General features: G+C 67.1%; 34 protein-coding genes, 1 other RNA gene and 1 pseudogene (1 of these 36 cut by a window edge). 17 read left to right on the top strand and 19 right to left on the bottom strand.

Annotation, left to right across the window (positions count from 1 at the left end):
- Positions 1-223, top strand: a pseudogene (locus DB354_RS22270) (IS4 family transposase); the annotation flags it as partial.
- 1,931 nt (positions 224-2,154) lie between these two features.
- Here DB354_RS22270 and DB354_RS08505 read toward each other — a convergent pair.
- Positions 2,155-2,799, bottom strand: a complete 645-nt coding sequence (locus tag DB354_RS08505; RefSeq protein ID WP_107835017.1) for an alpha/beta hydrolase — start codon at positions 2,797-2,799, stop codon at positions 2,155-2,157.
- A gap of 157 nt (positions 2,800-2,956) precedes the next feature.
- The gene (gene rpiB, locus DB354_RS08500; protein ID WP_107835016.1) at positions 2,957-3,397 is read right to left on the bottom strand and encodes a ribose 5-phosphate isomerase B; all 441 of its coding nucleotides are present in this window, start codon (positions 3,395-3,397) and stop codon (positions 2,957-2,959) included.
- 70 nt (positions 3,398-3,467) lie between these two features.
- Between rpiB and DB354_RS08495 the strand changes: the two genes are divergently transcribed.
- Positions 3,468-3,896: a hypothetical protein gene (locus tag DB354_RS08495; protein WP_107835015.1), complete on the top strand. Its 429-nt coding sequence runs from the start codon at positions 3,468-3,470 to the stop codon at positions 3,894-3,896.
- Between the two features lie 137 nt (positions 3,897-4,033).
- Here the strand turns inward: DB354_RS08495 and DB354_RS08490 are convergent, their stop codons facing one another.
- A complete protein-coding gene (locus DB354_RS08490) occupies positions 4,034-4,717 on the bottom strand; it encodes an HAD family hydrolase (protein ID WP_107835014.1) in 684 nt (227 codons plus the stop codon).
- Between the two features lie 184 nt (positions 4,718-4,901).
- On the opposite strand from DB354_RS08490, the gene DB354_RS08485 reads away from it, so the two are divergent.
- Positions 4,902-5,783 carry a DMT family transporter gene (locus DB354_RS08485; protein WP_107835013.1) on the top strand — a complete coding sequence of 294 codons (882 nt, stop codon included), beginning with the start codon at positions 4,902-4,904 and terminating at the stop codon, positions 5,781-5,783.
- Positions 5,784-6,562: 779 nt separating this feature from the next.
- Here DB354_RS08485 and lpdA read toward each other — a convergent pair.
- From lpdA to DB354_RS08470, 3 genes are all read right to left on the bottom strand, one after another.
- A complete protein-coding gene (gene lpdA, locus DB354_RS08480; protein ID WP_107835012.1) occupies positions 6,563-7,951 on the bottom strand; it encodes a dihydrolipoyl dehydrogenase in 1,389 nt (462 codons plus the stop codon).
- Between the two features lie 357 nt (positions 7,952-8,308).
- Positions 8,309-9,589 carry a 2-oxoglutarate dehydrogenase complex dihydrolipoyllysine-residue succinyltransferase gene (odhB, locus tag DB354_RS08475; protein ID WP_107835011.1) on the bottom strand — a complete coding sequence of 427 codons (1,281 nt, stop codon included), beginning with the start codon at positions 9,587-9,589 and terminating at the stop codon, positions 8,309-8,311.
- A gap of 42 nt (positions 9,590-9,631) precedes the next feature.
- Complete coding sequence (locus tag DB354_RS08470; protein WP_107835010.1) at positions 9,632-12,451, bottom strand: 2-oxoglutarate dehydrogenase E1 component; 2,820 nt, start codon at positions 12,449-12,451, stop codon at positions 9,632-9,634.
- A 206-nt stretch (positions 12,452-12,657) separates the two neighbouring features.
- Between DB354_RS08470 and DB354_RS08465 the strand changes: the two genes are divergently transcribed.
- The gene (locus DB354_RS08465) at positions 12,658-12,879 is read left to right on the top strand and encodes a hypothetical protein (protein ID WP_107835009.1); all 222 of its coding nucleotides are present in this window, start codon (positions 12,658-12,660) and stop codon (positions 12,877-12,879) included.
- 197 nt (positions 12,880-13,076) lie between these two features.
- On the top strand, positions 13,077-13,472 hold the full coding sequence (locus tag DB354_RS08460) for a translation initiation factor (protein ID WP_107835008.1): 396 nt from the start codon (positions 13,077-13,079) through the stop codon (positions 13,470-13,472).
- A gap of 69 nt (positions 13,473-13,541) precedes the next feature.
- Here the strand turns inward: DB354_RS08460 and metF are convergent, their stop codons facing one another.
- The gene (gene metF, locus DB354_RS08455) at positions 13,542-14,420 is read right to left on the bottom strand and encodes a methylenetetrahydrofolate reductase [NAD(P)H] (protein WP_107835007.1); all 879 of its coding nucleotides are present in this window, start codon (positions 14,418-14,420) and stop codon (positions 13,542-13,544) included.
- 263 nt (positions 14,421-14,683) lie between these two features.
- On the opposite strand from metF, the gene DB354_RS08450 reads away from it, so the two are divergent.
- The 3 genes from DB354_RS08450 to DB354_RS22265 all read left to right on the top strand — a co-directional run bounded on the left by DB354_RS08450 (position 14,684) and on the right by DB354_RS22265 (position 19,997).
- A complete protein-coding gene (locus tag DB354_RS08450; RefSeq protein ID WP_146180158.1) occupies positions 14,684-16,531 on the top strand; it encodes a methyl-accepting chemotaxis protein in 1,848 nt (615 codons plus the stop codon).
- A gap of 55 nt (positions 16,532-16,586) precedes the next feature.
- Positions 16,587-17,954 (top strand): alginate export family protein, encoded by a 1,368-nt coding sequence (locus DB354_RS08445; RefSeq protein WP_107835005.1) that lies wholly within the window; start codon positions 16,587-16,589, stop codon positions 17,952-17,954.
- A gap of 225 nt (positions 17,955-18,179) precedes the next feature.
- Positions 18,180-19,997, top strand: coding sequence for a methyl-accepting chemotaxis protein (locus DB354_RS22265; protein ID WP_158277441.1), 1,818 nt, complete (start codon positions 18,180-18,182; stop codon positions 19,995-19,997).
- A gap of 54 nt (positions 19,998-20,051) precedes the next feature.
- On the opposite strand, the gene DB354_RS08435 is transcribed toward DB354_RS22265, so the two are convergent.
- The 6 genes from DB354_RS08435 to leuA form a co-directional block, all read right to left on the bottom strand.
- A complete protein-coding gene (locus DB354_RS08435; protein ID WP_107835004.1) occupies positions 20,052-21,254 on the bottom strand; it encodes a DUF4340 domain-containing protein in 1,203 nt (400 codons plus the stop codon).
- 96 nt (positions 21,255-21,350) lie between these two features.
- Positions 21,351-23,237, bottom strand: a complete 1,887-nt coding sequence (locus DB354_RS08430) for a GldG family protein (protein WP_107835003.1) — start codon at positions 23,235-23,237, stop codon at positions 21,351-21,353.
- 15 nt (positions 23,238-23,252) lie between these two features.
- A complete protein-coding gene (locus DB354_RS08425) occupies positions 23,253-23,978 on the bottom strand; it encodes an ABC transporter permease (RefSeq protein ID WP_107835002.1) in 726 nt (241 codons plus the stop codon).
- 83 nt (positions 23,979-24,061) lie between these two features.
- The gene (locus DB354_RS08420) at positions 24,062-24,784 is read right to left on the bottom strand and encodes an ABC transporter ATP-binding protein (RefSeq protein ID WP_107835001.1); all 723 of its coding nucleotides are present in this window, start codon (positions 24,782-24,784) and stop codon (positions 24,062-24,064) included.
- A 164-nt stretch (positions 24,785-24,948) separates the two neighbouring features.
- Positions 24,949-26,067, bottom strand: a complete 1,119-nt coding sequence (rlmN, locus tag DB354_RS08415; protein ID WP_107835000.1) for a 23S rRNA (adenine(2503)-C(2))-methyltransferase RlmN — start codon at positions 26,065-26,067, stop codon at positions 24,949-24,951.
- Positions 26,068-26,239: 172 nt separating this feature from the next.
- On the bottom strand, positions 26,240-27,913 hold the full coding sequence (gene leuA, locus DB354_RS08410; protein ID WP_107834999.1) for a 2-isopropylmalate synthase: 1,674 nt from the start codon (positions 27,911-27,913) through the stop codon (positions 26,240-26,242).
- A gap of 378 nt (positions 27,914-28,291) precedes the next feature.
- On the opposite strand from leuA, the gene DB354_RS08405 reads away from it, so the two are divergent.
- The 6 genes from DB354_RS08405 to DB354_RS08380 all read left to right on the top strand — a co-directional run bounded on the left by DB354_RS08405 (position 28,292) and on the right by DB354_RS08380 (position 31,790).
- Positions 28,292-28,885: a sigma-70 family RNA polymerase sigma factor gene (locus DB354_RS08405; protein ID WP_107834998.1), complete on the top strand. Its 594-nt coding sequence runs from the start codon at positions 28,292-28,294 to the stop codon at positions 28,883-28,885.
- Positions 28,882-29,193, top strand: coding sequence for a hypothetical protein (locus DB354_RS08400; RefSeq protein WP_107834997.1), 312 nt, complete (start codon positions 28,882-28,884; stop codon positions 29,191-29,193). The genes DB354_RS08405 and DB354_RS08400 overlap by 4 nt, the downstream gene beginning before the upstream one ends.
- A gap of 1 nt (position 29,194) precedes the next feature.
- Positions 29,195-29,851: a hypothetical protein gene (locus DB354_RS08395; RefSeq protein WP_107834996.1), complete on the top strand. Its 657-nt coding sequence runs from the start codon at positions 29,195-29,197 to the stop codon at positions 29,849-29,851.
- Between the two features lie 59 nt (positions 29,852-29,910).
- An RNA gene (ffs, locus tag DB354_RS08390) (signal recognition particle sRNA small type) lies at positions 29,911-30,009 on the top strand.
- A 117-nt stretch (positions 30,010-30,126) separates the two neighbouring features.
- Entirely contained in the window at positions 30,127-31,278 is a 1,152-nt protein-coding gene (gene dnaX, locus DB354_RS08385) for a DNA polymerase III subunit gamma/tau (protein WP_107834995.1), read from the top strand.
- A 146-nt stretch (positions 31,279-31,424) separates the two neighbouring features.
- Positions 31,425-31,790 (top strand): hypothetical protein, encoded by a 366-nt coding sequence (locus DB354_RS08380; protein WP_146180157.1) that lies wholly within the window; start codon positions 31,425-31,427, stop codon positions 31,788-31,790.
- 27 nt (positions 31,791-31,817) lie between these two features.
- Here DB354_RS08380 and DB354_RS08375 read toward each other — a convergent pair whose 3' ends face one another.
- Genes DB354_RS08375 through DB354_RS08350 form a run of 6 tightly spaced genes read right to left on the bottom strand, consistent with a single transcriptional unit; the run spans position 31,818 to position 37,793 of the window.
- A complete protein-coding gene (locus DB354_RS08375; RefSeq protein ID WP_107834993.1) occupies positions 31,818-32,624 on the bottom strand; it encodes a hypothetical protein in 807 nt (268 codons plus the stop codon).
- An 8-nt stretch (positions 32,625-32,632) separates the two neighbouring features.
- Positions 32,633-33,346 (bottom strand): ABC transporter ATP-binding protein, encoded by a 714-nt coding sequence (locus tag DB354_RS08370; protein ID WP_107834992.1) that lies wholly within the window; start codon positions 33,344-33,346, stop codon positions 32,633-32,635.
- Positions 33,343-34,644, bottom strand: coding sequence for a NosD domain-containing protein (locus DB354_RS08365; protein ID WP_107835033.1), 1,302 nt, complete (start codon positions 34,642-34,644; stop codon positions 33,343-33,345). Before DB354_RS08365 ends, DB354_RS08370 begins: the two co-directional genes overlap by 4 nt.
- Entirely contained in the window at positions 34,641-35,330 is a 690-nt protein-coding gene (locus tag DB354_RS08360; RefSeq protein ID WP_233256591.1) for a hypothetical protein, read from the bottom strand. The genes DB354_RS08365 and DB354_RS08360 overlap by 4 nt, the downstream gene beginning before the upstream one ends.
- Entirely contained in the window at positions 35,327-37,234 is a 1,908-nt protein-coding gene (gene nosZ, locus DB354_RS08355; RefSeq protein WP_107834991.1) for a Sec-dependent nitrous-oxide reductase, read from the bottom strand. Before nosZ ends, DB354_RS08360 begins: the two co-directional genes overlap by 4 nt.
- 31 nt (positions 37,235-37,265) lie before the next feature.
- A complete protein-coding gene (locus DB354_RS08350; RefSeq protein ID WP_107834990.1) occupies positions 37,266-37,793 on the bottom strand; it encodes a plastocyanin/azurin family copper-binding protein in 528 nt (175 codons plus the stop codon).
- Positions 37,794-37,948: 155 nt separating this feature from the next.
- Between DB354_RS08350 and DB354_RS08345 the strand changes: the two genes are divergently transcribed.
- The 3 genes from DB354_RS08345 to DB354_RS08335 form a co-directional block, all read left to right on the top strand.
- A complete protein-coding gene (locus DB354_RS08345) occupies positions 37,949-38,806 on the top strand; it encodes an SCO family protein (protein ID WP_107834989.1) in 858 nt (285 codons plus the stop codon).
- Between the two features lie 132 nt (positions 38,807-38,938).
- Positions 38,939-39,454, top strand: coding sequence for a DUF2760 domain-containing protein (locus tag DB354_RS08340; RefSeq protein ID WP_107834988.1), 516 nt, complete (start codon positions 38,939-38,941; stop codon positions 39,452-39,454).
- A gap of 101 nt (positions 39,455-39,555) precedes the next feature.
- On the top strand, positions 39,556-40,554 hold the 5' portion of the coding sequence (locus DB354_RS08335) for an Hsp70 family protein (RefSeq protein ID WP_107834987.1). Its footprint extends 843 nt past the window's final position; the window shows 999 of its 1,842 coding nt (coding positions 1-999); it begins with the start codon at positions 39,556-39,558; the stop codon falls past the right edge of the window.

Below are 40,554 nucleotides of genomic sequence, written 5' to 3'. Positions count from 1 at the left end.
TCCGAACGGAGTGCGCGTCCAGATCTGGACGGCGTTGTGCGCCTACCTGCTGGTGGCGATCGCCAAGCGCGAAAACGCACTGCCTGGAACTCTCCATCAAGTTCTGCAAGTTATCTCGATCGCCGCCTTGGAGAAAGTGCCTCTCCCTGAGCTGTTTGCAAAACTTGATACAACGAACCCATCACTTGATATACCCATCCAACTGGAAATGAACGGGTTCTGATCAGACAGCCGTGGGGCTCATCCCTTACCCTTTACCTTCGGACAAGAGATGTTGATGAGAAGGCATCCAGCAGCTGCCCGATCGGCTGGTTGACCGGGCAACTTCGGATGGACTCGGCGATCGAACTCAGCGAACGTGTCGGCCTCGCGGCACCCCAACAGCACGACGCCCGACGTCGATCAATGAACTCCAAGGTAGAAGGTAAGGAATGATCCCCTTCGTATGCGTTATTCATCAAATCGAAGGTTCGTGGTGTCCTCCCTTTCGGCAGGCGGTCACGGCGGGCTAATCTTCCGCAGTGGCAAGAATGGCGATCATTCGACACGGCTAAATTGTGTCTTCGTCGATGTTGCCGCGATGGAAGTGCGATGCTGGTTCTCCGGCCTAGCTGTCGAGGAAACAGATCGACGGTATCTCTCCTGTTTCGCTAGTAGACCCGTTGAGATGCTCGAACCCGGAGTAAAAATATTCAGGGTATCAAGTCCCGGCGTATGGGAAGGCTACATTTTAGCCGCTGGATTTTTGATCTCTGAAGACGAAAAAGACGTTATGGAGCCAATGGATGTTCTGTGGCCGCCCGATCAAGATCAGCGCGTGCCGAGAAACAGTTAGCCGTAAGCGTAGCTTGGGGTGCCTCGTACGTACGAGACCTGCGATCAGGCGCGCTGCCAGCGAGAAGGCAGGAGCGGGAGCAAGTCATCGCCCGCGGTCATGGCCGGAAGCCGCTGGAGGACGTCGCTGAGCTAGGCGTGCGGATCGATCCCGCGGCGCTCGCAACGTAAGCGTTCAATTTGGACGGCTGATGTATATCCAACATGCTATATATCAATAGCATATATTAACTCGGATCGTATATTGCGCTAGGTAATGGCATCGTCTTGAAGACGGGCAGCGATTCGTCACGGTCGCGGCCGTGAACGCCGCCGCCACGACACCGATACCGAGCTCCGAGCAGGAGCTACGCGTGCGTGTGGATCAGCTCACGGCCGAGAACCGGGGTAAGCGTCCGGCGGGACTTTCAATTACCCACATTTTCGTCACGGAGAGAGAAGCCGGCGGTCATATCGGAGAGTCTCGCAAGGCCCCGCCACATAACGATGTTCCCGGGTGGTGGGTCGTTCGCGCGGGAGAGATACCACTGCAGCTTCTCGACCGCATCCTTCGCGGACTTCACCGGCAGATCGGTGAGAAGCTGCTACTGACTGATCTGCGCGCGATCGGATGGCGTGTTGGCGGCGTTGCTAGTGGAGCGGGGCGCCGAGGGCGGCATCGTTGACGATGTCGGCGGACCGGCGCGGTGAGCGTCACGGGAGCCCATCGGCGGAGGTCGAATTCGGCGGGAGCAGCGCGTCGTCCATGTGCTCCAGACCGACTTGGCGGTTCTGCGCCGCTGGGCTGGCGGGTGATGGGACCGCGGGAACGCGGCGCGGAGGCGGAATGAGGGGGCGCGGTTGAGCCCTGCTCGTCAGGACGGCGGGAGCTAGGAGGGGCCCGAGTCCTCAGGAGGGCGCACGCGCCGCCGGGGGCCAATTTGAGATAACTCGCCAAATCTGGCGAGTTACGGGCGATAACACGCCAGATTTGGCGTGTTATCTCTCGCGGGGCGAACCTCGGGCCGAGGCGCCGCGACCCGGTTGACGAGGCATCCTTGCCGGGCGTCGTTCCCGGCATGAGAGGCGGGTTCACGGCCATCATCGAAGAAGCTTCGGATGGCGGCTATTGAGCTATCTACCCGGGAGTTCCGGCGCGAATGGACAGGGCGAGACCGCGGCTGAAGCGAAGCGAAGTCTGCGTGAGGCCATTCGGCTCATCTTCAAAGACCGAGTGACGGATGCGCGGCGCGGCCTTTCTAGAGGAGCGATCCAGACCGTGGTTGTGGCCTAGGTGCCCAGGTCGGCGGCGCGCGGGGGTTGCGCGCTGGCCGGGGAGGCTCAACGGGACACCGAGACGCGGGTGCGTTCGGGGACGAGCCATTCGCGGGCGGCGTCGACGTCGCCGGGGACCAGGGCGTGGCTGGCGGCGAAGGTGCGCGAGGTGACCTCGGCGTCGCCGGCCCGGAACAGCGCGGCGAGGCGTTCGTGGTGGTCGGCGGGCACAAGAGGATCGGTCGAGCCGTGCGTCAGCAGGAGGCGCTTGCCGACAAGCGATTGCGGCGCGGCGGGCAGGTCGAGCACGAGCATCGGGCGGATCAGGATCGCGGCGGCGAGGACCTCGGGACGCAGCAGCAGCAGGCAACCGGCGATGTTGGCGCCGTTGGACAGCCCTACGGCGACCAAGCGGCCGGGATCGAGGTCGTAGTGCTTGGCGGCGGGGACGATGAAGTCGGCAAGCGCCTGCGTGCGGCGCGAGACTTCCTGCGGATCGAAGACGCCTTCCGCGATTCGGCCAAAGAAGCGCCACGCGCCCATCTCGTTGACCGGCCCACGCGGGCTCAGCAGCGCTGAACCGGGCGAGATCATCCGCCCGAGGCGCAACACGTCCTGCTCATTGCCCCCGGTGCCATGCAGGAGGAGGAGCGGAGGGGCCTCGGGATCGGTCCCGGGCTCAAAGACGTGCTGGTAGGTAAATTTCGGCATGCAAACCCCGGCTCAAGTCAGGTGCTGGCACTGAAAGTTCCCCAGGACAACGGCCGCGGCGCGGCCGTTGTCCTAAGTTGAGGTGGGGGGGCGGCCGCGGAGCGGCCGGGCTTAGCCCATTGTTCAGCAGACGGGCGGACGAAGTCCGGCCGTCTGCTTACGGGTCGATCTTCTTGATCCGGGCGAGGTGGCGGCCGCCTTCGAATTCGGTGGCCAGCCAGGTGCGGACGATCTTCAGGGCCTCGGCTTCGGTAACGGTCCGCTGGCCGAGGGAGAGCACGTTGCCGTCGTTGTGCGACCGGTTCCAGATGGCGAGCTGCTCGTTCCAGCAGAGCCCGCAACGCACGCCGCGCACGCGGTTGGCGACGATCGCCTCCCCGTTGCCGGAGCCGCCGAGCACGATGCCGCGCTCGAACTCACCGCGCGCCACTGCCTCGGCGACCGGCCGGATGAAATCCGGGTAATCGCAGGCGGCATCGGAGTGGGTGCCGAAATCCCTGACCGTGTGTCCGGCCTCCAGAAGCATGGCCTTGATGGCTTCCTTATAGGCGAAGCCGGCGTGATCGGAGCCGATGGCGATGGTGAACGTGCGAGACATGAAAGTGAAACGCGGGGGCAGGTTGGAGGTCCTACCCGGCAACCTTCGCGTCGCAACCCAAATTCCTGCCATGAAAACCCGCGTGCTGTTCCTCTCCGTTCTCACCGCTGTGCTGCTCCTCGTTGGTTGTTCGACGGTTGAGTCGCGCATCGGGGGACACCAGGCGGCGTTCGCCAGTTGGCCGCCCCAGGTGCAGCAACGGGTGCGCGCCGGGCAGATCGACGTCGGTTTCACCATGGAACAGGTGCAGGTGGCGCTCGGGTCACCCGACTACACCTTCGCCCGGACCGCGCAGACCGGGAGCTTCCAGGTGTGGAGCTATCGCGACCGGGGCCCGCGCTTCAGCCTTGGCGTGGGCATGGGATCGTACGGACGCGGGGGCGGCTTCAGCACGGGCGTCGGCGTCGACACGGGGCGCACCTATCCCGACGAGAAGCTGCGCGTGATCTTTGATGCGAGCGGCCGCGTGACGCAGATCGAGGAAGTCCGGACGCGCTGACGTCGACCGTCGGGCGACGCTGTGAGGGCGGCTGGTTGTCCGACGCGCGCGGCGCGAGGTCGCGCGCTCTCCAGGCGGGCGGCATCGGCCGCGCGATGTGGCGTCGGTCGCGGGAAGGGGCGCGGGCCGCGAGCACCTCAGCCGGCGAGTAACTTCAGGACGGCGGCGGTGTCGGCGAGGTTCTCGAGGACGACGGTCGGCTCGTGCTGGCGCAACTGGTCGAGCGTGTGGCCGCCGGTGGCGACGGCGAGGGTCCGGGCGCCGATGACCTTGCCGCAGGCAATGTCGTGCTGGGTGTCGCCGATGATCCAGACATTGGCCGGCGCGAACTGGGCGCGATGGTGCTCCTGGGCGCGGCGGACGGCCCACGGGCCGAGCTCATCGCGCAACTCGCTGTCGTCGGCGAAGGCGCCGAACGGGAAATGCTGCCAGAGCCCGTAATGGACGAGCTTGAGCTCGGCGCCGCGCTTCAGGTTGCCCGTGAGGAGGCCCTGCGCGATGTGCCCGTGGGCGGCGGCCGCCTGCAGAATCTCGTGGACGCCGGGCAAGACGCGGCCCTCGCGGTTCTGCGCGAGCATGGCGGGCAGCAGTTCGACGTAGCGGGCGAAGGTCTTCTGGATGTTCTCCTCGGTGACCGGGATGTCGAAGTGCCGGAACACCTCGCGGAGGATCCAGCGGTCGGTGCGGCCCGCGAACGGGATCGCGTCGAGCGTGCCCGTGATGCCGAACACCTCCTGCAACGTGGCGTGCAGGGCGCGCATCCCGGAGCGGCCGGACGTGATCAAGGTGCCGTCGATGTCCCAAAGGAGAAGTATCTTCACGGGCAAAACCCCGAGCGAACCGGACGCGCCCGGTCGGGGCGAGGCAAAGTTTGGGGTGGGCGCGCGGGGGGCAACGCGAAGGTGCGATCGCTCCGGCCGACGTTTTTGAGGCACGCTGTGCTCCCGGACGGGCTGTTTTTGTCCTGCGTTCCCGGCCCAGGCTGGCTCAGGCTGTCGTGCTGCGATGAGCGATCCGGTCAGCTTTTCCTTCACGCGGGGCCAGCATGCGCGCGGCCTCGCCCTGATGCTGTTCTCCACGGCGTGTTTCACCACGAACGTGCTGCTGATCCGTGCGCTCGGCGAGCTGCAGTCGGTCAACGTGTGGCTGGTGAGCTGTGCCCGCTTCCTGGTGGGCATCCTCGTGCTGGCGACGGTGTACCGGCGCGAGGTGCAGTTCGCACGCGTGTTCACGCGGGCGAAGCTGGCGGGGCGGGGCGTCGTGGGCGGGCTGGGCGTGGGCGTTTTCTACCTGACGGTGGTGCACATCGGCGCGGGGCGGGCGACGTTCATCAACAACACGTACATCATCTTTGGCGCGCTGCTGGCGGTGTGGATCCTGCACGAGCCGTTCCGGCGTCCGCTGGCCATCGGCAGCGTGGGCGCGCTGCTGGGGTTGGCGCTGTTGACAAACTCCTTTGCGCGCGGCGCGACGATCGGGGTGTTCGACGTGGTGGCGATCGGCGGCGCGATTGCGAGCGCCTACGTGATCGTCACCATCCGGCTGCTGCACGCCGAGGGGGAGCACACCGCGACGATCTTCGCGGCACAGTGCGTGTACGGGCTGCTGCTGTGCGCGATCCCGGCGGGGATGAGCTGGGCGCCGGTGACGGGAGTCTCCTGGACGTTGATGGTGCTGGCGGGGCTGTGCGCGGCGGGCGGCCAACTGGCGATGACGCGGGCCTTCCGCGACCTGCCGGTGGCCGAGGGCTCGTTGTTGCAGATGCTGGTGCCGCTGGGGATTGCCGTGGGTGGCTACCTCTTCTTCGGCGAACACTTCACGCCCCACGAACTCGCCGGCGCCGCGCTCATTCTCGCCGGCACGATCTTCACGGTGGCGAAACGCTAGGCGGCCCGGGCGGCTGCACCGCCCGGGCCGCCTAAGTGAAAACCCTGGGCGGCACAGCCGGCCAGGGAGTGAAAGTGAGAGTGAGGGTGAAAGTGGCTCGGACGGTGAGCCGCTAATGGCTTTGTGGGCTGATATGTTACCTCCGAAACCATCCTGTATTTATCCGAAAAATCAGAGGTAAATATATAGTCGGTTAACCTCAGATTCCTCGGATGGGAAATGATGGTCCGGACGGACGGAGGATCACGGAGGGCGAGGTGAACCGCGAAAGGCGCGAAAGAGACGCGAAAATCGGGGGTAGGCGGTGGCTGGCAGGCGGCGAAGACCGCGGGTTTTCGCGGCTGGGTTCGCGAGGGTTCGCGGTTACTTCTGGTTTGGCGAACGGAGAGGCCAAGGCGGTGGGTAACCACGAATGGATACGAATTGACACGAATGAGAATACGCCTCCGGGATTCCGAGAAACTATCCTATCTCTATCCGAGGAATCTGAGGTGAATATATACAGGCGGTTTAACCTCAGATTCCTCGGATGGGAAATGATGGTCCGGACGGACGGAGGATCACGGAGGGCGAGGTGAACCGCGAAAGGCGCGAAAGAGACGCGAAAATCGGGGGTAGGCGGTGGCTGGCAGGCAGCGAAGACCGCGGGTTTTCGCGGCTGGGTTCGCGGTTACTCCGGTTTGGCGGACGGGCCGACGGAGTGATGCGTGAGGGCTGTTCACCTTCACTCTCACTTTCACTGTGGCGGCGGGGCGGCGTTCTCGCCGCCGCGGCCGCCACTACAGGGCGTGGAGGGCGGATTTGCTGACGGCGAGGCCGGCTTCCTTGACGGCTTCGCTCATCGTGGGGTGGGCGTGGATCGTGCGGGCGAGGTCCTCGGCGCTGCCGCCGTATTCGAGGTGCGTGACAATCTCGCTGATCAGTTCGCCGGCGTTGGCGCCGAGAATCTGCGCGCCCAGGAGTCGGTCGGTCTTCGCGTCGGCGATGACCTTGACGTAGCCGTCGGTCGCGCCCGCCGCGATGGCGCGGCCGTTGGCGCCGAAGTTGAAGCGGCCCACGTTGACCGCGATGCCCTTCGCCTTGGCGGCGTCCTCGCTGAGGCCGACGCCCGCGACTTCGGGGCTGGTGTAAACGATGCCGGGAACGAGGTCCCAGTTGATGTGGCCGGCCTTGCCGGCAATCCACTCGGCAACGGCGACGCCGTCCTCCTCGGCCTTGTGGGCGAGCATCGGGCCGGCGACCACGTCGCCGATGGCCCACACGCCCGCGGCGCTCGTGCGCAAATGCGCGTCGACCTGGATACGCTTCTTTTCGTCGAGGGCCACGCCCGCGTTTTCGAGTCCGAGCCCGTCGGTGTACGGGCGGCGGCCGACGGCGACGAGGACCTTGTCGGCAGTGAACTCGAGCTTCTGGCCCTCGCGTTCCGCCTGCAGCTTGCCGCCGGCGAAGCCGGTGACCTTGGCGCCGGTCTCGATTTTCAGCCCCTGTTTCTGCAGGAGCCGGGTGAAATTGCGGACGATGTCGTCGTCGTAGTTGGCGATGATCTTGGGCAGGAACTCGACGACCGTGACCTCGCTGCCGAGGCGCGCCCAGACCGAGCCGAGCTCGAGCCCGATGGCCCCGCCGCCCACGACCACCAGCTGCTTCGGCACGCGGTCGAACGCGATGGCGTGGTCGGAGGAGACGACGGTCTGGCCGTCGAACCTGAGGAACGGCAGCTCGACGGGCGCGGAGCCAGTCGCGATGACGATGGCGGCGGCGGTGACTTCGGTCGCGGCGCCGGCGGTGGGCGTCACGCGGACCGTCTTGGGTCCGGTGAAGGCTGCGCTGCCGGTGAGGACGGTGATGCGGCGGGCCTTGGCGAGCTGGGCGACGCCGCCGACGAGCTTGGTGACGACGGCGTCCTTGCGCTTGAGGAGCGTGGGCAGGTCGACCTCGACGGCGCCGAGCTTGATGCCCTCCTCGGCGGCGTGGTGGCGGGCCCAGGAGACGTGTTCGGTGGCGTGCAGGAGCGCCTTGCTGGGGATGCAGCCGACGTTGAGGCAGGTGCCGCCGAGCGTGGCGCGCTTTTCAACCAGCGCGACCTTGAGCCCGAGCTGCGCCGCGCGAAACGCGCAGACATAGCCGCCGGGTCCGGCGCCAATCACGAGGAGGTCGTAGGTGTCCATTGTTGGATGTCAGAAGCCAGAAGCCGGAGGCCGGAAGCCAGAGGCCAGAAGCCAGAGGCCGGAGGCCGGAAGCCAGAGGCCGGAAGGCGGAGGCCAGAGGCCAGAAGCCAGAGGCCGGAGGCCGGGAGGCCAGAGGCCGGAAGGCGGAAGCCGGAGGTCGGAGGGCAGTGTCGGAGGTTAGGTGGCGGGAGTACGGTGGGAGGACGGCGTGTCGCGCCGTGGCGGAACGAAGGCGGAAGGTCGGATGGTGGAAGGCAGCGGGTTGAACAGCAGGCGACGTGTGGGCGGGGGATGGCGGTGTTTTGTGGCCTTTGATATCTGGCTTCCGGCCTCCGGCTTCTGGCCTCCGGCCTCCGATCAGGCGCCCAGGAGGAGTCGGGAGGGGTCTTCGATGGCCTGCTTGACCTTCACGAGGAAGGTGACGGCTTCGCGGCCGTCGACGAGGCGGTGGTCGTAACTGAGCGCCAGATACATCATCGGGCGGATGACGACTTGCCCGTTGAGGGCGATCGGGCGCTCGTTGATGGCGTGGAGGCCCAGGATGGCGCTCTGCGGCGGGTTGAGAATGGGCGTGGAGAGCATCGACCCGAAGATGCCGCCGTTGGTGATGGTGAAGACGCCGCCCTCGAGGTCGGGGAGCGTGATCTTGCCCTCGCGGGCGCGCTTGGCGGAGTCGGCGATGGCCTTCTCGATGTCGGCCATGCCGAGGGTGTCGCAGTTGCGGATCACCGGCACCATCAGCCCGCGGTCGGTGGAGACGGCGATGCCGATGTCGTAGTAGTGGTTCTCGACGATCTGGTCGCCGTCGAGCTGGGCGTTGACGGCCGGGACCTCCTTCAAGGCGTGGACGACGGCCTTGGCGAAGAAGGACATGAAGCCGAGCTTGATGCCGTGGCGCTTGACGAAGTCGTCCTGGTACTTGGCGCGGAGGACCATGACAGCGGACATGTCGGCCTCGTTGAAGGTCGTGAGCATGGCGGCCTCCTGCTGGGCGGCGACGAGCCGCTGGGCGATGCGCGCGCGCAGGGGCGTCAGCTTGCGGCGGGTCTGGCGCGGCGAATCGGCCTTGGGCGCGGCGGGGGGCGTCGGCGCATTGATGGGCGCGGTGGGCAGCGCAGGCGAGGGAGCGGGAGCCGGCGAGGGCGATGGGGCGGCGGTGGCTTCCTGGGCGGCGAGCATGTCGCCCTTGGTGACGCGACCGGCCTTGCCCGTGCCGGAGACTTTGGCGGGATCGATGCCGGTCTCGGCGGCCAGCCGGCGGACGGCGGGCGACTGCGCAACGGCTTCGTTGGCCTGGGCCGAGCCCGGAGGTGCGTAAGGATTCGGCAGGACGGAGGTGCTGGTGCCGGACTTGCCGCCGGAGGTGGTGCCGACCGGAGAGGCGGGGGCGGCGTCGCTGGCGGCAGGATCGATCGTGGCGACAACCTGGCCGATCTTCACCTCGTCGCCCGTGGCCACCTTGAGGGAGATCTTGCCGGCGGCCTCGGCCGTGCCCTCGGAGGTGATCTTGTCGGTCTCCAGCTCGAACAGCGGCTGGTCCTTTTTGACGACGTCGCCGTCGTTGACGTGCCACTTGGCGAGGATGCCGGAGGTGATGGATTCGCCCATCGGCGGAATTTTGACTTCGAGGAGCGGCATGGTGGGGGAGGGTAGAGAGGTCGGGCGGGCCGACGGGATTGATTACAGACTAAACGCGTCCTTGAGAAGGGCGGCGAGCTCGAGCTTGTGGAGGGCGAGGGAGCCGACAGCGGGAGAGGCGGAGGCGTCGCGGCCGGCGTAGAGGGGGGCGCGGCCGAACAGCTCCGTGAGCTGCGGGGCGATCCAGGTCCACGCGCCGTTGTTGGCGGACTCCTCCTGCGCCCAGACGAGCCGGGCGCCCTCGTACTTGCGGGCGATCTCGGCGAGCCGCTTGCGGTGGAGCGGGTAGAGCTGCTCGAGGCGCACGATCGCGGTGTCGGTGACGTGGTGCTTGGTGCGGTAGTCGACGAGGTCGTAATAGACCTTGCCGGAGCAGAGAATGAGGCGGGTGGGTGCGGTGGCGTCGGCCGGGAGGGCGGTGCGCGGCGCGTGGCCGCCGGCGAGGTAGGCGGGGTCGTCGAGAATCTCCTGGAAGCCCCCGTGGGTGAACTGATCGAGCCGGGAGACGCAGCCCGGGTGGCGCAGGAGGGACTTGGGCGACATCACGATGAGCGGCTTCTGGAAGTCGCGCCGCATCTGGCGGCGGAGGGCGTGGAAGAAGTTCGCGGGCGTGGTGATGTTGGCGACCTGGATGTTGTCCTCGGCGCAGAGCTGGAGAAAGCGTTCGAGCCGGGCGGAGGAGTGTTCGGGACCCTGGCCCTCGTAGCCGTGTGGCAGGAGGAGGACGAGGCCGCTGGTGCGCTGCCACTTCGATTCCCCGCTGGCGATGAACTGGTCGATGACGACCTGGGCGCCGTTGGCGAAGTCGCCGAACTGGGCCTCCCAGATGCTGAGGAGGTTGGGGTAGTCGAGGGAGTAGCCGTAGTCGAAGCCGAGGACACCCGCCTCCGACAGCAGCGAGTTGTACACGCAGAAGAGCGCCTGGTTGGGGGCGAGGCTCTTGAGCGGGGTATAGGTGGCGTGCGACTCCATGTCGTGGAGCACGGCATGGCGGTGGCTGAACGTGCCGCGCTCGCAGTCCTGGCCGCTGAGGCGAACGGGCGTGCCCTCGACGAGGAGCGTGCCGAACGCGAGGGCTTCGGCGAAGCCCCAGTCGATGGGACCGCCCTCCTGGTGGGCGTGGGCGCGGGCGTCGAGGAAGCGCTTGATCTTGGGGTTGGCCTTGAAGTCGGGCGGCAACGTGGTGAGCCGCTCGGCGACCTGCGCGATGACCTCGGCGGAGACCCCGGTGGTGACGGACTTGAAGTGGTAGTCGGGCTGGAAGACCGCGGTGGAGCCGACGAACTTGCGCTGCTCGATGGCGGCGGCGCGCTTGGCGCTCTTGGCGGTCTCGGCGGCCTTGGCCTGCTCGAAGTTCTTCTCGAGCACGGCGGTGTACTCGGTGCGGACCTTGTCGGCCTCGGCTTCGGTGAGCGAACCCTCGGCGATGAGCTTGCGGCTGAAGACGGTGGAGATCTGCGGGTGGGTCGCGATCTGCTTGTAGAGCAGCGGCTGGGTGAAGGCGGGCTCGTCGGTCTCGTTGTGCCCGTGCTTCCGGTAGCAATACATGTCGATGACGATGTCGCGGCCGAAGCGCTCGCGGAACTCGAGCGCGAGCTGCGCGACCATGCAGACGGCCTCGGGATCGTCGCCGTTCACGTGGAAGACTGGGGCCTCGATCATCTTGGCGACGTCGGTGCAGTAGCGGGTGGAGCGTGCCTCCTCGGGCTCGGTGGTGAAGCCGATCTGGTTGTTGATGACGAAGTGGATCGTGCCGCCGGTGGTGTAGCCCGGGAGCTGGGAAAAATTGAGCGTCTCGGCGACGATGCCCTGGCCGGCGAACGCGGCGTCGCCGTGAATGAGCAGTGGGAGGACGCACTTGCGCGTCTCGGTGTCGCCACGGATGCGCTGGCGAGCGCGAGCCTTGCCCTCGACGACAGGGTTGACGATCTCGAGGTGGGACGGGTTGGCGGCGAGGCGGATCTCGACCTGCTTGCCGGAGGCGGTCTGGAGCACGGCCTCGTAGCCGAGGTGGTACTTCACGTCGCCGTCACCGCCGACGGTCTCGGGGATGTAGTTCTCCGAGAACTGCTCGAACAGCAGGTCGAAGGACTTGCGCATGACGCTGGTGAGGATGTTGAGCCGGCCACGGTGAGCCATGCCCATGACGACCTCCTGCACGCCGACACTGGGGCAGTGCTCCACGATGGCGTCGACCGCGGCGACCATGGTTTCGGCGCCCTCGAGGGAGAAGCGCTTCTGGCCAACGTAGCGCGTGTGGAGGAAGCGCTCGAAGAGCTCGGCCTTTACGACGCGGCGGAAGATGCGGAGCTTCTCGGTGGTCTTGAAGTCGGGCTGGTTGCGCGTGGATTCCATGCGCTCCTGGAGCCAGGTGCGGACGTCAACGTCCTGGATATGCGTGTACTCGACGCCGACATGGTCGCAGTAGGTGCGGCGGAGCTCGGTGAGGACGTCGCGCAGCTTCATCTGGCCGCCACCGAGGTAGGTGCCGACGTCGAACGCGGTCTCGAGATCGGCGGCGTTGAGGTCGAACTGGTCGAGGGAAAGCTTCGGGTGGGCCGGCGGGGCGTCGTTGAGGGGGTCGAGGTGGGCCTCGAGGTGGCCGAGGGAGCGGTACGCGTTGATGAGCTGGTGGACGCGCGACTGCTTGAGGCTGTCGATGATGGGGGTGGCGGCCGCCGGGTGGGCGGTGCCGGCGGAGGCGAGAAGGGCGGAGGGGGACGCGCCGTTGGCGCCCAGGCTGAAACCCTGGAAGAAGGCGCGCCAGGTGGGATCGACCGAGTCGGCGTTCTGCAGCCAGCGCTCGTAGGCCGCCTCGATGATGGCGGCGTTCGCGTGCGTGGGAACGGTGGGACGGTTCATGTGGGTGGGTGCGGAGAAGGGAACGAGGATAAGAGGAATGCACAAGCGGGGTTCCGCATCTGTGAGCTCCTCATGGGTGAGGCCATTAGCCGGACGATAAGTCAGCACGGGCGCTCGGATCAGACAAGCCGCCGGGCGATGGGGCGGGGAGTTTGCATCCGGCCTTAACATCGGTAACGAACCCATAAGCCGCCGCTACGACCCTCATGGAAACCCAGATTAAAGCGTCGCTCATATCACTCCTTGCCGCGATCAAGGCCGCTGATGGCCAGAAAGTCGCGGACGAGACTGCCCGGCTGGACCAGTTCCTCGAGCAGGGGCGCGCGGGGCTGCCGCCCCGGCTGGTGCACTTTTTAGGCAATCGCAGCTATGCCAAGGCGCTGATGCTGCTCGAAGGGGAAACCGGGGGAAAAGGGCTGAAAGGCTAAAGAGCTGAAAGGCTGAACCGGGACGGACTCACAAGCTGGAGCCCAGAGCGGGCTTTCCGGGGCTTCGGGTCGCGCGCGGTCCAGCTATAGGGCCTCGGCTACGGGGAGCGGTCCTGACTCCGACGTTCCACAGCGGATGGGGTTCAGCATTCAGTTTTCAGCTTTCAGCCCTTCGCCTTCCGGGCAGCATTTCGGGCATGGCCAAGGACAAGCTTTCAACCGACGGCGGGCAGAACCTCGCCCAGAATCCCTTTGCCGCGCTCAGCAACGCCGGATTGCCGTCCGCGCCGGCCAAGCCGGTCGTGGCGAAGTCGGGCGCGAAGGCGCCGGAGCCGGTGCCGGAGAAGAACCGTGGGCGGGTGGACGTCCGCCGGGAGACGGGCGGGCGGGGCGGCAAGACCGTGACGGTCGTCAGCGGGTTTATCGGGATCGGGCTGCCGGAGAAGGAACAGCTCGCGAAGAAGATGCGGGCGGCGTGCGGTTGCGGCGGCACCGTGAAGGACGGCGCCATTGAGATTCAGGGCGACCAGCGGGAAACGGTGGCGCGCATCCTGCGCGAGGCGGGTTTCCGGCCGGTGTTTGCCGGCGGGTAGGCGTGGCGCCCGGCGGACGGCGGCGCTGGCGGGTGGGGCGTCGCGCCGCGAATCTGCGAAACGTGGCAACTACGCGGCCAGGCCGGCCGCGAGGGTGAGCGCGGCTTTCGCGCGGTTGAGGATATAGAGGTGATAACCGGGCGCGCCCTGGGCGAGGAGGTCACGAATCTGCGTGAGCGCCCAGTCGATGCCGATGGCTTCGACCACGTCGGTCTCGTCGGCCGCGGCTTCCAACCGGGTGATCAGCCGGGCGGGCAGTGAGGCGCCGCACATCGAGGTGAAGCGCTGGATCTGTTTGAGCGACTGTACGGGCATGATCCCCGGGATGATGGGGACGGTGATGCCGGCGGCGCGGCAGCGCTCCACGAAGCGGTAGTACACCGCGTTGTCGAAGAATAGTTGGGTGGTGACGAATGCCGCGCCGGCGTCGACCTTGCGCCGGAGGTGATCCAAGTCGGCCTCAGGTGAAGGCGCCTCCGGGTGCTTCTCCGGGTAGCCGCCGACGCCGAGACACAGGTCGGCGTGGCGCGCTTTCAGGAGCGCGACGAGTTCGCTCGCAAAGCGCAGCCCGTCTCGGGTGACCTCGAAGCGGGTCGCGCCCTTGGGCGGATCGCCGCGGAGCGTCATGACGTTTCGAAAATGGCGGGCGTGGATCTGGTCGGCGATCGCCTCCAGTTCGGCCCGGGTGTGCCCGACACAGGTCAGGTGCGGCATGACCGTGTAACCGAATTCGGCTTTGAGGAGGTCACTCACCTGCGACGTGCGTTCGCGGGTGCTGCCGCCGGCGCCGTAGGTGACGGAGACGAAGTCGGGCTGCATCCGCCGGAGGGCGGTGGCGGTGGCGCGGAGGGCCGCGACGCCGGCGTCGTCCTTGGGGGGGAAGAATTCGAGCGAGCGCAACGGCCGACGCTGGGCAAACAGATCGGAGATGGGACGATCAGGTGGCATGGGAACAAATCAACGCATATGAACGCGTTGATATGTGTAAAGCGGGGAAACGCGAAGGATGGCCGTAAGGGGCGCAAAACACTTACGCCTTTTCGGCGGCGGCGCCAAGCGTGCCTCCTCGGAGAAAACCTGGCCTAGAGCGGGATGCGTGCCTGGGCGGGCGCCTACTAAGTACTAGTACCGCGTTTACTGCCCCCTGGCCGTGACGATTGCGGCGGACGGGCAAACCTGCGTCCCGCGGGCCCTCACACCTACACACTGCCGTGAACTGGAACCTCCGTAATCGCATTATGATCCCGACGATCCTCCTGGTGGTCGTCATCGTCGCCGCCATCGGTGTCGTCAGTTTTGAGATGAGCCGGAGATCGCTCGAACGTGCGCTCGTCCGCCAGAACGCGGACATCTGCGAGACGGCCCTGGGCTCGGTGGAGCGCTGGATCGACACGAAGCAGCGGGACCTGCTGCACTGGGCGGGTGATGCACGCGCGGCGGTCGCGCTCGGCGACACGCCTGAAGCCGCGGCGACGCGGGCTGCGCTGCAGCAGGACTTCGTCCGTGCCGAGCAGGTCATCGGCGGCGTGGTGGTCCACCTCCTGAACCCCTCGGGGCTCGTGGTGGCGTCGTCGAGCAAGGAGTCAGTCGGCACGCTCAATCTCGGTGACCGCAGCTATTTCAAGCAGGCGCTCAAGGGGGAGAACGCGCTCTCCGAGGTGTTGCTGAGCCGGCGTACGAACCAGCCGATCGCGTCCCTGGCCGTGCCAGTGCGCGATGCGAGCGGCAACATCGTCGGCGCGCTCGCCGCGATCGTCGACCTCGCCTCGTTCAGCAAGACGGTGATCGATCATATCCGAATTTTGGACACGGGTTACGTGTACCTCTGCGATTTCAACGGCCTCGTGATCGCGCATCCGGACCAGGCGCAGATCCTGAAGCTGAACCTGAACGAATCCGACTGGGGGCGCCGCATCCTCGGCGGCGGCGACGGCACGGATCGCTACATTTTTAACGGCCAGTCCCGCACCGTGACCTTCCGCACCAGCAAGGCCCTCCGTTGGGTCGTGGTGGCGGTGGCGAAGGACGCGGAATTGAACGCGCCGGTCTGGCACATGGCCAAGATTGTCGGGCTGCTCGGGTTGGCCGGCATCATCGTCGGGGGGGCGGTCACCATGCTGATCGCCCGGACCATCTCCCGCCCGCTGATGCGTGTGGCGCAGGAACTGGCCGAAGGCGCGAGCGGCACGCTCGGTGCCGCGGCACAGGTCTCCGACAGTGCGCAGGCGCTCGCCCAGGGGGCGAGCGAACAGGCGGCGTCACTCGAGGAGACGGGCGCCTCGCTGGAGGAACTCGAATCGATGACCCGCGGCAACACCGAGGGCGCCCAGAAGGCCAAGGGCTTGGCGCAGAGCGCGCGGGCCTCGGCCGAGACTGGCGCGACGGACATGGTCGAGATGGAGCGCGCCATGGGCGCGATCAAGAAGTCGAGCGACGACATCGCGAAGATCATCAAGACGATCGACGAGATCGCGTTCCAGACGAACATCCTCGCCCTCAACGCGGCGGTGGAAGCCGCCCGGGCGGGTGAGGCGGGCGCGGGCTTTGCGGTGGTGGCCGACGAGGTGCGGACCCTGGCCCAGCGCAGCGCCAACGCGGCCAAGGAGACCGCGACGATGATCGACGACGCGATCACCAACACCGCGCAGGGCGTCACCATCAGCGGCAAGGTGGGCAAGTCTCTCCAGGAAATCGTGGCCCACGTCCGCCAGCTCGACGAGGTCGCTGGCGAGGTGGCCACCGCCTCGATCGAGCAGAACACCGGCATCCAGCAGGCGAATACCGCCGTCTCGCAGATGGACAAGGTGACGCAGAGCAATGCCGCGAGCGCCGAGGAGTCGGCCGCGGCGGCGGAAGAGCTGAATGCGCAGGCGCTGTCGCTGAACCAGATCGTGGTGACGCTCCGGAGCCTGGTGGAAGGCACGCGGGAAGAGGCGGGCGCCGCATCGGAAACGCTGCGGCCAGCGCCCTCGGCCCCGCCGGGACGGCCGCGGACGGCCGCCCCGCTCCGCACCCCTGCTCACGACGGTCCGACAACCATCGTCGGCCGCCGCGGATAACGCGCTTCAGAAACTGGTTCCGCGGACCGTATCAGAAACCTCCAGCACAACATTCATGACCTCGCACGATTGCCGTAAGCGTTTTGCAGCATCCTGGCGCCTGCTCGCCGTCCTCGCGGCGGCCAGCCTCCTGCCCTCCGTCGTCCTGGCGGCAGACGCGGACGCAAAAGCCGCCGCCCCCACCGTCAAGACCACGGTCGGCGGCGACCTGCGCCTGCGCAACGAGTACTTCAACAACGCCTACCTGCTCGATGGAACGGCGATCCGCCACGAGCAGAACTACCAGCGGTACCGCGCGCGCGGTTGGGTGGCGGTGACGGCGGCCGACTTCACCTTCACGACCCGCCTGATGTGGGAGAGTTGGAACTGGAACAAGGACTCCTACAAGGCCCCGTACAAGAAGGGCTGGGTGTGGTCCGAAGGCCTGTTTGACCTCGTGAACGTGACTTGGAAGAAGGCGTTCAATCAGCCGCTCACGATCATCGCCGGCCGCCAGGAGTTTTCGTTTGGCGACAACTTCCTGATCAACGATGGGACGCCGCTCGACGGGTCGCGCACCAACTACTTCGACGCGCTGCGCGGAACGTGGACCGTGTCGCCGCGCACGACGGTCGACTTCATTTACATCGACCAGGCGGCGAAGAATCACGGCCGGCTGAGCTCGCTCAACAACCAGAACATTTCCCTCGTCGAGCAGGACGAGCGCAGCGGCATCGTCTATCTGACGCACAAGCCCTCGGCCGATCTCCAGGTGGACGGCTACATCATCCAGCGCGACCTTCAGAAGGTACTGGCGAACGGCGACAATGGCTCCTTCACCACGGTCGGCTCACGGGTGGTTTCGAACCTAGACCCGCACTGGCAGTGGAAGGGCGAGGGCGCGCTGCAGTACGGCCGGAAGAACGGCCGTGACCTGCGCGCCTGGGGCTACCTCACGCAGATCGCGTGGTTCGCCCGCGATCCACAGAACAATTTTGTGCGGTTCGCCCTCGAAGGGCTCTCGGGCGACAAGCCCGGCACCACCAAGGATGAGCAGTTCGACATGCTGTGGGGACGTTTCCCGCGGTTCAGCGAGGTGGGGGCGATGCTCTGGGGATCCGAGGGGCGCCCGGCGCAGTTCGGCAATCTCGTCCGCATGGGTCCGGGCTGGGGGATCACCCCGCTGAAGGGGCTGGATATCACCGTTGACTACAACGGCATGTGGGCGCTCGAGCACAACCGGTCCGCCACCATGGCCAACGGACTATTCGATGCGGCCGGTGATTTCCGCGGTCAGCTCTACCGCGCCGTGGTGAAGTACAAGATCTCGCCGAAATGGTCGGCGACGCTGCTCGCCGAGATTTTCCGGCCGGGCAACTACTACGGTAACGGGCATCAGGATACCGCATCGTTCGTCCGCTGCGAACTGCTCCGGACCTTCTAAGCGACGTGCACTCCTGGGCGGTTCGGCCGCCCTCGCGCGCGGGCACCTTTCCCAGGAGCCCGCGCGCTGTGTTTTTGCCCGGCTCGGCTTCGCTTTGCTAATTACTGGCAAGATAGATATTTGCAAAAGAGTACTTGGGTTGTTTCCCCTAGCGACGATAGACGGGGTGGCGACACCCACCCCGGCGATTTTCCCAAGATCGGGCCCCTGCCGCCGCTGTCTTCTATGAGATTCAATCTGCGGAATCGGATCATGCTGCCGACCGTCGGCCTCATCACGGTCGTTGTGTCCGTCGTTGGTTTCATCTGCTACGGGATGAGCCGCGCCTCACTGCATCGCGCGCTCCAGGCACAGATGGAGGATATCTGCGAATCGACCGTCTCCTCAGTGGAGCAATGGATGGGGGGAAAGCTCTCCGACCTGCAGCTTTGGGCCGCTGATCCGGATGTGTCGCTGGCGCTCTCCGGGGCTGCGGGGGCCGATGCGGCCCGCGCACGCGTGGAGCAGGTCCTCATTCGCGCGGTGCAGGTTCTGCCCGGCCTCGAGGCCGTGAACCTGATCGACGCGAGCGGGACGGTTTTCGCCGCTTCGGCGCCGGAGACAGTCGGCAAGATCAACCTGAAGGACCGACGGTATTTCCAGGAGGCCATGAAGGGGCAGACGGCGTACTCCGATGCGCTCGCGAGCCGGCGCACGAAGAACCCGATCGTTTCCGTCGCCATCCCCGTCAAGGTGGGCGACTCGATCCGGGGCGTGATTTCGGCGGTCGTAGATCTGGGCGTGTTCAGCGCGAGCATCACCGATCGCGTCAAGCTGCTCGAAACCGGCTACGTCTATCTGTACGACGCGGCGGGTTCGATGATCGCCCATCCGGACAAGACCAAGATCCTGCAGGCGAAGATGGCTGACTTCGACTGGGGCAAGCGCATCACCGAGCTGCGCGACGGCACCTTCCCTTACACGTACAACGGCGTGGAGCGAACGGTGACGTTTCGCACCAGCAAGATGCTGCAATGGGGCGTCGTCGCCGTGGCGCCGCAGGCCGAGCTCGACGCGCCGGTGCGCCGGATGGCCTGGATTACCTTCCTGCTCGGCGTCACCGCCGTCCTGGTCGGCGCCGGTGTGACCTACGTCGTGGCGATCGCGATCGCGCGTCCGCTGATGACCGCGGCGCACGAGTTGTCGGAAGGCGCGTCGGGTACGCTGAGCGCCGCGGATCAGGTGTCCACGAGCAGCCAGCAACTCGCGCAAGGCGCGAGCGAACAGGCCGCGGCCCTGGAGGAAACGGGCGCGTCACTCGAGGAGCTGGAGTCGATGACCAAGAACAACACCGAGGGCGCCCAGAAGGCCAAGGCACTCGCGCAGGCGGCCCGGTCGGCGGCCGAGGCGGGCGCGACCGATATGACGGCGATGGAGCGCGCCATGGGCGCGATCAAGAAGTCGAGCGACGACATCGCGAAGATCATCAAGACCATCGACGAGATCGCGTTCCAGACGAACATCCTTGCCCTCAACGCGGCGGTGGAGGCCGCCCGGGCGGGCGAGGCGGGCGCGGGCTTTGCGGTGGTGGCGGACGAGGTGCGGACCCTGGCCCAGCGCAGCGCCAACGCGGCGAAGGAGACCGCGACGATGATCGACGACGCGATCACGAATACCGCCCAGGGCGTCACGATCAGCGCCAAGGTCGGCAAATCGCTGCAGGAAATTGTCACCCAGGTCAGGCAGCTCGACGAGGTGGCCGGCCAGGTGGCGACGGCGTCGCTCGAGCAGAACGACGGGATCCAGCAGGCCAATCGCGCCGTGACTGACATGGAGAAAGTGACGCAGTCCAATGCGGCGAGCGCGGAGGAATCCGCGGCTGCCGCCGAGGAACTCAATGCCCAGGCCGCGTCGCTCAATCGCATCGCGCTCGACCTGCGGAAGGTGGTCGAGGGCCAAGTCACGGAAGCCGCCGCAACGACGGAGGCCGTGCCACCGGCACCCGAATCCAGGCCGTCTGCCCCGCCGAGATCGTCCGCGCGCCGTCACTCGGTCGCGGTGTGATCGCCGCATGGGAGCACCGGAGCTTGCCGGGGGGCCCCGCAGCCGCTCGGCCGGCTATTTGGCCGGCGGCACCGCTGGCTTCTGGTCGGCCGCGGGCGCCGGGGTGGCGGGGCGCGGCTCGAACAACTCGTCGGCCGACTGCGGCAGGCTGGTGAAGGTGTAGTCGCTGATCTGGTACGCCCGCTTCGCCATCAGCGCGTTTACCGGCGCCGAAGCCTCGCTGCTCGTGACGAACGCGAACACCGGCCCGGCGGGGATCGTCTCAAATTCCGGCGCCGCGGGCTTGTCCTTGCCGGCTTCGTTGCCGGCCGGCTGGTCCTTCTTCGCCAGGTCGGTGATCGAGCCCATGGAGGCGGGCCCGGTCTTGCCGTCGGAGGAGGCGACCGGCGCCTTGAGCTTCTTCTCCTCGGGCTTGCGCCCGAGGGCGATGGTGTAGGTCTTGCCGTCGAAGGCGGTGAGTTTCGCGACGCGCTGATTGGCCTTGGCGACGGCGACCTGGGCGTCGTTCGGCTCGACGGTGTCGGTGAACCGCAGGGCGGTGAGGCTGCTGAGCAGCGCTCCCACGCGGGCCGCCTTCACCTGCTGCTGGGCGGGAGTCGGCTCGGCCTTCCAGGCGTCGTCCTTCTTCGCGCGCGTCAGCGTCACCGTCGCGGGCTTGGCCGCGGCGCCGTCGTCGGCCGGGGGCGCAAACGCGATCTCGACCTTGGCGACGTCGTCGGGCTTCAGCGCGAGCAGCTCGGCGCTGGCCCAGTTTTTCGCGTCCGCGTCGAGCCAAGCGTTGAGGTTGGTGAGGTAGGCTTTCGTTTCCTCGCCGAAGCGGACGAATCGGCCGCCGCCGAGGTCGGCGTTCTTCCCGAGCGTGACGGACCACAGCGGCTTGTCCGCGGCGTCGAGCAGTTCGATCCGGGTGTCTTTGAATTCGAGCCGCGCGACGCGCTCGGGGTTGGCGGTAACGAGTCGCTGCAGCTTTGCCTCCGTCAGGCTGCCGACGAAGCTGGACAACTTTGCCATGTCGGCGGGCAGGTCGAAGTAGCTCGCGTCGCGCCAGGTGCCATCGGCCTGGCGGGAGAGAAGGACGGTCTTGCCGGCGTCACTCAGCCGCAGCCGAGCCGCCTTTTCGATGGTGGTGGCGTCGACGAGGGCCTGGCCCGTGCGCGGGTCCTTTGAGGGCGGCGGGGCCGGGCGGCGGGCGATGAACACGACCGCGGAGACGACGGCCAGGACGAGGATCGAGAGCGTGAGGGTTTTCAGTCTCATGGTGATGGACGGAAAGCGGAGCGGGGAGGGAGAGGAGATCGCCGGGGGGCGGGACGGCGGAACCGTCGCGCGTCCCGTGCCGGCGGGGCGGCGGGATCAGCGGCGGCGGGAGCGGTAGAACCAGACGCCGACGAGGCCGATGAGGACGATCGGCGCGGCGAGGTTGAGGGTGAGCAGGCGGTTCTCGAGGGCGTCGATGTCCTCGCGGAGCGCGCGGCGGATCTCGCGGCGCTGGCCGCGCATCTCGGCAGACTGCTTCTGAAACTCCTCGATGGCCTTGGTCATCTCGGGCGTGGCGACGAGCCGGTTGCCCTCGGTCCGCCGGCCCTGCAACTCGCTGAGCTTGGTCTGGACCTCCTGCAACCGCGCATCGAGGGCGGTGAGCTGCTCCTGGTATTTCTTCTGGGCCTCGATTTCCATCTCGCGCACGACGTCGAAGGGCCGGATCGAGGTGCCCTTGCCGCGGATCGAGATGAGGTCCTGGGAACCGCCGAGGAATTCGACGACGTTGGCGCCGAAGGCGAGGTTGTCGTTGAACGGCTGCGCCGCGGTCTGGCCGAAGAGGTTGAATTTTCGAACGCTGTAGTCGTCGAACAGCCAGTCGGTGTCGGCGATGACGAACAAGGTGGACGCGGTCTTCGATTCCTTGAGCCCGGCGGGTTGGGCGGCGTCGGTCTTCGCGTCCTTTTTGGTGGCGGCGGGTTCGTCCTTCGGGACGCCCGCGGGGAAGGCGGTCGTGAACTTGCCCTGGACGAGGGCGGCGATGGTCTTCTTGCCGCTGGCGGTGATCTGCTTCGCGACGTCCTCGGGCTGGGCGAACTGCAGCGCCATGGCGGCGACGTCGCCGGAGCGCGCGGAGGTTTCGACGAGCGGGGTGAAGGTGAGGGAGCTGCCGGCCTTGGGCGCGAGGAATCCCGACTCGATAAACATGGCGGAGTTGAGCTGCGCGGTGAGCGGCGAGCGGGCGCTGAAGTTGGTTTTGCGCAGCGTGAGCCAGACCGGGTAGCGGGCGGTGGTGGCCTGGCCGGTGCGGACCTCGGTGGCGTTCTCGAGGTCGCCGACGATCTTTTGGGGATCGTACTGGATGCCCCAGGCGTTGAGCAGCGCCGGCAGGTCGCTGGAGACGTTGGGCTGCGGGCCGCCGAACATGGCCTGCTGGCCGCCCTGACGCTTGAAGTACTGGGAGGCCGGGTCGACGGCGAGGATGACGGGCTTGCCGGCGAGGAGGAACTGGTCGATCGCGTACTGCAGCTTCGGGGAGACGTTCTGCGGATGGATGACCGCGAGCACATCGAGGTTGGCGGGAAGCTCGTTCGCGGTGGCCTCGATCGGCACGATCTCGAACGACTCCTTCCATTCCTCGATGACGTACTGCGACGGACGCGGCTGCTGCCGCATCATCATCATCATCTGCATGTCCTGCGGGCTGGAGCCCTGCAGGGGCAGCGACGTGAGGAGCCCGAGCTTCGGCTTGTCGAGCTGCTGCACGCTGTAGATCAGCTTCGAGAGATCGTATTCGAGGAACGGCTCGCGTGCCGGGGTGAAGGCCGGGACGGTCTTCTGCTGGTCTGCCTGCGTGACCACGAGCCCGAAGAAGAACTGGTCGCCGCCCTGCTGCGAAACCTGCGGGGTGAGGCCGACCGCGGTGGCGCGCTCCTCATCGGGCGTGTCGGGCCGCGGGTTGACGATGCTGAGGGTGAGCTTGCCCTTCGAGGCGCGGACGTACTGCCGCAGCATTTCCTGCACGCGCGCGGCGTAGTTCTTGTAGGTGATCGGAATGCCGGTGGCGTCCTTCGAGTAGAAGAGCTCGATGGTGATCGGCTCCTCGATTTTGCCGAGGACGGCCTTGGTGCCGGGCGAGAGGGAGTAGATCGAGTCCGCGGTGGCGTCGACGCGCACCGGGAGCGTCGAGGCGAGATAGTTGACGAGCACGAGCCCGACAAACAACAGGACGATGGCGACGGCTTTGGCGCTGAGTTTCATGGCGCGGCGAGAGGGTTAGCGTTCCAGCGCGACGACGTTCAGGAAGAGCGAGAAGCCCATCAGCGAAAGGAAGAACACGACGTCCTTCGGATCGATGATTCCCTTGGTGAACGCGTCGAAATGGGTGATGAAGCTGAAGTTCGAGAGGGCGTCGGCGACGCCCACCGGGAACCAGGCCTCGAGGGTGTCGGTGAAGCTGCTGAAGCCGAGGAAGACCAGGAAGGCGCAGGCACCGAGGCTCAGGACGAAGCTGATCACCTGGTTCTTCGTGAGGGCGGACATGACGGCACAGACGCCGAGATAGCCGCCGGCCATCAGGATCGCGCCCAGGTAGGTGGTGGCGATGACGCCCCAATCGGGGTCGCCGAGGTACGCAACGGTGAGCACCATTGGGAAGCTCAGCAGCACGGCGAGGGCGAGGAACGCCCAGCCGGCGAGAAACTTTCCGAGCACCGCCTCGAGCGTGGTGACGGGCAGGGTGAACAGCAGTTCGACGGTGCCGGAGCGCTTTTCCTCGGACCAGAGGCGCATGCCGACGGCCGGCACGAGGAACAGAAAAAGCCAGGGAAAGAAGATGAAGTAGGTCTCCATGCTCGCGGTCCCGGAGCGGAAGAACCCGCCGTAGCGGGAGAACGCGAGGGCGACCGAAATGAAGAGAAACCCGCTGAGGAACACGTACGCGACCGGCGAACGGAAGTAGCCGAGAAACTCGCGTTTGAACACGGGAGCGATTTGGCGCATGGCGGCGAAGAGGAGCTGAAAAGGGAGGAAAAACGGGGCGCGGCGGGGGGGCGGCGCGCAGAGGGGAAAAGGAAGGCAGCGGACTAGATGTCGCCGCGGGTGAGGCTGCGGAAGATCTCGTCGAGCCGCGCGCCGGGCTGGCGGGCGTGCAGCTGGGCGGGCGTCTCGTCCACGACCACCTTGCCCTGGGAGATGATGATCACGCGGGTGCAGATGGCTTCCACCTCCTCCAGGATGTGGGTGGAGAGGATGACGGCCTTCTCGGCGGCCATGCTGCGGATCAGCGCGCGCACCTCGTTCTTCTGGTTGGGATCAAGGCCGTCGGTCGGCTCGTCGAGCACGAGGGCGGGCGGCTCGTGAAGGAGCGCCTGGGCGAAGCCGACGCGCTGCTTGAAGCCCTTGGAGAGCGTCTCGATCGTCTGCTGCCGCACGGGGCCGAGATGGGTCAGCCCGATGGCGCGGTCGACCTGCGCGCGGCGGGCGGCGGCGGTGCGGTAGCCGCGGACCTCGGCGACGAAGCCGAGGAATTCCTCGACGGTCATTTCCGGATACGCCGGCGCGCTTTCGGGCAGGTAGCCGAGGCGGCTCTTCACCGCGACCGGATCGGCCGTCACGTCGATGCCGTCGACCGTGGCGGTGCCGGCGTCGGGCCGGAGGAAGCCGGTGATCATCTTCATGGTGGTCGACTTGCCGGCGCCGTTGGGCCCGAGGAAGCCGAGAATGTCACCGCGGTTCACCTGGAAACTCACGCCGTCGACGGCGCGTTTGGAACCGTACGTTTTCACCAAGCCTTTGACTTCGATCATGGGATGAAGCGGGGGAGTAAAGGGCGATATGACCGGTCGGACGGGAAAAGTTCCGGTCAGCCGATCAGGTAAAGGCGTGACGTAAAAGAAGCCCCGGTCTCCGCTTTCAAGCGGAAAGTGCAGGCCGACCGGCCCCTTGCGGGGCGGCGGGAGCAATTTCGAGCTCAGCCGGCGACGGCGGCGGCGCGCTCCTGTTCGGTCCGCAGGCGCAGCTGGCCGCAGGCGGCGTCGATGTCGTGCCCTTTTTCGCGGCGCAGCGTGACGGACACGCGGGCGGCGCGGAGCACGTCGGCGAACTTTTCCTGCCGGGTGAGGGAGGGCCGTTTCCACGGGAGTCCGGCGACCGTGTTGTACGGGATGAGATTCACGTGGGCGTGCAGGTCGCGCGCGATGTCGCGCAGGGCGCCGGCCTGGGTGAGCGAGTCATTGACGTCTTCGATGAGGATGAACTCGAGCGTGACCATGCGGCCGTGCTTCTCGCTGAACGCCTTCACGGCGGGGACGAGTTTCCCGAGTGGAAACGCCTTGTTGACGGGCATGATCTTCTCGCGGACCTCGTCGGTCGCGCCGTGCAGGGAGACGGCGAGGCGGAAGCCGAGGGGCTCGTCGGCCAGGCGCAGGATCTTGGGCACGAGCCCGCTGGTGGAGAGGGTGATGCGGCGGGCGCCGAAGCCGAGGCCCCATTCGGCATTCACGATGGTGAGGGCGCGGATGAGGTTATCGTAGTTGGCGAGCGGTTCGCCCATGCCCATGACGACGATGTTGTCGAAGGAGGCGAGCTCGGCGCGGGCGCGCGGGGTGCGCTCGTCTTCGCGGTAGCAGACGTGCAGGAGCTGGGCGACGATCTCGCCGGCGGTGAGGTCGCGTTTGAGGCCGGCGAGGCCGCTGGCGCAGAAGACGCAGCCCATGGCGCAGCCGACCTGAGTCGAGATGCAGATGGTCTTGCGGGAGTGGTCGACGCCGACGCCCTCCTGTGGGGCGCGGATGATCACGGTCTCGATCAGCGAGCGGTCGCCGAGTTCGAGCAGCAGCTTGTCCGTCACATCCTCGGACTGCTTGTTGAGCACCAGACTGGCGGGCAGGAGGTCGAACGTCTCCGCGAGCCAGGTGCGCAACGGCTTGGGCAGGTTGGTCATCTGGTCCCAGGCGCGCGCGCGCTTCTTGTAGAGCCAGTCGAGAATCTGCCGGGCGCGAAAAGCGGGCTCGCCGTGGGCGCGCAGCTGCTCGGTGAGCGACGCGAGCGTCTCGCCGGTGAGCGCGGGCTTTTCAGGAGTGAATTTCATGCGGACGGGCCAGCGTAGGAGGCGGAGGCGGGAGCGCAAGAAGCCCGGAGCCGCGCTCGGGCAACACCGGGAGTCGCGGGACGGTGGTGGCGTGGCGGCGGGCCGCCGCGGGAGCCGGGGACCGGCGGCCGAAACCCTGGAGCAGGTCCGGCGCCGGTGCCGGCGGATGCGTTCAGGGCTGGGTGTGGCAGAGCACCCGGTTGAGCGCGCTGACGATCGCCTTGATCGAGGCAAGCTCGATGTTGGTGTCGGTGCCGGCGCCGAAGACCGTGTGGTTCCGCTCGGTCCTGACCTGGATGTAGCTGACCGCGCGGGCCTCGGAACCCTTGCCGAGCGAATGCTCGGAGTAGGAGAGGACCTCGAACTTCGGCAGATTGGTGCCGGCGAGGGCGCGGGTGAAGGCGTCGATCGGGCCGTTGCCCGTGCCGGTGACCTTGTGGGCGGAGCCGCTGATGACAACGACCCCGTCGCACTTCACGACGCTGTTGCGTTCGGAGGTCTTGAACTGCTGGAGCGAGATCGGCTCGGCGCGTTCGAGATACTCCTGGCGGAACACGTCGTGGATCTCGGCCGGCGTGAGTTCGGTGCCCTTGGCGTCGGCGACGTCGTTGATGATCTTGCCGATCTCCTTGTGCATGAGCTTCGGCAGGACGTAGCCGAACTCGTGCTCGAGCACGTAGGCGACGCCGCCCTTGCCCGACTGGGAGTTGATGCGGATGATCGCCTTGTAGCTGCGGCCGATGTCGGCCGGGTCGACGGGAATGTAGAGGACGTCCCAGGGCTGGTCAGGCTGCTGGGCGGCCCAGGACTTCTTGATGGCGTCCTGGTGCGAGCCGCTGAAGGCGGTGAACACGAGCTCGCCGGCGTAAGGCTGGCGCGGCGGGACCTCGAGCCGGGTGCAGCGTTCGTACACCTCGCGGATCTCGTTGATGTTCGAGAAATCGAGGCCCGGGTGGATGCCGTGCGTGTAGAGGTTGAGGGCGACGGTGACGACGTCGAGGTTGCCGGTGCGCTCGCCGTTGCCGAAGAGCGTGCCTTCGACACGGTCGGCGCCGGCGAGGAGGGCGAGCTCGGTGGCGGCCACGCCGGTGCCGCGGTCGTTGTGCGTGTGCAGCGAGATGAGGGTGCAGTCGCGACGCGTGAGATGCGTGCTCATCCACTCGATCTGGTCGGCATGGACGTTGGGCGTGGCGTACTCCACCGTCGCCGGGAGGTTGAGGATGATCTTGTTGGCGGGCGTCGGCTGCCAGACGTCGGTGACGGCCTCGCAGATCTCGAGGGCGAATTCGAGCTCGGTGCTGGTGAAGCTCTCCGGCGAGTACTCGAAGCGGACGTTGGTGCCGGCGGCGATCAGGGGCTGGGTGTGCTGCTTCACCCACTTCGTGCCCTGGACGGCGATGGCGACGATGTCGGCGCGGGAGGCGTTGAACACGTGCTTCCGCTGCGACGGCGACGTCGAGTTGTAGAGGTGGAAGATGGCGTGACGGGCGCCGCGGAGCGCCTCGACGCTGCGCGTGATCAGCTCCTCGCGGCACTGGCAGAGAATCTGGATCGCGACGTCGTCGGGGATGTGGTTCTCCTCGATGAGGCGGCGGCAGAAATCGAACTCGATCTGGGAGGCGCTGGGGAAGCCGACCTCGATCTCCTTGAAGCCGATCTTCACGAGCAGGTCGAAGTACTCGAGCTTCTCCTCCACGCTCATCGGCTGGGCGAGGGCCTGGTTGCCATCGCGGAGGTCCACGCTGCACCAGATCGGCGCACGGGAGAGGGTGCGGTTGGGCCATTGCCGGTTGGGCAAGACCACGGGAGGAAACGGGCGGTACTTCGTAACAGGTGCTGATTGCATAACGGTGCGACTGACGAACGGGTAAAGGACTGGATTTCTGACGGAGCTGCCCGACCGGAGTCGGACAGATTTGAACACGCCGCGGCGAGGCGGCGACAAGAATTCAGGCCAACGCACACCCCGCCGTTACACGGCGCCGTAGAGGGCGTGCGCGTTCGTAAGTCGCAGGGCCTGGAGCAGAATCTGCATTACGGTGACGTGACGTAGCCGCCCGGGCGCCGGAAAGTCAAGGGGCGGCTGTGGCATCAGCCGGGCGCCGGGGAGAGCGGCGCGCGGGGGGCCGGGGGGAGCCCGCGAGGGGAAAGTCCGCCGTCGGGGTAACCCGGCGCGAGCCATCGCCGTCTTGCCTGATGTGCATGTCCTTGCCTCCATTCGCCTATGCCCGACGACGCCACGCCATTTGATCTGGCTGGGTGCCTGCAGCTGGTGCGGCAGCGCGACCAGGCAGCGGCGCGGGAGCTGGTCGAGCACCTCTATCCGCTCGTCATTCGCATCGTACGTTCGCATCTGCCGCGACGCGTGCCGGAGGAGGACCTCGCGCAGGAGGTGTTTCTAAAGATGTTCACCCGCCTCGAACAGTACCAGGGCGCGGTGCCGTTTCCGCATTGGGTGTCACGCATTGCCGTGACGACCTGCATCGATCATCTGCGCGCGCAGCGCCGCCGGCCGGAGTTTCGGTGGGCCGATCTTTCGGAGCAGGAGACCGAGGTGCTCGACGCCGTGCTGACGAATGAGAATGAAGTGGCGGCCAACGACGCGATGGCGGCGCAGGAACTCGTCCACAAGCTCCTCGCCCAGCTCAAGCCCGACGATCAGCTCGTGCTGCGCCTGCTCGACCTCGAACAAAAGACGATCGCGGAGATCGCGGACCTGACCGGCTGGAATCAGTCGCTCATCAAGGTCCGGGCCTTCCGGGCCAGACGAAAGTTGCAGAAGCTTTTCCAGGAACTACAAAGAAAGGAACGTTCATGAACCCGCACGACTTTCGCCAGGCTTGGTTCCGGCTCGCGGCGACCGCCCGCGCCGGCCGGGACGAACGTGATCTCTCGGCTCCGTATGGCTTCGCGACCCGCGTGGCCGCCATCGCGATGGCCGCGCCGCGCCTGCGCGCCTCGCTGCTCGAGCGTTTCGCGTTTCGCGCCGTCGGCGTGGCCTGCCTCCTCGCGATCGCGAGTGTGGCCGTCAACACCTTCGCCTTCCGCTCCGACCCCGTGGTGAACGACCTTTCCGCCACCGCGGCCACGGTCGAGGATCCCATGGCGGTGTTGCTCGACGCCTAGCATGGAAAAACCCTGGAAAGTCATCGTGGCGTTTCTCGGCGTGTTCATCGCCGGGGCGGTTTTTGGCGGCTTCTTTTCCCTCGGCATGGGCATGCGGTGGATGTCGATCCTCCCCGCGGCGACCCCGCCGGCCGTCGTTTCCGGTCCGAATACTGCGGTGACGGCCCCCGCGACGCCCGTGGCGCCCTCGGTCAAGCTGCCACCGCCGTCCGCCGCCGCCAGTTCGCTCAAGAACTCAATGCTGCAAATCCCGCAGACCTGGCAGGCGACGCAGGTCATGCGCCGCTATGCCGAGCGGCTCGACCTCACTCTGGAGCAAAAGGATCGCGTCATGCCGCTGATCCGGCGCGCGACCGACGACTACCGCCGGATCCAGCAGAACACCTTCCGTGAAACCGCGATCGTCTTGCAGCGGCTGCAGCAGGACATCGCCAAGGAGCTCACGCCGGCGCAGCTCGAGAAGCTCAACCGGCTGGAGGAGCGCCAGCGCGAAACCATCCAGAAAATGGAGCAGTCGCAGCGCGATTCCCGGAAAGCCGAACTGCCCAAGAAGCCGGGCGCGAAGAAGTCTACGCCGGCGGAAACGCCGCCCGCCCCGGTCGAATCCGCGCCCGCCGCCAGCAGTCCCGCGGTGCCCACCGGCACGCCTTCCGCCTGAGGCGGAAGAGAGTGAGATTAGGCCTTGCGTGCGGCGGGACCTCGCGCATGGTCCGCCTCGGCCAGGTGCCATGCATGGGCAGACGCGTGAACTCCGCCAGGACCGGAAGGTAGCAACGGTAGCGACGTTCTCCCAGTGCCGTGGAGTGCCTGGCCACTTTTTTTGTCCTGAAGCCGGGGCGCGGACGGGGATCAACGGCGACGCCCGCTGAATTTGTGCGGTCCTGAAACTTTCAACTTTCAACTTTGGACGCGCCCGCCAACGTTCGTCGCGCTTTGTCCTCCACCTACCAAGTCATTGCCCGGAAGTGGCGGCCTCAGACCTTCGACGACGTCGTGGGCCAGGACCACGTGGTGCGCACGCTGAAGAACGCCATCAGCCGCGGCCGCATCGCCCATGCCTACCTGTTTGTCGGCCCCCGGGGCACGGGCAAGACCTCGACCGCCCGCATTTTTGCCAAAGCCCTGAATTGCACCGATGGGCCGAAGGCGGACTTCGATCCCAATGATCCCGCCTGCAAGGCGATCGCCGAGGGCTCGCACCTCGACGTGGTGGAGATCGACGGTGCCTCCAACAACGGCGTCGACCAGGTCCGCGACCTGCGCGAGACCGTCCGTTACGCACCCGCGCAGGGTAAGTACAAGATCTACATCATCGACGAGGTGCACATGCTCTCGGCGGCGGCGTTCAACGCGCTGCTGAAGACCCTCGAGGAGCCGCCGGCGCACGTGAAGTTCGTCTTCGCGACGACCGATCCGCAGAAGGTGCTGCCGACGATTGTGTCGCGCTGCCAGCGCTTCGATCTCAAGCCGATCCCGGAACCGCTCATCATCGAGCGCCTGAAGAAGATCGCGGTCGACGAGAAGATCACGGTGAGCGACGAGGCCCTGGCCTGCATCGCGCGCCTGGCCGACGGCGGCATGCGCGACGCGCAGTCGATCTTCGACCAGATGATCTCGTTTTGCGGCGCGGAGATATCCGAGCCGGACGTCCTGGACGTGTACGGCCTGGTGGCCGCCGAAAAGATCAAGGTGCTCGCCTCCGCGCTGGCGGCGGCCGACCACAAGCAGATCATCGCGGTCGTCGACGAATGCGACGCGGCCGGCCGCGATCTCGTCCGCCTGTTGATCGACCTGCAGGCGCTGGTGCGCGGCGCGGTCCTCGACGCCATCGCCAAGGGCGGCAAGACCGACCAGCTCGGCGGCGTCACGATGACCACCGAACAGCTCACACGCATGCTCGACGCCCTGCGCGAGGGCGAAGGCAACGTGAAGCTCGGCCTGGCGGAGAAGATCAATTTCGAGGTGACGCTCCTGAAGGCCGTCGAGGCCAGCCGGGCGCGCGCCATCGACAGCCTGATCAAGGAGCTGACCGCGCTGGCCGACGAGACTCCGGCCGCGGCGGCCGACGAAAAAAAAAAGGGCTGATTGACCAGCTTGAGGCGCGGCTGACCGCCACGCTGCGCGAGTTGGGGGCCGAGCACGCGATCGTCGCTCCCCGCCCGGCGCTGGCCAGTTCGCCGGCTCCGTACCTCAGCCGCCTTCCGTCCACGGCTGCCGCTTCGGGCCCGGCCGTGCCGCGCAGTCCCCACGAGACCAGTCCGGTCGGACTGGCCGTCGCGCCGGCGGAGGATTCCGCCGAGCCCGAGGACGACGCAACGCTGGCGATTCCGCCGACGCTGGAGGATGGCGCCCCGGTGGTGGACGACGCGGCGGAATCCGAGTTTCTGGCCGAAGCGCGCGCCCGCGGCGAACCGGTCTCCTCGCCCGCCGCGGCGACCGAGCCGGTGGAGGAAGTGGATTCGAAGGCGCTGCCGAAGCTGGATGAACTCGTGGCGCGGATTCCGCCCAACGTGCGCGACGTGCTCGAGGACCTCTTCCGGGCGCGGTTCGTCAGCGTGAAGCGCATTCCGAAGAAGGCGCTGCTGAAGGCGAAATAGCGCCGCGCGCGGCCGGAAGCCGGCAGCTCAATCGCAGCGCCGGCGGGCCCCGAGCCACGCCAGGGTCGCGGTGATCGCGGTCCAGCCGGCGAGCAGGCCGGCGAGCCAGAACGTGGCATGGCTGATCCACCAGCCGGTGAGCTGGCCGGTGGCAAAACCGGTGAACGCCGCGCGTTCCACCGCGAACAGCACGGTGACGCGGAAGGCGTCGAGCGGGTTGGCCATGAGCGGCGTGACCCACCAGTCGGGATGCTGTTGCGCCCACTCGCAGCCGGAGGTGCCAAGCAGCAGCAGGTCGGTGCCGAAGAGCGCCACGAACCACACGGCCAACGCGGCGATCAGGCCGCGCACGCTGTCGCGGACCCAGAAGCCGATCGCCAGGCCGGCGAGGGCGCAGACGACGCTCAGGCCCGCCGCGCCGCTGCCGACCAGCAGCAGCCCGGGACTCGAGCCGCCGGCAACCGCCGTGGGCACGACCAGGAGCAACGCCGAGCCGCCGGCGAGCGCGGCGAGCGCGGCCGCCTTGCCGGCGAGCCACGGACCGATCCCCGCCGGTTGGCCGAGGAGCCAGGTGAACTCGTCGACCTCGGCGTGCGCGGAACTCAGCCCGAGCAGGAGGGACGACAGCGACACCGCGTAGAGCACGGCGTGGAGCAGCCACCAGGTGGCGCCGCGAGCGAAGGCATCGCCCGAGGTCAGCAGCGGCAGGAAGCCCGCGAGCAGGACCAGTGCGAGATGCGCGTGGAGGAAGCGATTCAGCCGGTGGCTGAGGAACTCGCGGCCCGCCGCGGCGCGCAGCACGATGCCCAGGGAGGGAGTGGCGTGAGGGCTCATGGGGCAAATCAGCCGCAGGCGGCGAAGGGTTCGCGGGGCAGACCGGGAAAGCGCTCCACGCCGAGAAAGGTGTCGCGCAGGCGCTCGGGCGAAATGTCGCCGCGGCAGCGGCCATGCTCGACGAGGATGCAGCGGGAGGCGCGGTCCTCCCATTCCCCGAGCAGGTGCGTGGCCACGAGGACCGTGCCGCCCCGGCGGGCCTCGGCGAGCAGGAAGCTCTGCAGTCGTTCGCGCCACTCCGGGTCGAGACTCAGGCCGGGCTCGTCGAGAAGCCGGACGGGAGTGTCGGCGAGTTCGAAGATGGCGAGGGCGAGGCGTTGGCGCAGTCCACCGGAGAGTTTGCCCGTGGGCGTGCGGGCGCTGTCGAGGAGCCCCCAGCGTTCCAGTGCGCCCGGCACCTCCGTGCGCTCGCGACCCCGGAGCTGCGCGTGGAACGCCAGCACCTGTTCGGTGGTGAGCCGCGGGTGGAAGCGGGGCGCCTGCGGCAGAAAGGAAAGTGAGGCGAGGGCGGCGCGGCGCGCGGTCCGCAGGTCGTGGCCGGCAATGACCACGTCGCCGGAGTCCGCTTCGGCCAGGCCCGCCAGGAGCCGCATCGTGGTCGTCTTGCCGGCGCCGTTGGCTCCGATCATCAGCGTCACGCTCCCGGGTTCCACGGTGAGGTCGAGACCGGTGAGCACCTGCCGGGCGCCAAAGCGTTTGGTGAGGGCGCGCGTGAGGATCATCGCGGGTGGGTGAGCGGTTTTGGGTCGGCGATCCCGGGAAGACCGGGCAGCGCGAGGCGGCTCTGAATCCATCGCAGCAGCCGCTCGCCGGGGCTGGTGGACAACAGCCCGATGGCCGGAAACGCCCGTCGGGAGGTGCCGAAGAGGTCCGGCTCGAAATGTGGGATGTCGGCGACGCCGTCGTGGTTGAGGTCGAGCGTCTCGGCGCCATCCCAATGGTTGCCGCGTCCGGCGACGGCCCACAGGTTGGCGCCATTTTCGCCGGTCGTCTCCACGGGGTGGATATTCCCGGCGAAGGTGTTTTCGAAAAAGCTGCTCGTCGCGGTGCTGTCGCTCACGCGGAGACCGACGTAGTTTGCCGTGATGCGGTTCCCGCGGAAGGTGTTGCCGTTCCCATTCTCGGCGAAGAGCCCGAGGGTGTTGCCGGAGATCACGTTGTCCTCGATGCGCGTGTCATCGATGCCCTGCAGCAGCAGGCCGTAGGCGCGCTGGCTGCGATTGCTGAGGAAGCGGTTGGCCCGGAGCACCAAGCGCCGGGAGAACATCAGGGCGGCGCCCGCGGCGTTCTCGGAAAACTCGTTCTCCTCGAACGTATTGTCGTCCGAATACATGTAGTGCAGCCCGTACCGCACCTGCCGAATGTGATTGGCGCGGACGTGGGTGTGGCTGGCGAACGAGAAGTACACACCATCGCGCGTGCCGCTGATCGTGTTCCCCACGATGAGGTGGCCCGAGGAGTTCCACAAATGAATGCCGTTGCCGCGGCGGTCGATGCCGGCGGGGGGGCCGCACAACTCGCCATTGGCCGCGTCGCCGGCCTTCAGCCCGTGCTGGGTGGGATCGGCGATGGCGTCATCCCCGGTCGCGCCGTCGCCGACGATGGTGTTGCCGGTGATCCGGGCATCGTTCGCCTTGCGGACGTAGATGCCGTGCAGGATGTCGACGAGCCGGTTGTCACGGATCACGGCGCGGGCGCCGGTCACGTGGACGCCGGCGTCGTCGGCCGAGAGATCGCGGCCGGAGCCGCGGATCGTGAAGCCGGCGAGTTCCACGTCGTCGGCCCGGATGGCGACCACCACGCCGGTGCGGTCGCCGGCGAGGACCGCTCCCGGTTCGCCGAGCAGGTGCACCGGGCGGGCCAGAATGAAGTGCCCCTCGTAGCGCCCCGGCGCGACGTGGACAGTGGCACCGGCGGGCGCCGCCGCGAGCCGCGCGCGCAGCTCGTCGCCCGGGGCGGCGGCCAGCCGGCCGCCCCCCAGCGCGAGCCCGGCCAGGGCGATGAGGGCGAGCCGCTTCACGGCTCCTCCCGGCGCGAGCACCACATGGCGGCCGCGATGCAGACGGGGAACAAGGCCAGCAGGAGCGTGCCGGATTGCGGCAGGCTGGACTGGACGAAATTCGCGAGCTTCTGGCTGCCGATCAGCACCGGCGTGAACGGCTCGATGTGCATCGGTGCCTTCGGGTCGAGATTATGCCCGTAACTGTACAGCCGATACGCGAAGTTCCCGAGCGAGAAGCCGCCGAAGTACAGGAACAGCACGCCGAGATCGATCAGGCTGGCCATGCGTCCCAGCACCGCGGAACGCAGCGCCAGCAGGGCGAAGATGCCGAAGGCGAAGGGCAGCCACTTCATCTCCACGAAGTCCGCCTGCTCCAGGTGGTGCATGCCGATGTAGTGGTTCAGCGTGTTGATCTCGTTCAGGTCCTGCCCGCCATTCCCGCCCACCAGCCGGTAGGCGTAGATGTCGAGCTCCAGGCCCTCCTGGTACTGCGGCGCAACGAGCCGGATCTGCCACAGGGGGAAGAACACCGCCGCCGTGACGGCGAGCGCCGCCAGGAGCATGAAGGCGCGGGAGCGCAGGTTCAGCGGCCGGCGGAGGAACAGGTGTTCCCGGCGGAAGAACTCCCGCCAACGATCCGTGCGGGACGGCCCCCCGCGGGCCGGGAGGCCCGCGGAGGGAACGGTGGCGGAAGTCGAGTTCACTTGGCCGACGCGACGTTGGTGGGCTTCACCGCGAGATACCCCTGCATCTCCTGGTGCAGCGCCGAACAGAAGTTCGTGCAGTAGAACGGGAACACGCCCGTCTTCTTCATCGGCAGCCGGATCGTCTTCGTCTCACCCGGATCGATGACGACGTTGACGTTCTGCTCCACGATGCCGAGGCCGTGGATCATGTCGGGCGTCTGCTCGACGTTGGTGACGTGGATGACGAGCTCGTCGCCTTCGTTGACCTCGATCCGTTCCGGCACGAAGTGGCTGCGGATCGCGAGCATCTTCACCTCCACGACTTTGCCGTTGCGCGTGACGCTGGCGTCCTTCGCATCCCAGATCGCGTTCGGGTTGGTGTTCTCCGCCTTCGGGTACACCTCGATCGGCTTGATCGCGTCGACCTTCAGGATCTGCGCAAAGTGCGGCTCGGGCTCGGTGAACGCCTCGTAGACCATCTCCATCTTGTCGCCGGAGATGTCGATGAGCTGGCTGGACTCGGGCTGCGACGGTCCGGTTGAGATGTGCCGGCCCTTCGACATCTTGTTCATGGCGACGAGGTACTTGCCGTAGGGCTGCATGGTGTCGCCGCCGCCCACCACGAGGTGGCCGATGTTGTAGTGCACCGGGATCTTGTCGGTGACGACCTTGTTGAAGTCGGCGCGCTGTTCGGGCGTCCACGGCGGCAGCTTCCATTTCGCCACGGCGGATTCGATGAACAGCGAGGTGTAGGCGAAACCCTTGTCATCGTACTGCGTGTGCAGCGGGCCGAGGCCGACCGGAATCTCACCTTCGACCACGGATTCGTACTTTAGCACCGGGATGCCCCGGAAGTCGGTGGCGAAGTCCTTCTTCGTGATGGCGGCCTGGATCTTCTCGAAGTCGAAGACCGACACCACGGGCTGGAGCTTGCCGGAGGCGGCGATCCAGCGGCCGGACGGATCGGTGTCGATGCCGTGGGGTGACTTGGGCACGGGCAGGAAATAGAGCACGCCCGGGACCTTCGACGGGTCGATGACCGGCACGCCGTCGAGCATGGTGGCCTTGCCCTCCTTCACCGCGGCCTCCGCGGCGCGCCAGTTAACGACGGCGGCGTAGTCGCGGTCGAGCTGGCTGGCGTTGGCCTCGAGTTGGTCATGGGCCATCTCGGTGTTGTACGAAGTCCAGAACGCCCAGCCGCTGCTCGGGCCCTTGCCCGTGGAGCCGAGGTCCCAGTCAAACGGCGGCGTGAGAATCTGCCAGCCGATGCTCATCTCGCCCGACTTCGGGTCGATTTTGATGCCGCTCACCATGCCGTTGAACTCCTTCGCGTAGTCGTTCAGGTCGGCGTAACGGCCCTTCGGCAGCGGCACTGAGAAGCGCGTCGCCACCAGCACGTACTCGCTGTTCTCGGTGATGAAGGAGGAACCGTGGTTGCCCATCGAGTTCGGGATGGGGCCGAGAATCTGATGCGTCTTGAAATCGCGCAGGTCGATGCGCGCGACGCGGTTGTTGGCGTTGTCATTCACGAACAGCCAACGGCCGTCGTACAGCCCCTTGGTCTTCGAGAGGCCCGGATGATGGACGTCGCCCCAGGTGTACTCGCCCAGCATCTTCTTGGTCTCCTCGTCGTACCCGTAGCCGGTGCCAGGATACCGGCCGAAGACCGGGATCGTGGTGATGTGCCGCATCGAGGGCAGGCCGGCGACGAACACCTGGCCGGAGTGGCCGCCGGAGTAGAAGAGGTAGAACTCGTCCTTCTGGCCGGGGGCGACCCAGGTGCGGGCCGCGGGTGAGTTGGCGGCGACACCGGCGCCGCCCTTGGCGCCGGAGGACGGCGTGCCGGCGGGTTTGCAGCCGGACGAACCGAGGAGCGCGAGGGCGGCGCCCGCGGGAAGCAGGAAATTGAGGAGGGATTTCATTGGGTAGGGGAGCGAGGAAGGCGGAAGCGGTTTACTCGACGATCAGTTCGCCCTTCATGCCGACCTGCATGTGGCCGGGGAACGAACAGATGAACGGGTAGCGGCCGGGGGTCTTGGGGGCGAAGAACGTGACCGTGTCGGACTCCTTGGGCCCGAGCAGCTTGGTCGCGGCGATGACCTTCGGTCGGAAGGACGCCGGGATGTAGTCGGTCGCGGCCGCGGTGGCGCTTTCCTGTACGAAGGCGGGCAGGTCGATGTCCGCCGTGAATAGCACCCAGTTGTGGCCCATGGAGAACTTCGGGGTCGTGCCCTCGTTGGTGAGGGTCACCGAGAGCGCCTCGCCGGGGGAGGCGTGAATCTCGGTCATGTTGAACTTCATCGTGTCGTTGGCGGTGAACTGGATGGCCCGACCGGACTCCGGCTTGGCCGCCTCGCTGGCCTTGGCGGCGGGGGCGCTGGCGGAAGGCGCGCCGGCGTCCGAGGAGGAGCGGCCGCAGCCGGAAAGGAGGGCGGCAACCAGGGCGGTGCCGAGAATCAGGGTCGTGGACGTGTGTTTCATGTCGGGGGGAAGGTAATGGGCGCACGCAGTTCACGCCTTGATGCGCGTCAAGCGACCGGCTGGTCCATCGCGGCGCGATATGTTCGTTTTCGCACCTCGCCGAGGCGTTGAGACGCGTCAAGGCGCCGCGGGCGAAACCGAGTACCTTTGACGTGATGAAACGACGTAACCTCATGATGTTGATCGCGGCAGCGATGTTGTTGGTGGCGCCGCTGCGCGGGGCCGAGCGCGTGTTCACGGTGATCGGTGTGGTCCGCGAGCCGCTGCATGGGGAAAGACTCGTGATCGCGCATGAGGAAATTCCCGGGTTCATGGCGGCGATGACGATGCGGTTCACCGTGGCGGAGGCGGCGCGGGCCGAAGCCGCGCAACTCAAGGCCGGCGATCGCGTGCGATTCGTTTTGCGCGTCGACGAGGAGCGGTCGCGGGCCGAGGCATTCAAGGTTCTGGCCCGGGCGGGCGCGGGCGGGGAGCAGAGTGCGGGACCAACTCCGCCTCGCGCGACGGCCGCCATTCCTCGGCTCAAGGTCGGCGACGTGATGCCGGACTTCTCGCTTCTGGATCAGGAGGGCCGCCCGCTCACCCGGGCCGATCTGGGCGGTGGACTGACGGTGCTTACGTTCATTTTCACGCGCTGCCCGGTGCCGGAGTATTGCCCACTCATGACAAACCGGTTCGCCGAGTTGCAGCGTGCCATCGTGGGCGATCCCAAGCTTGGGGGCCGCGTGCGCCTCCTGAGCATCTCCCTTGATCCTGCCTTCGATCGTCCCGCCGTGCTGAAGACGTATGGCACCGCTTTTGGCGCGCGGTTCGAGGTGTGGCGCTTTGCCACCGGCACGGACGAGGAGGTGGGCCGGCTGGTGAGGGCGTTCTCCGTGTACCGCGAGAAGAACGGCGTGACGCTCGATCACACCTTGTGCACGGCGCTGGTCGACGCCGACGGTCGGATCGTCGAGTTGTGGCGTGGAAACGGATGGAAGGTCGACGAGGTTCTGGCGCGGCTCCGGCAATAGGCGCCCCGGCAGCCCGGCTGCCTTAGCTGCGGTGGAAGACTCGGCGGCGGACGACTGCGTTTCCCCGACGGCAGTTTCGGTGCGCTGCTGCCTTGAATTGGCCCGGGATCGTTGCTCCGCTTGTCGGCTTCTATGGCAACCCAAGCGTCCAAACCATCCTTCTTTGCACGACTCGGCCTCGCGTTCCGCGTGCTCGGGGACGCCACTCTCGCGGCGAAGATCACCGCGCTCGATGCTCCCGTCGAAGTCCGTCCCGAGGTCCCGGAAAACGTGCACGCCTCCGGTCTTTCGCTCCTGGCGTTGCTGCAGCGCGAGGGGCGGCTGGTCGACTTCCTCGAGGAGGATGTCGGCTCGTTTTCCGACGCGGAGATCGGCGGGGCCGCCCGCGTCGTCCACGCCGGCTGCCGCAAGGTCGTCAAACAGTACCTCGATCTGGAGCCGGTCATGGGCCAGGCCGAGGGCGACGCTGTGACCATCCCGGCCGGGTTCAATGCGGAGCGGATCCGGCTGACGGGCAATGTCGCCGGCCAGCCGCCCTATCGCGGCACGCTCAAGCACCATGGTTGGGTTGCGACGGCGGTGCGGCTGCCAGCCGTCTCGCCAGCGCTCGATCCCCGCGTCATCGCGCCCGCGGAGGTTGAACTCTAGTCGCCACGCCGGTCGGCCTCTTCGGCCCACGCCCGCCGTGTCGCGGTCGGCGTCGGAATCGCATCTTCGCTCAACCCGTCCGTACTCTCTCTCCTTTTCCCATGTCCCGCTTCTCTGTCGGCATCGACCTTGGCACCACCAACTCGGCCGTGTCCTACTTTGAACTGGCCCGGCCCGCGGCGCGGGGTCGGGACCAGGCCACCCTGGCCATCCCGCAGGTGACGGCACTCGGGACGGTCGAAACCCGGCCGCTGCTGCCGTCGTTCCTCTACCTTCCGGCCGCGCAGGAGTTTCCCGCGGGCGCGCTCGGCCTGCCCTGGGACGCCGCGCCCGCAACCGGTGTGGTGGGCGAGTTTGCCCGGGCGCACGGCGCAAAGGTGCCGGCGCGCCTCGTGTCTTCCGCGAAGAGCTGGCTTTCGCATGCCGGCGTGGACCGCCAGGGCGCCGTCCTGCCGTGGCAGGCGCCAGCGGATGTCGCGCGCGTGTCACCGGTGGAGGCGTCACGCCGCTACCTTGCCCACCTGCGCGCCGCGTGGGATCAGCAGTATGCCGACGCGCCGCTCGCCCAGCAGGAGGTCGTGCTCACGGTGCCGGCGTCGTTCGATGCCGCGGCGCGGGATCTGACGCTGGCGGCGGCGCAGCAGGCCGGGCTCACGAGTGTCACGCTCCTCGAGGAACCGCAGGCGGCCTTCTACGCGTGGACCGAGCAAAAGGGTGAAACCTTCCGCAAGCACGTGCAGCCCGGTGACGTGATTCTCGTCGTGGACGTCGGTGGCGGGACGAGCGACTTCTCGCTGATCGCCGTCACGGATCGCAACGGCGAGGTCGAACTCACGCGCGTCGCCGTGGGCGATCACATCCTGCTCGGCGGCGACAACATGGATCTCGCGCTCGCGTACGCCGTGAACCAGCGGCTGGCGGCCGGCGGCAAGAAACTCGACGCGTGGCAGTTCAGCGCGCTCACGTTCGCGTGCCGGCAGGCGAAGGAAACACTGTTCGCCGATCCCGCCATCGAGCGGGTGCCGGTGGCGGTGCCCGGCCGCGGCTCCTCGCTGATCGGGGGCACGATTCGCACCGAATTGACGCGGGAGGAGCTGACG

Origin of the sequence: Opitutus sp. ER46 (assembly GCF_003054705.1) — a bacterium.
Lineage (GTDB): Bacteria > Verrucomicrobiota > Verrucomicrobiia > Opitutales > Opitutaceae > ER46.
This window is presented reverse-complemented; position numbering and strand designations above follow the sequence as displayed.

Coding starts and splice junctions, on each gene's coding strand:
- DB354_RS08400 (WP_107834997.1), top strand. CDS start 28,882: ATGAACCCGCACGACTTTCGCCAGGCTTGGTTCCGGCTCGCGGCGACC.
- DB354_RS08460 (WP_107835008.1), top strand. CDS start 13,077: ATGGCCAAGGACAAGCTTTCAACCGACGGCGGGCAGAACCTCGCCCAG.
- DB354_RS08350 (WP_107834990.1), bottom strand. CDS start 37,793: ATGAAACACACGTCCACGACCCTGATTCTCGGCACCGCCCTGGTTGCC.
- DB354_RS08430 (WP_107835003.1), bottom strand. CDS start 23,237: ATGAAACTCAGCGCCAAAGCCGTCGCCATCGTCCTGTTGTTTGTCGGG.
- DB354_RS08345 (WP_107834989.1), top strand. CDS start 37,949: ATGAAACGACGTAACCTCATGATGTTGATCGCGGCAGCGATGTTGTTG.
- DB354_RS08340 (WP_107834988.1), top strand. CDS start 38,939: ATGGCAACCCAAGCGTCCAAACCATCCTTCTTTGCACGACTCGGCCTC.
- DB354_RS08395 (WP_107834996.1), top strand. CDS start 29,195: ATGGAAAAACCCTGGAAAGTCATCGTGGCGTTTCTCGGCGTGTTCATC.
- lpdA (WP_107835012.1), bottom strand. CDS start 7,951: ATGGACACCTACGACCTCCTCGTGATTGGCGCCGGACCCGGCGGCTAT.
- DB354_RS08425 (WP_107835002.1), bottom strand. CDS start 23,978: ATGCGCCAAATCGCTCCCGTGTTCAAACGCGAGTTTCTCGGCTACTTC.
- odhB (WP_107835011.1), bottom strand. CDS start 9,589: ATGCCGCTCCTCGAAGTCAAAATTCCGCCGATGGGCGAATCCATCACC.
- DB354_RS08465 (WP_107835009.1), top strand. CDS start 12,658: ATGGAAACCCAGATTAAAGCGTCGCTCATATCACTCCTTGCCGCGATC.
- DB354_RS08495 (WP_107835015.1), top strand. CDS start 3,468: ATGAAAACCCGCGTGCTGTTCCTCTCCGTTCTCACCGCTGTGCTGCTC.
- nosZ (WP_107834991.1), bottom strand. CDS start 37,234: ATGAAATCCCTCCTCAATTTCCTGCTTCCCGCGGGCGCCGCCCTCGCG.
- DB354_RS08470 (WP_107835010.1), bottom strand. CDS start 12,451: ATGAACCGTCCCACCGTTCCCACGCACGCGAACGCCGCCATCATCGAG.
- DB354_RS08505 (WP_107835017.1), bottom strand. CDS start 2,799: ATGCCGAAATTTACCTACCAGCACGTCTTTGAGCCCGGGACCGATCCC.
- DB354_RS08375 (WP_107834993.1), bottom strand. CDS start 32,624: ATGAGCCCTCACGCCACTCCCTCCCTGGGCATCGTGCTGCGCGCCGCG.
- leuA (WP_107834999.1), bottom strand. CDS start 27,913: ATGCAATCAGCACCTGTTACGAAGTACCGCCCGTTTCCTCCCGTGGTC.
- DB354_RS08485 (WP_107835013.1), top strand. CDS start 4,902: ATGAGCGATCCGGTCAGCTTTTCCTTCACGCGGGGCCAGCATGCGCGC.
- DB354_RS08435 (WP_107835004.1), bottom strand. CDS start 21,254: ATGAGACTGAAAACCCTCACGCTCTCGATCCTCGTCCTGGCCGTCGTC.
- DB354_RS08445 (WP_107835005.1), top strand. CDS start 16,587: ATGACCTCGCACGATTGCCGTAAGCGTTTTGCAGCATCCTGGCGCCTG.
- rlmN (WP_107835000.1), bottom strand. CDS start 26,067: ATGAAATTCACTCCTGAAAAGCCCGCGCTCACCGGCGAGACGCTCGCG.
- DB354_RS08420 (WP_107835001.1), bottom strand. CDS start 24,784: ATGATCGAAGTCAAAGGCTTGGTGAAAACGTACGGTTCCAAACGCGCC.
- DB354_RS08405 (WP_107834998.1), top strand. CDS start 28,292: ATGCCCGACGACGCCACGCCATTTGATCTGGCTGGGTGCCTGCAGCTG.
- metF (WP_107835007.1), bottom strand. CDS start 14,420: ATGCCACCTGATCGTCCCATCTCCGATCTGTTTGCCCAGCGTCGGCCG.
- rpiB (WP_107835016.1), bottom strand. CDS start 3,397: ATGTCTCGCACGTTCACCATCGCCATCGGCTCCGATCACGCCGGCTTC.
- DB354_RS22265 (WP_158277441.1), top strand. CDS start 18,180: ATGAGATTCAATCTGCGGAATCGGATCATGCTGCCGACCGTCGGCCTC.
- DB354_RS08370 (WP_107834992.1), bottom strand. CDS start 33,346: ATGATCCTCACGCGCGCCCTCACCAAACGCTTTGGCGCCCGGCAGGTG.